We start from the raw sequence: 52,296 nt of genomic DNA on the forward strand, positions 1-52,296 counted from the left end.
CGCGGCCTCGGCCACGACTTCCTGCGGCACGTCGAGCGGTGCGCTGCCATCGTGCACGTCCTGGACTGCGGGACGCTCGAGCCCGACCGCAATCCGATCGACGACCTCGACGTCATCGAGGGCGAGCTCGCGAAGTACGACGTCGACATGAGCTTCGCGGGGCCCACCGGCGAGGTCGTCCCGCTCAACGAGCGGCCGCGGCTGGTGGCCCTCAACAAGGTGGACCTACCCGACGGGAAGGCCATGGCGGAGATCGTTCGGGCTGAGCTCGAGGGACGCGGCTACCGCGTCTTCGAGGTGTCCGCGACGAGCCACGAGGGCCTGCGCGCCCTCGGCTTCGCGATGGCCGAGATCGTCCAGCGGGCTCGCCAAGAGGTTGAGACCGCCCCTCCGAAGGTCACGCCCGCCGTCCTGCGCCCCCGCGCGGTCAACGAGAAGTCGTTCACGATCCGCAAGGAGGAGCGCAACCTCGAGCCGCTGTTCCGGATCCTCGGCGAGAAGCCGGAGCGCTGGGTCAAGCAGACCGACTTCACGAACGACGAGGCCGTCGGCTACCTGAGCGACCGGCTGAATCGGCTCGGTGTCGAGGACGAGCTCTTCAAGGCCGGCGCGCACGCCGGGGACACGGTCGTCGTCGGCGAGGACGATGCTGTGGTCTTCGACTGGGAGCCGACCATGTCGGCCGGCGCGGAGCTCCTTACCGGACCCCGCGGAACCGACCTGCGGCTCAGCGACTGGTCGCGCCCCACGCGCGCCCAGAAGCGCGACGAGTTCGAGGACCGCAAGTCCGCCAAGGCCGCGGCGCGCGAGGAACTCGAGGCCGAACGCCGCGCCGGGATCTGGACCGAGTCGAGCCGCCGTAGGGAGTGGGCGCCCGATCTGAATTCCGAGGAGAGCGATGACGACGGCGAGCTCTGACCTCGGCGTCCGCGGGCGGGAGTGGCTGCCCGAGGCGCGGCGGATCGTCGTCAAGGTCGGTTCGTCGTCGCTCACCACGGTCCGCGGCGGGATCTCCGAGCAGTCGCTCGCGGCGCTCGTCGACACGCTGGCGGAGAGGGCCAACGCCGGGACGGAGATCGTCCTTGTCTCGTCCGGCGCGATCGCGGCGGGCCTCGCACCCCTCGGACTCGGCAAGCGCCCGCGGGACCTGGCGACCCAGCAGGCCGCCGCAAGCGTAGGCCAGGGGCTGCTCATGGCCCGCTACACGCACGCTTTCGGCGCCCACGGCGTGACCGTGAGCCAGGTCCTGCTCACCGCGGACGACCTCGTGCGGCGCACCCAGTACAAGAACGCCCACCGGGCGCTCGAGAAGCTCCTGCACCTCGGCGTCGTGCCCGTCGTCAACGAGAACGACACCGTGGCGACCCACGAGATCCGCTTCGGCGACAACGACCGACTGGCGGCTCTCGTTGCCCACCTCGTCCACGCTGACGCGCTCGTGCTCCTCTCCGACGTCGACTCGGTCTACACGGGGCCCCCCGCCGAAGGCGGCGTGCGGATCCCGCACGTGCGTGGAGCGGAGGACCTCGACGGCGTGCGCATCGGGAGCACTGGCGCCGCGGGCGTCGGTACCGGCGGAATGGCCACGAAGGTCGAGGCCGCGAGCATCGCGGCAAGTTCCGGCATTCCCGCGCTGGTGACATCGACGGCGGCTGCGGCCCGTGCGCTGGCCGGCGAGGATGTCGGGACGTGGTTCAGCGTGAGCGGCCGGCGGAAGCCGGTGCGCCTCCTCTGGCTCGCCCACCTCGCCGCGACGAGGGGAACCCTGACGCTCGACGACGGCGCCGTCCGCGCCGTCGTGCAGCGGCACCGGTCGCTCCTGCCGGCAGGCATCACGGCCGTGGCAGGAGACTTCGAGGCAGGCGACCCGATCGAGATCGCCGACACCGCGGGGAACGTGGTGGCCCGTGGGCTCGTGAACTTCTCGGCCGACGAGCTGCCGGACATGCTCGGGCGCTCGACAAAGGAGCTGGGCCGCGCTCTCGGACCGGAGTACGAGCGCGTCGTCGTCCACACGGATGACCTCGTGATCGTCTAGCTCGTTAGACTTGAAGGCATGACTGACACCGTCGCCCATCACGAGACTGCCCCCGTCGCCGCGCAGGAAGCGGCCGCGCCGGCCGCGGGCCAGCCGGTCGACGTCGAGGCTGCGGTCCTCGCCGTCGGCGACCGGGCCCGCGTAGCGTCGCGCGCCGTCGGCCGTGCCAACCGCGCCCTGAAGGACGGCGCGCTCCACGCCATCGGGAGCGCGCTCAAGGACAATGAGTCGCGCATCCTCGCGGCGAACGAGAAGGACCTCGAGGCCGGCCGCGGGAACGGGACCTCGAAGGCGCTCCTCGACCGTCTCGCGCTCACGCCCGCCCGCATCGATGGGCTCGTCGCTGCGCTCGAGAACCTCGCAGGCCTGCCCGACCCGGTCGGCAACGTCGTCCGCGGTCAGACGCTCCCCAACGGGCTCCGGATGCGCCAGGTCAACGTCCCCATGGGCGTGGTGGCGGCGATCTACGAGGCGCGTCCGAACGTCACGGTGGACATCGCAGGTCTCGCCCTCAAGAGCGGAAACGCCGTCATCCTTCGCGGTGGAAGCGCCGCGGCGCACACCAACCGCGAGCTCGTGGACATCCTCCGGGACACCCTCGTCGAAGTCGGGCTCCCTGCTGACGCTGTCCAGACCGTCGACGAGTACGGCCGCGCCGGCGCGGACGTGCTCATGAGGGCGCGCGGGCGGGTCGACGTGCTCATCCCTCGCGGCGGGCGGGACCTGATCCAGAACGTCGTCCTCAATTCCACGGTCCCCGTGATCGAGACCGGCGAAGGCAATGTGCACATCTTCGTCGACGAGTCCGCCGACGAGGCGATGGCCGTTGATATCCTGCTCAACGCAAAGACCCAGCGCCCGAGCGTGTGCAATACGGTGGAGACGCTCCTCGTGCATTCGAAGAGCACTGTCCTCCCTGCGCTGGCCCGCGCCCTCGCCGAACGAGGGGTGCGCCTGCACGTGGACGGACGGTCGATGGATGCGCTGCCCGCCGGGGTCGAGGCCGTCGCGGCGACCGATGCGGACTGGGCTGCCGAGTACATGGACCTCGATCTCGCCGTCGCTACCGTGGACTCGATCGACGAGGCTCTCGAGCACATCCGCCGTTGGAGCACGGGTCACACCGAGGCGATCATCACGAACGACCTCCGCAACGCGGAGCGCTTCATCGCGGAGATCGACTCGGCCGCCGTCATCGTGAACGCCTCGACGCGCTTCACCGACGGCGGGGAGCTGGGGCTCGGTGCCGAAGTCGGCATCTCGACCCAGAAGCTGCACGCGCGGGGGCCGATGGGCCTCACCGAGCTCACGACCACGAAGTGGATCGTCCAGGGCGAGGGACAGATTCGGGCGTGAGCCGTTCCCGGCAGTCGCCGGGGTAGGATGATCGGAAGACTGATCGCTGTGACCAGGGGACTTCACAGACCACAGGACTTCATGGGATCACAAGGACTTCGCAAGGCTTGGAGGGGTAAAGATGCTGGCAACGCTCATGACCACCGCACTCACCGTGGGTGCAGAGGCCGCGGCGGATGAGAAGGCGCCGACCATCGCGCCGCCGTTCGTCATCGGCGTCACGCTCTTCGCCTTCTTCGTCGTCCTGCTCTTCGTGACCCTTTCGTATACCAACCTGGGCCGTCGGCATGAGCCCGAGGACGAGCACGCCGATCCTCACCGCCAGCACCCGAACAAGCACGACCGCCATCAGGGCGCCGCGAGCCACTGACCCCTTTGACGGAGCCAGCACAGGTGCCGGGAGGGCGGCGCATTCGCCTTGGAGTGATGGGTGGGACCTTCGACCCCATCCACCATGGGCACCTCGTCGCGGCGAGCGAGGTGGCGTCGAAGTTCGGCCTCGATGAGGTCGTCTTCGTGCCGACGGGCGAGCCGTGGCAGAAGTCGAGCCGCAGGGTAAGCCTCGCCGAGCACCGGTACCTCATGACAGTGATCGCCACCGCCTCGAACCCGCAGTTCACTGTGAGCCGCGTCGACATCGAGCGCCCCGGACCGACATACACCATCGACACGTTGCGGGACCTCAGGGCCGAGCGCCCCGAAGCGGACCTCTACTTCATCACGGGTGCGGACGCGATGGCGCAGATCGTGGGCTGGAAGGATGTTGACGAGCTCTGGACCCTCGCCCATTTCGTCGGCGTCACCCGTCCTGGGCACGAGCTTCCGGACCTCGGCCGGGCAGAGGTGAGCCTGCTCGAGGTGCCGGCCATGGCTATCTCCTCGACTGACTGCCGGGCACGGGTCGCGTCCCACGAGCCGGTCTGGTACCTCGTTCCGGACGGCGTCGTCCAGTACATCGCGAAGTACGGCCTCTACGTGGACGACTCGAATGCGAAGGCGACGCGGAATGACGGTGTGATCCACCTTGCTCCCGCCGAGACTCCTCTCCGCCGCGCAGGCGCCCCGGGAAGCGCGTCAGCGGCCTGGTGAATGAATCTATGAACAACGACGAGAAGCCCATCACGAGCCGACGCGAGCGACGGCTGGCCCAGGCGGCGCGAGGTGACCAGCCCCCCGCCCAGCTGACGCCTGCCCAAGCACGCGCCGAGGCCGAGGCGCGCGCGGAGGCCGAGGCCCGCGCAGCTGCGGAAGCCCGGGCCCGCGAGGCCCGCGCTGCTGCTGAAGCCCAGGCCCGCGAGGTTCGGGACCGCGAGGTTCGGGCCCGCGAGGTCCGGGATCGGGGAGCTCGAGGCGGGCAGGATGCCGCGAGCAGCGCTGATGCCGTCCGTTCGCGGCGCGCCCTCGACGCACCGCTCGATGCAGTCCGCAGCGAACGAAGCTCACAGGCCCGAGCACGGGATCGCGAGGCCCACCGGGTCATGCGCGAACTAGCCGAGAAGGAGCAGGCCGCGCGGTTCCCGAGCCGTCGGGAGATTCGGGAGCAGGGCCAGGACACTCCGCCGGTTCCCCGGGAGCGTCCGCAGACTGCCCAAAGGCCTGCGACGCCCCCACGGCCCTCGGCCGCACCACAGACACCTGCGTCCCCGCAGCCCCCGGTTTCTCCTCAGGGTCCGGTTTCTCCTCAGAGTCCGGCGTCGGCGGGGCCGGACTTTCCCGCCGGAAGTCTTCCCGTGGTGCCGCCCCAGGGCGGCGGGCAGCAGCGATCGGGTGGGGCGCCGTCGTCGTCCGTGCCCTTCCGCGAGCCCGCTCCGACCGCGCCGTTCAAGATCCCCCAGAACCCTGCAGGGGAGCCGGTGCTCGGGCCGGAGACCGGATCCTTCCGGCGGCTGAGCCACGAGCAGATCGCGGCGGCCCGCGATCTTCTCCGCGCCCAGGCCAAGACTGAAGCCGACGCGCGGTCCGGTCCTCGGGGGAGTGCCCCCGTGGATCCGGAGACCAGGAAGCAGCAGGTTGCCCAGGCCGAGCGCGAAGCGGTCCTGAGCCGACGCGCGCAAGCGCGGCAGCGCCTCGCGGAGGAGACCCGCCGGGAGACGGAGCCAACCCGCAGGACGGCGCCGACGTCGGCCAACAACCTCGCGATGGTGACGCCGCTCGAGTACGTCAAGGTTCCCGGGGTCCCTCACCCTGTCATGAAGCCGCCGTCGACACATCACGTGCCGGTGGTGACCGATCGGACTCCCCGTCAACGCGGAGCAGCCGGTACAGCTCCCCAGGAGGCGGCGCCGATCGCGGCGCAGTCCGCTCACGGGCTCGATCCCCTCGAGCCTCAGAAATCACGCGTCGATCGGGAGCGCATCCTGCTCCTCGGGATCGGCGCCATTGGCATCGTGGCCCTCATCGCGGCCGTTTTGATTGTGCTGCTCGGCAAGTAGCCGAGGGCATCAGGTACTTCACGACAAGGAGCTTCATTGAGCGCAGCCGAAACGGTTGTCGAGTCCGCAAAGGTGGCAGCGAAGGCCGCCGCGGACAAGCTGGCCGAGAACATCGTAGCCGTGGACGTGAGCGAACGCCTCGCCATCACCGACCTCTTCATCATCGCGTCCGCCTCGACCGAGCGTCAGGTCAATTCGATCGTGGACAACATCGAGGACGAGCTCATCAAGCTTGATCGCCGCCCGGTGCGGCGCGAGGGGCGCACCGAGGGGCGGTGGGTGCTTCTCGACTACGGTGACATGGTCATCCACGTGATGCACGACGAGGATCGTGCATTTTACGCCCTTGAGCGCCTGTGGAAGGACTGCCCGTCCGTGGACCTCGGGCTTCAGGAGCCGGGCGACGCCGCCGCCTCGGCAGCCGGCTGAGCCCGGCTGTGGGGGATCGGCGGCGGATCGTCTTCTGGCGGCACGGGCGCACCGACTGGAATGCGGCGGGACGCTTCCAGGGGCAGACTGACATCCCGCTCAACGACGACGGCGTGCGCCAGGCGACGCACGCCGCCCGGGTGCTTGCGGCCATGGGGCCGAGCGCGATCGTGAGCTCGGACCTCCAGCGGACACGGACGACGGCGGAGGCCCTCGCCATCGAGACGGGCCTGCCCGTCACGGTCGATCCCGGCCTGCGGGAGACGAATGCCGGCCGGTGGCAGGGGAAGACCTTCGCGGAGATCCGGCTTGACGACGCCAAGCAGCTCGAGCGCTGGGAGGACGGGGACGTGACCGTCGCGGCCGGCGGGGCTGAGACACGCCTCGACGTTGCGGCTCGCGCCCGCTCCGCGGTGGAGCGCGCCATCGGCGCCTTGGGGGAGTCCGGCACTCTGGTGGTGGTGAGCCACGGCGGCGCGATCCGCGTGGCACTTGCCGAACTCATGGGCCTTCCGCACGGGCTGTGGGGGGTTCTCTCGGGTCTCTCGAACTGCAATTGGTCGGTGCTTGAGGAGCGTTCGCCGGCGGCCGACGGCTCCCCGCGGTGGCGCCTCGGCGAGCACAATGCAGGCAGTCTCCTGGTGCCGGTCCCCATCGTCGAGGGCTGACGACGGCGGCCCACCGGATTTGTGCGGCGGTGGCCCCACAGCTAAGATGGACGAGTTGCTCCGGACGGGATGAGGGGATTCTTGGGTCCTCCGAAAGGTCCTGTCTGGTGCGAGTTCGGGGCTGTGGCGCAGCTGGTAGCGCACCTGCATGGCATGCAGGGGGTCAGGGGTTCGAATCCCCTCAGCTCCACGGGGGTATGGCGCAGTTGGTAGCGCGTCTGCATGGCATGCAGAAGGTCAGGGGTTCGAATCCCCTTACCTCCACTCTGAGAGGCCCGGAAACAAGCCAAAGTTTCCGGGGATGTTGAAAGGGCCGCGATTCCTGTTGAAAGGATCGCGGCCCTATCCGTTAAACTCGGCGCATGAACGCACGCATCGGGGGCTCTGCGGAAGACCCCAAGAGGTCCAAAGAACACCACTCGCCAGCCGAGACAGTCCAGGCGATCGCCAAAGTTGACCGCGGTGACCTCGTCAGGCACGTAGGCTTCACCGGACGGGCGACCGGAGTGACCGGGACCGTCTCGCGATTCACCGGCTCCGGGGTCTGGGTGACCCTCAAGGATGGTCGGCGCGAGTGCTGGCACCCGACCGACGTCCGCCGAGTGCGGAAGGCGGGGGCGAAATGAGGGGCATCTTGGGTGACATCGTCGACGGCATACGAGCCGTCTTCGAAGACATCATCGACGGAATCGGGATGCTCTAATGGCCGAGATTGAGAATCGGGCGCAGCCAGAGCCGGCCTGCCTCGAGCAGATACGGGAAGCCAACCGCGAGATCCTCCAGATCGGGCAGCGCTTCGATGCGGTCTACGGGCCATGGGTGCGCGAGACTAACGCAGAGCTACAGAACGGCATCCGGAACCTCTCGGCATGGTTGGAAGCAGTGAAGCGTGGCTAGCATCCGCGAGCACACCAAGGCGAACGGCGAGACGTCCTTCTACATCCTGTGGCGCGACTCGGACACTGGCAAGCAGTCGTCCATGAAGCGCTCGGTCAGGTCCGAGGCGGAAGAGCTCGTGCGCGTCATCGAGGCGAACGGGAACAGCCTCAACGCCGTCGAGCGCTTCTATGAGAAGACCATGGCCGATGGGCCCACCGTCGCCGCCCTCATAGACAAGCACATCCGCACCGTGACCGGTGCCGGCCCCTACATGGTGAAGCGCTACGGCGACTACCTGCGGCTGCACATCAAGACGCACGAGCTCGGCGGGTTCAAAGCCAAGGCTGTCACCCGCGATGACATGCGAGCATGGGTGAAGTGGATGGAAGGCCGCGGCAAGGCGCCGAAGACGATCTCGAACGTGTTCGGGCTGATCTCGTCCGCGTTCATCAACGCCGCGCATGACGGCGTCGTGGACCGCAACCCGTGCGCCGGGGTGAAGCTGCCCAAGGTCGTCAAGGGCGGCGCCGAGGACGAGGGTGAGATGACCCGCGAGGACTTCGACGCGATCCGTGCCGAGATCCACACGCACTTCCGGCCATTCCTGGACTTCCTGCTCGGCGCCGGCACGAGGTTCTCCGAGGCCACGGCGCTCACCGCGGCCGACTTCAAGCTCGACGCCACGACGCCCACCGTGCGGATCACCAAGGCTTGGAAGGAGAGCGACGACGGCTCGTGGTACATCGGACCGCCGAAGACCGAGAAGGGCTACCGGACGATCAGCCTAGCCCCGTCCACTGTGGCGTCGATCCGCCCACTGGTCGAAGCCGCGGGCAAGGGGCGTGTATTCCGCATGAAGCGCGGCGGTGTCATGACCCCCCAGGCGTTCTACAACCGGGCATGGTCCCTGCCGCGGAAGGCGGCCGGGCTCGAGAACAAGGTGACCGTCCACTCGATCCGCCACCTACACGCAGCGCTAATGCTCAGCGGCGGCATGGACATGTACGAACTCTCGCGCCGCATGGGCCACGAGGATATTCAGATCACCGTCAACCGTTACAGCCACCTGCTGCCCGACGCACACTTCCGGACAGCGCAGGCCGCGCAGCGGGCGCTCGAAGGCGACCCTCTGGCTGCCGAGGCGCGCACGCTCGAACCGACCGCCATCGAGGAAGCCGAGATCATCGACGACGGAGACGACGGCGAAGCGGCTTAGCGGCCTGTTTTAATCCGGCAACACCACTGCTACGCTGCTCCCCTACCACACATGCCTTGTGAATCTCTGGGGGAACCATGAAAGCTCTATCAATCCTTGCCGCCGCTGCTGTGCTCCTGACTGGCTGCGCAGCCCAGACCGCTGCCCCGGCCAATGACAGCCCAGTCGGCAGCCAGGAACCGACGATCGCCGTAAGCGAACCGTCCGGGCCGGGAACGTACGCGGTCCAGCTTGACGGCGCGGAGGTGTCTCTCGAGATCCCCGCGCAGGCAGATCCCGAGTCGGTTGCCGTGCTCAAGTTGCTGGGGGTGTCGGCTGGTTCGTGGGTGAAGGCGACGGTCGACAACCGCCAGGGGGAGCAGGGCGGCGGCGTCTCGGTGGTCGGCCTGTCCACCGCCGAGGGGAAGCGGGTCGAGTACGTGAGCCCCGACAGCCTCATTGATGGGATGGAAACGTCGAAGCTGTCCACCGAGGACTACAACCGAGTCATTCACTGGCAGAACGCGCAGAACGATGCCGGGTATGTCGAGGCGGGGGAGAAGGCCGTCGTGTACCTCGCGGCTCCTGAGGCTCTGCCCGAGTTCGTCCGCGTCGATGCAGCGAAGGGAACTGGGACGCAGGCTGTGAAGGCCACCAAACAGTAGTGCAGATCTAACTAGGGGGACCAGGCTATGGATTCAATGGATGGCGGGACTTGGCTTGATCGGGTGCGGAACAGGCTCGGGGTGGCTGGCATGACGGCGATCATCCTCGCTCTGGGGATCATCGCTTTCGGATTCATCCTCAGCGGCGGGGGCAAGACCCAGATCGAGCGGGCGGTTGCCGACTGCAACCTCACTACGCGGCAGGCTGGGGCATTGACCACTGGTGACTATGCCATGGTCAAGGACGGCGGCAAGACCCTCATCGTCCGCGTGAAAGACGGCTACGGTGATGTCACCTCGGATGCGATGGCCTGCACGATTAAGCGTCTCGAGATGAAGGCCAGCACGGTACAGCGCATTGGCGATACCCGCGCCATCGACGGTACGCAGAGCGACGAGTGGGGCCACTACAGGGCCATATGGAGCTACCACCCGGTCAATGGGATGACACTCATTGTTGAAGAGAAGGGGTAGGGGCAAAAAAGAGCCGCCCCGGTGGGGGACCGGGGCGGCTAGGGGGATCATTCATTGGGGGACGAATGACGTGTGAAATCGTACCAGACGGAACAGTCTGTCTACTGGTGGTCGGTCCAGTTCGTGAGCCTGTCCCAATCCGAGAGGATCTTGCCGACCGCCTTGGGGTCGTAGATGACGGCATGGATCGGCATAGGATCCGTTTCGTCGATCTTTCGTGATGCGATCTCCTTCGCATCCTCTAGTGTCTCCGCCTCGATTGGCTGGGTGTGTTCTAGCCTGTGCTGTTCGGACTGTGCCCCATTGCGGAAGGTCATTGTCCACGGGAACTTCGACATGAGCAGACTCTAGGATGAGGGCTGGCTAATGGGCTAGACATGGGTGCTGCTCTTCGGCGCCGAGGCGGACGCTGTTTGACGCGAAGACCCTCAGTGGAGCCCGAAGGCTTGGTTCGGGTCGGCGCGCCCCTCGGCGGCCATCCAGAGCTCATCGGCCCGGACGGGGTGCACCCGAACGTCGCGGGCCAGAAAGCGCTCGCTGACGTGACCGACAGGCTCCTGCCGAGCCTGTCCTGAAAAACGAAAAGAGCGCCCCCACCCGGTGAAGGGTGGGGGCACTCAGCTAGGATTCGATTGCGCGCCGAGGGTCTGGCGCCATTGATTAGGGGGGACATAATGCGCCCGAAGCGCATCACTTTGATTTGGCTTGCCGCGCTCGCCGTCGTCACGCTCGCGCTCGTCGCTATGGCGCTCGTCAAGCCTTCGCTTGATGCCGTTGGGGCGAACACAGCCTCAGTGGCGCGGCAGATGCCGACGGCTACTCCGACGCCGAAGCAGCTCAAGGTCGCATTCATCGGCGATTCGTACACGGCCGGGGCGGGTGTGCTGCCCCAGGATGCATGGCCGTCGGTCCTCGCTGGCTCCCGTGGCTGGACGATCGTAAACCTTGCCCGGGGTGGGACAGGCTACGTGGCGGCTTGGGCCTCAGGTGGGCAGAAGGCTTGCGGTCAAGACGTGTGCCCGAACTACGTAGGCATGGTCCCGGCGGCCGTCGCCGCGGCGCCCGACGTCGTCATTGTCGCGGGCGGCCGGAACGACGGACAGAAGATGTCCTCGGAGTTGCAGCAGAACGTCTTGGCGACCTTCTCGGCGCTGCGCAAGGGGCTGCCGAATGCGAAGATCATTGCCCTCTCGCCGATCCTCGCAGCCGACGACAGCGCCTCGAGCTTCCCGGACTTGAAGCCTGTTGTCTCGGCGGCTGTGCAGGCCGTGGGCGGGACATACGTCGATCTCGGGGCTCCGCTCGGCGGACATCCGGAGCTCATCGGCCCTGATGGGGTGCACCCGAACACGGCCGGACAGAAAGCGCTGGCCGACGCCACCGATAAGCTCCTACCCAAACTCCCCTGACACGCGAAAAGGTGCCCCGACCAGGTGAAGGGTGGGGCACCTTTTGCATTCACTGAGACATGAGGTTCAGCAGCCTGCGGGCGATGGCGCGGTGCGCGTCAAGCGTTGGATGTGAGCCGTCGCTCTTGAGGTACAGGTCGCGGTTTCCGTCGCCGGTGGGGGCTGTGATGCGGCCCGATCCGTACAGGAAGTCCTTCATATCGATGAAGGTCCGCCCCTTGGCTAGGGTCCCTGCCTTCACCGCCGCGTTGTTAGCGCTGTAGCCGTTCAGTAGGGGGCCGATGACATACACCTTCGGGATGGAGGCGCACAGGTCGAGGGCGGCCTGCACCTCGGTCTGGACAGTGCCCGCACCGGACCCATCGTTGATCGAGCCGTAGAAGATGATCGCATCGGGATTCATGGCCGTCACCGCGGGGACGCGGTTGGCGAACTTGCCCGCGGTGGTCCAGCCAGTCCCTCCCACCCCGGCGAGGATAATGTCATCGAACCCGAGCGCACGCGCTAGGCGTGGCGCGAACGTCTCGCAGTTGCCCGCGCCCTGGTCGGGGAAGACATTCGAAGCGCCCGCGCCGTTGACATAGGAATCACCGATGATGGCGACCCTTCGCCCGTATCGGGCGGGTTTGCTGATGCTCTCCCCGGCCGGGACTCGGACGGCGTAGAAACCGAGACCGCCGCCTGTCCAGATGCGGATGGTTCGCGCTCTCTTCGTCGGAAACGTCAGCGTGGCCGTTGAGCCCGAACCAGCGAGGGTCGAGGGTGCGACCAGGAATGTGTCATCGACCAGACGGCCGTTCACCTCCACCAGGACTCCGTGGGCGTTGGCCGGTTCGAGCCCGTAGAAGCCGACGTCGACCTTGTCCACGCCGGCCGAGGTGGTGAAAGCGGCGACGACGGGCCAGCGCGCCGCCTGCGCGGCCCCATCTGGCTTGATCGAGCCATTGAGCGCGAGGTCTCCCTTCGCCCCGTTATTTGTCTCGAAGGTGCCCGAGAAGAAACGGAAGTTCGGATCGTTCTGCCCGTCCCATGTGGTGGTCTTGACGCCGGTCCCGCACACGCTCGGCCGGTACGCGACCGGGCTGTTCATGGAAGTCGTGTCATTTCCTGCGGCCCACGTCACCTGTGGCATGTCGTCGGCGCGGGGTTTCCCCGCCGTGTCGAAGGCGCGGGAGGTCTGCCACGAGAGGCGACCGTAGGTTGCTTCGAGGGCGCCCTGCGTCGCCGTGCCGGATCCCCTCACATTCGCGGCCGTATCCGCGTCGAGCGCCGCCTTCGTCTCGAACACACTGTTGAGTGCACCGCGGGTCGAACTGGCAGCATCGGTGACAGCCTGGGCCACGGCTGCATCGGTCGGGAGGACATTCCCGCCATCCTTTCCAGCAGGACCGGCAGGCAGGGTGAAGTTGAGCTTGTTGCCATCCAGTGTCACTACAGCGGAGGAACCGGGCGAACCCGTTGCTGTTGATGCCACACCGATGCCCTGCACGAACTCCTTCGCAGCTTTCGCGTCGTCGGCAAGCCCCTTGTAGGACGACGCGTAGACCGTGAGGCCGCCGCCGACCATCTTCACCTGAGAGGACGTCGTTACGAACGCGGGGACGAACGCCTCAGCGGTCGAGGTGAGCGGGTTCGGCAGCGGTAGCCCGTTGAGATCCTTGAGCGCGAGCGGAGTCACGCCACCCGCGTCTGCTGCGTCGTACACCGTGACCGACGCCTTCGCTGCGCGCTGGAGCGTGATCGGATCGACGACGAGCGCGGTATCAAACTGGTAGTCGGCCACTGGCGGCTGTCCTCCCTGGGGATAGGCGAGGCCCGCGGGTTTCGTGTCCCGCGGGCCTCGGCGGTTCAGTTCTTCGGATCGGTCGGCTGCGGTGCCAGCCACGGCAGGTAACGCTGCGTCCACGCCACCACGGCGGGCGACGCCATCACCCGGGCGATCCCGGCCGCCACACCGCCGACGGCGACGGACGCCGCGGTCAGCCAAGCGACGAACCCACCCGGCAGCGCGTTCCCGGCCACGCCGAGGAACGTTGACACGATCACTGGCACGAGGACGCCGAAGCCGACGGCGGCCGGGAGGATGACCTGCATGAACGTCCGCAGGGCGGCGCGCCCCGGGAACTGCGCCTGCGTCGAAGAGGTCTCCGCGACGTGGTCAGCCATTGGAGTCGGCCTTCGCGATCGTGACCGTGTAGTCGCCGAAGCTGGCCTTTACAGCGTCTTCGACGGTCTGCTTGAGGGTGGCGACGTCGACGTTCGCTCCCTTGGCGACGACGGCCATGAGCGCGTCGAGTTTCGCCCCGATCACAGCCGTGTTGCCCGTGGCACGGGAATCGGCCCACCCCGTGTCCGTGGCGACAGTCGTGGTCTTCCGGCCCGACGCCGGCACCTTGCCATCGAATCCGTACCACGGGAAGTCGCGGGTGAGGATCCGGTCGATGTAGGCGTTCTGTGCGGCTACTTCCACGGCGCTCTTGCCAGTGAAGATGTCTGCCTTGAACTGCGGGGATGCGATGTACGCGAGCTGTGCAGCCTGTTCCGGTGTCAAGTCGTCCTCCTGTTGTATGGGCTTGGTGTTGCTTGATTGCGGGGCCACCGCTGCCTGTGGCTTCGCGCCTCTGGCGATCGCGTCGATGCGGTTGACGTCATACGCCCCGGGGCACGTGGTCTGCGTCCAGTGCTTGTGCGGGTAGAGCGGGACATCGCCGTAGATCCCGCGCAGGTAGGCCACGAGCTCGCCGATCGTCTGGTAATCGGCGTCGGTGGCCCGAGGGTTGCACTCGATGCCGATGTTGGCGACGTTCGCGTTCCAGTCGCCGGCATGCCAAGCAATGTCGTCCGGGCTGACGATGCACGCCACCCGGCCCGCCTCGGCCACGTAGTGCGCCGACGTCGTGACCGACGAGTTCGGGTTGCAGAACCAGTCGATGATTCCCTCGAAGGTCTGCCCGACCGGATCGCCCCACCAATGGATTGTGATGCCGGTGACCTTGCGCGGCCCCGGAGTGAAGTTCTTCGCGTTGTACTGCGTGAGCATCTGGAAGGCCATGCGTGCTCCTAGATCTGCGGGTCGGTGAGGTCGGGGCGTGCTGTCGGGTGCTCGCGGCGCCAGTAGTAGAGCTGCTTGGAGATGATCGTGTAGAGGTTCCAAGCGATCGCCGCGGCGACGAGCGTGAGCACGACGTCCTTCACCCACTCGTCGAGCTCTCCGCCGACGAGCGCCTCGACAAGGAAGAACCCAGCCAGCAGGGCCAGCGAGCAGAACAGGATGAAGTACGCCTTCCCCGCCCGCGTCCGCCACCACGGGGCAACGATCGTGTACCCGCCGAGCACCGCAATGGTCAGTGTGAAGATGGTGAAGATCAGGATGCCCGTCATCATGGCTTGCCCCCTCCGAAGGTCCACTCGAGGCTTGGACCGAAATGGTTCGTCTTGCGGATCTGCCGCAGCTTCCCGGCGACGCTCAGCGCCTCTTCGTGCTGCGTGTGTGCCTGCTCGAGCTGCCGTTCGGCCTGCTCCTTGGCTTTCAGCGCCTCCACCTGAGCGGGAGGCGGCGTCTTGCGCTTCCGTCGCGGCCACATCATGAGTCCACCCCAGCTTTCTGCTGGATCTCGCCCATGACCTTCGCGACCGTAGCGCCCACCTCTTTGGTGAGGACGTTGATCGTGTCGGCCTGCTTCTCGATCGTGGCCTGCTTCGTCTCCGAGGACTCGCGCCAGTAGTCGGCGATCTTCTCCGCAGCCCGGACGCGCCCGATGGGGACGACGCGCTCGAAGAACAGCAGCAGCACCAGCAGGATGTACAGCCCGACCGGCGTGATGGTCTGGACCGACAGGATTGGGATTCCGTCGATCATGCGCACGTCCAATGAGCGGACGCCTGGAGGCGCGTCGGCTTCGCCATGCTCACACTGCCCGACAGTGCCGAGGCATCCACGCCGCCGTCGGACTTGAACCGCAGCAGCAGGGCCCCGAAGCCGTTGAACTCGTAGCTGCCAACGCAGGTGATGCTGTCGTTCGGCCGCCACCCTGCCGGGATGAGACCGGCGAGCAGCGGTGTCCACTTCGGCTGTGCGTCGACGTTGAACCCGCCGCCGCCGATCCTCGCCACGAGGAACCCGCAGGTGACGCTCTTCGTCCCGGCCGCATCCGTGTACCGGGTGAGGGTGACGTTGTACGCCCACGTGCTGTCAACTGTGCTCGCGTTGATGCGCTCGATGAGGCCGAGCTGGAACCACGTCGGAGTGTCGTTGTCGCCGAGTCGGCACACCCACGTGGTGCTTCCGATGTTGATGGTCGTGCCGATGCGGTTCATGAAGGTGCGGACCAGGTCGTCCTTGGCGACGAGGCCGCCGTTTCCGGCCCACACGCGCAGGTCGACGATCGCCGTGGGCGACGTGTAGCCCGCGGTCCACTGCACGAGTGCAAGCGGCTGGTCGTACACGACGCCGGGGAAGGTCTGCCTTCCGCTGCTGCCGGGCGCAGCCGCCGAGGCGGGGAGCTGCTTGTCAGTCGAGCCCTGCACGATCACGAACGTGCACGTGCCGCCGGGCGGCTGCCAGTCGCGGCGCATCGCCACGAGATCCCAGCGAACGGCCCCAGCGCCCGCGGGGAGCGCCGCCTGCGTGACCGACGCGATTGCATCCGAGACAGCGGTGACGCCGAACCCCCAGCCGGTTCCGGCCGCGATGTTCAGCTGGCCCGGGTTCGCGCCGGCGGTGACCTTCCAGTCACCGGCGCCGACCACGCCCATCTGAGTTGCCCAGTCGGAGACGCTGACCCCGAATTGCGGCTCGGTGATCGGGACACCGTCAAAGCCGCCGTAGCTGCTGATTGCCATGGGGTTATCCCTTCATGAGGTTGTTCACTGCGGCGCGGAGGCGTCCGATGTAGCGGGCGAGTGCCTTGTCCGTGCTCTCGTTGATGTCGCCGATGACAGGTGTCTGCGTCGGGCCCTCTGAGACGTTGAACGCGAGCGTGCACTCGCGCAGGACATCGGTGCGTTCCTGCCCGCCGATGTCCACGGTCACGAGGTCGCCGACGCGCACGCCGTATTCGCCGTACTGGAACATGCCGGACTCGGAGAGCTTCACTGAGAACCCGAACTTTGGGCCGTTGTCGGCGACGTCCTGCTGTGCGCGGGAGGTGAGGTCCGCGGTCGTGTCGACGTCGGTGGCGTCCTTGAACCGCTCGACACGCATCCCGTACTCGTCCTCGAGTGCCGTGTCGATGTACTGGGCGAACATGCGCTCCGTTCCCTCGCCTTTGCCGCCGGCGACCTCCCGGGTCGCTGTCGGGATTCCGAAGGTCCATGACGCCTCGGTGATCGTCCCGGCCTTCTCGGAGAGCTTGTGTGGGAAGGTGCGAGGTACGTAGACGTCGAGCACTCGCCCCGCCCCGGACTGGCGGACCGTGACCCCGAGCCCGGCCGCATCGAGCACGGGCAGGAGCTTCTCGGAGAGGCTATGGAACCGGAACGCGACCCCGCCTGGCACGACCGCGCCGCGACCGAGGTCCGGGGCCGCGGTGAGATTGAGGGCCCGTGCGGCGTTGGCGTTGAACACCGCTTTCAGGATCGTCTCGGCGGGGCCCGTGTAGGTCGCATACGCCGCTGCCGACTGGTCACTGATCGGCGACGTCGGAACCGGCCACCCGAAGATGTCGTCGAGCGCCTTGACGTCGTCGGCGATCTGCACAGTCAGCGTCGACGTCTTCGACGTCCCCGCCCAGTTGCCTCCCGTGACCACGCCTGACATGAGGAATTCGAAGCTGGGGTTCGGGCGGTACTTCGTCGGCCACGGCTTGTGGTGGATCACCACCCGTGCGCCCTTGTCCGTGAGCGCTCCGACCATGCGGTGATCCCCAGCGACGGTTATGGCCGCCGTCCCCCGCTGGTTGTGGCGCGGCGTGGCGCTGACCGACTGCGGGTTGCCGATGAAGCCCTTGAACCCGTACGCCTTGTCGTAGACGGCGATCTTGAACGGGTTAGGCATCCTGTCTCCTGCCCCACGCACGGAAGTACTTCGGCGTGTAGGTCGCGGTGATGAACCCCGTTCCGGCGATCGCCAGCGTCAGCGGCACCGCTGCTCCGGGCTGGATGGTCCCGAACTCGGCGCGGGTCAGACGGTCGGTCACGTCGACCCAGTCGAGGAATGCGGCCTGCACCTCCGGGTCGGTGTCGATCACGAGTACTTGCCCTGCGGCAGCTTGGATCGGTGCCACCACGGTCGCGTCCCCAACCCCGACCGTGACCGATGTGAACGGGCCATGCGCCTCCCACACGACGTGGGTTTCCACGTCGCCCGGGTTCGTTGCCTTCGCCGTCGCCAGGGTTGAGCCGGAAGAGACAGAGAACCCCGCCCCCGCGCTCGGAGGCAGGAACGCCCGCATGTCGGCCTGCGCCCACGTGCGGGACACCGGCTCGCCCTCCCAGTAGGGGTGGTCCGCCAGCAGCGTGATACCGTACTTCGCCCAGCCCCGGAACACGGCCTCGGGGTTAGCGTCGTCCACGTCCTTGAGCCTGAGCCCGAGGGAACGCGTCGACCCGTCCGGCGCCTCCACCGTCCACCGGCCCTCGAAGTCCGGGTGCAGGGACGACCAGAACGCGCTATCGCGGTCGATGAACCCCTGCGACCCCTCATCCGAGTACAGGTAGAGCGGCCAGAACGCCTCGCGGTCGTCCACCCGTGTCCCGCGGTGCCGCGATCCCGCCACGCCCGGAGGCGAGCTCGAATACCGCTCGAACTTCGGGAACGCCAGCCCACGCACACCCGGCATCAGGAACAGGCCCGAGCGGGGCGACGTCAGCGCCCACTCGGACCCGTCCCAGCCAGTCCACGACATCCGGAGCCCACGCCAGACCGGTGCCGCCGGCACAGGCGGAATGTACGGTGCCCCGTAGATGATCCCGCCCATTCAGCCACCAGCCCCGATCATGCGTAGATCCCTTCCATCGCGAGCGCGTCGCGCCGCCTGGTCTCCTGCCGGTCGAGCAGCTCGTCCGGGTCGAACCCGAACAGTCCGTTGAAGTTGTTCACGGTCTGCCCGCCGCCGGTCACGGCGCCGTCGAGCGCCGCGAGCTGCTGCCGGTTGAACACCCACTCGGGGGAGCCCGTACGGTTCAGCACCATCGAAAGCCCCTCCGGCAGCGCCCCGCCCTTGTCGCGGAACAGGTGCGGGATGCCCTCAGCTGACCCGGTCGAGTTGTCCGGCTTCTTCCCGCCGAAGATCCCCTCGATGAAGTCCGAGACGCCTTGGACGATGTTCTTCGCCACCCCGCCGATCAGGTCGACGACGAAACCGCCCTGCGGGAACGCCGACTTGAACTGGCCCATGAGCCCGTCGATGATTGCCGCGACCGGGTTGAACCCGCCGCCACTGCCGCCGCCGGCCTCGCCGCCGCCTGTGAGGTACGGGGTCGGGTCGGTGTAGTTCGGCCAGCCCCCGTGCAGCACCATGTAGTGAAGGTGCGGCCCGGTCGCCATGCCGGTCTGCCCGACGTACCCGACGGTCTGCCCCGCCCGGACCATGTCGCCGACGTGGGCCGCGAACCGGGACTGGTGCGCGTACCACGTCTGGAGCCCGTTCGGGTGGTCGATGTGCATCTCGTTTCCGCCCATGTTGTTAGCGCCCCACCCGGCGAACGACACGCGCCCCGGACCCGCCGCGTGGATCGGCGTACCCTCCGGCGCGGCCATGTCGAGGCCGTTGTGCGCGTCGCCCTTGTACCCCTGAGCGAGCGCCCAATGGTCGAGCGGGGACACGAGCCCACCGGCCGCGTACCCGTTGAGCGCCGACGCGAGCGCGTACAGGTTGCTCACGCCCGCCTTGGCGGTCTGAGCCTTCGTGAACACGAACTCGCCAGCATGCACGATGCCCGCCGGCTGGTACTTGTCCCCGTCCCCGGTGTACCCGCCGCCAGCGAATCCGGGAGGCAGGTCGATCAGGCCCAGCTTCTTCGTCCCGAGGAACCCGGCCACGTCATTGAACGCGTGGATCAGGCCGTCATTGAGGACGGTCTGCACGACGAACTTGATCGGCGCCTTGACGAGATCCTGGATTCCCTTCCAGATGTCGCCTATGAGCTTCTTGCCCTGCTCGAACGCGTCCGGGATCCGGTGCTGGACGACGTCGGAGATCGTGTCGAACACGGGTTTGATGACGTTCTTCCAAACCCAGTCGATCGCAGCGCCGATCCCGTCGAACGCTGGCTTGATCGCATTGACGTACAGCCAGTTGAAGACCGCGCCGACGGCGTTGATCGTGTTCTGGACCGCTTGGAATACCGGAAGGATGACGTTCTGCCACACCCAGTTGATCGCGTTCCCGATCGCATCGAAGACGGGCTTCACGACGTTCGCGTAAAGCCAATTGAAGATGCCCGGGAGGATCGTGCCGAACCACATGTTCCACGCCGTCACGACGGGATTGATCACATTGTCCGAGACCCACTTGATCGCGTTCCCGATGGCGTCGAAGACCGGCTTGATGACGTTGGTCTGGAACCACGTGAACATCGCGGGGAGGACGACACCGAACCAGATGTTCCACGCGTCGACGACTGGCTTGATGACGTTGTCCGAGACCCACGAGATCGCCGCACCGACAGCGTCGAACACCGGCTTGACGACCGAATCATGGAACCACGTGAACACCGCCGCGAGCGTGTCCCGGATGAACCCGACCACCGCATTGAAGGTCGGCATCGCAAGGTTGTTCCACCACCACGCAATGGCCGCCCCGATGAGCTGGAACACCGGGTCGAGGATGTCGTTGTACAGCCATGAGAACCAGCCACCGACAGCCTGCACTGCCGCGATGACGGCATTGAGGATCGGCGATGTGATGTTGTTCCACCACCAGTCGAAAACCGCAGCGATGCCGTTGAAGACAGGCTCGATCACGGCCGTCTGCAGCCACGTGAAGAACCCGCCGACCTCGTTGACGCCGGTACCGACACCCTCGAACATCGGCTTGATCACGCTGTTGTAGGCCCAGTCGATGGCCGCGCCGATCGCGTCCCACACGGGCTTGATGACGCTCTCGTAGAGCCACGTGAAGGCGTCGCCGACCCACTTGACCGCCGCCTGGAACGCCGGGACCAGCGTGCCCGTGAACCAGTCGCCCACAGCCCGGATCGAGTCCTGGATGAACTGCCAGACGTTCGCGACGATCTGCTTGCCGAGCTCGGTCTGCGTGAAGAACCACACCAGCCCCGCCACGAGAGCGGAGATGAGCATGATGATCTTCCCGACCGGATTGTTGTTCATCGCCATGTTGAGCGCCCACTGCGCCGCCGCCGCGATGCCCTGCGCCCGGGCGAGGCCGATGAACCACAGCGTGCCCTGCACCAGTGTCGAGAGGAAGCCGCTGCCCGTGAGGAACGACTGCGCCGCGGCCAGCGCCCATGCCTTGGTCGCAGCGACGGCGAGCGCGGCCTGATAGGCGGTGTACGCGCCGACGATGGCCGCGAGCGCTGTCGTGACAGTGTCGGCGCCGCCAGGAATGTTGTTTATCGCGGAGGCGATACCGTCGATGAGGGGCCCGACGATCTTGAGCGTGGTGTCGAGCAGTGTGACGGCCGCCGGGAGAAGCGTCGCCGTCAGATCCGCGAGGACCGGTGCCATCTTGTCGAGGACGTCGGCCACCAGCGGCGCGAGCGCTGCGACCAGATCCGCTGCCACCGGGGCGGCCGTCGTGAGCGCGTCGGCGAGACCCGAGATGAGCTGCACGACAGACGGCAGGACAGCGATCAGGACACCCGACACCGCCGCAACGAGAGAGTTCATCGCAAACGCCACCTCGGGAAGGGACGACGCGAGCGCGCCGGCCACCACGGAGCCGAGGCCAGCCAGGGCACCGACGATCGTCGGCAGGACCGGAGCGAGCGCCTCGAATGCGAGGTGGATCGGAGACAGCGCATCCCACATGGACGCCAGCCCGGGAAGGATCGGCCCGATCGCCTCGCCAATGCCCGAGATCAAGGGGCCGATGCCGTTGAAAGCGTCACGGGCGATCTGCCCCGTGCGCTCGAGGAACGCCACCATGCCCGAGGACTGGATCTGCGCGTCGGCGTTCTGCCAGCCGCCCAGGAATGCGTCGAGCGCGCCCCCGACGTCGCGCCTGAGCCCGGTCACCATCTTGTCGACGAACGGGCCGACCTTCGCCGTCGCGGCGTCGAGCCCGGAAGTGATCTTGTTGAACACTGGCCCGATCAGCGGGAAGACGTCTTTCAGCAGCGCAGCGCCGAAGCGGGACAGTGCCGCGCCCATGTTCTTGAACGCGCCCACGGTCGTGTTGCCCGACGCGAGCGCCGCGCCGCCGAGGTTCTCCTTCATGGCGGCGTTGAAGTTCTCGAAGTCGACCTTGCCCTTCGACACCATGTCGGAGGCAGCCTGGGCCGTGATCCCGTAGTGCTTGGCGAGGAACTGGAGCACCGGCACACCGCGGGCCTGCAACTGCATCAGGTCGTCGCCCTGCAGCTTCCCACGGGCCGCGACCGACCCGAAGATCAGGCCCATGTCGGACATCGACGCCCCGGCGATCGTCGCCGTGTCCGCGACCGTCTTGAGGACGCCCTCGAGCTGCGCCCCCGGCTTGATGCCGGACGCGACGGCCGACGCAGCCACCGTGGCAGCCTCGTCGAGGCCGAACGCCGTCCCCTTCACCGAGGCGAGCGCGTTGTCCATGATCGCCTTCACGTCCCCGGCAGAGTTGCCGAGGCCGATCAGCTTCGCCTGCGCCTGCTCGATCGCAGACATGCGACCGAAGCCCTTCACGATCGCGGTCCCGAGAACCCCGGTGATCGCGGCGCCCGCCGCGACCGCACCAGCCTTGAGCGTCTTCGACAGGGCCGCGCCCATCTTCGAACCAGCAGACTTGCCCGCGCTCTCGCCCGCCGCGTCCGCCGAGCCCGTGAGCTCCTTGGAGATCGCCTTCTGCGCCCCGTCGAAGCTCGGACGGACGAGGATCTCTGCGACGCCGACGACAGGCACGGGGCCTCCTATGTTCAGATGTCTTCCGGGTCGAACCCGAACTGCTGCACGAACCCCTCGGCCCAGTCGCGCTCGGCCGCTTCGATTGCCTTGTCGATTGCCGTGCGCGGCCCCGGGAAGGTTGGGATCTCTGGGGCCTTGTTGCCGGTCTGCACGACGGCCGCCTGGTATATCCCGTCGAGCCGCTGGATGACCTCGCGTAGCAGCACGGCGTGAAGGTCGAATTCAGACACTCTCGGCGCCCACGCGGGCTTCGCCTCGTCGGCCTCCTGCATCCGCAGGGATGCGAGGTGCGCTGCGGTCTCCGGGTCATCCGCTATGGCCTCGTTGAGCCGGCACGCGGCGGGCAGCATGTCGATCAGCTCGAGCAACGCCACCCACCGCCTGCCCGCGTACCATTCCGCGAGATCCACGCCGTACTCCCGGAAAAGGTCGGCGCGGATCTGCGGACGGTATCGGCGGATCAGCTCTCGGAGGCGTTGCCTTCCCCCGGCTTGCCGATCGTCCCCTCGTAGTAGGCCATGACCCGCTGCACGATAGCCATGTGCACGCGCAGCGGGATCTTCGCCGCCTTGTACGCCTCGAAGTCGGCCTCAGAGAGCCACTTCTCGAGGAACCGGAAGTCGCCGCCAGAGCGGATGTCGTCGAGGAATGCGTCGGCCTCGTCTGCGGGCATGTCGAAGATGTCCGGGAAGGTGACGCGCTTGCCGCCCTTGAGCGCGAGGACGAACGGCTCGGGCTTGGATACCTCCGCTTCGAGGGAAGCGAGGGTCAGGTTGATGTTCGGCTTGTCGTTAGCCATGGTGATTCCTCCGGGTGTTGAGGTTGGTTACTTGGTGGTGGGCTTGGCGTTCTCGGCGTCGGCCTCGCGCACCGCAGCCGTCTTGGCGCGGTGCTCGGTGAACCCGTCGCGGCGAAGCTCGGCGGCCTCGCGGGGGACGGACGTCTCGATGGTGAGGCCGTCCTTGTTCGTGAACCTTGGCATTGGCACTCCTTGGGGATTCCGGGTGTGGATGGAATGCAGTGCGCGCCGCCACACCCGGAGGGCGGCGCGCACCGCAGCTTTGAAGGGGTCAGGCCCCGGCTGTGAAGCCGAGCGCCGTCTTGGCGGCAAGAGCGCCAGTGCCGCCGATGTAGTGGCGGACAGGCGTACCGATCTCGTCGTCTGTGAAGACGTCGAACGTGTACGCCTGCTGCACCGGGTCGCCCGTGCCCCACTTCTGGGAATCGGTCGAGGCAAGCTTCGCGACGCCGTAGCCGCGGCCCAGGATCCAGTTGTTCGCCGCCGGGCCGTCAGAGCCGATCACCAGCAGTCGGTACTCCTGCCCGACGGGAAGGTCAGGCTCGTCGAACACGACCTCGCCTGTCGTCGCCGACTGCGTGACGGCCGACAGGTCGGTGCCGTATGTCAGCTCGAGCATGTGCTTACGGCCGGTCTCCAGCGCGGTCATCTTGATCTGCCGCGTGACCTCGGTGATGTCCGAACGGACGGGGGAGGCGTACCCCAGCGCGGAGACATCCTCCTTCTTCACGTCGCGAGAAAATTCGTACCCATCCGGGGTGACGATGCCGACCGGAAGGTAGCCGGCTGCCTTGAGGTCGATGAGCGTCCCACCAGCCTCGAAGAGGGTTGCGGGGAGCTCAACCGACGTCGGAGCGATAAACGCGAGAGCCTTCTGGATCTTGCGGATGAGGTTCCGGTTGTCCGAATCCTGCTGCAGTGTGGCGAAAGTAGGCATGGCAATGAACCCCTTTCAGGGCGGAAGTGGTGGTTTTCTCTCGGACCCCGAGCGGGGCTAAAGGACAGGCCGCGACGTGACGAGGAACGTCGCCACAGCCTTGTTGAGGGTGTCGGACGGGTACGGCACGTCGGCCGGGACTTGGTCCTGCTCGATGCTGTCGAGGAACCCGGACGGGGTTTCGATGTCGTTCCCGATGATCGATGCGCTGATCGATTCGAGCGTGTCGACGGCCTGCTGGCCCGGCGCGTAGAGCTCGACGGTCGCCCGGTCCACCCGGTCGACGAACCCACGGTTCCCGCCGCCTGTGTAGATCAGCGCCACCGGGAACGGGCCTGCGAGCGTCCCGTAGTCGTCGGCCGGCAACTGGTACACCGCCCGGACAGGCTTGCCGAGGTGGTTCGCCCCGTCGATCAGGTCGAACAGGCAGTCGCGGACATCAGGGAAGACGATGGCTTCGATCACTAGCGATGCCTCCGATTCCAGTTGTCCGCCTGCTTCTGCGTCGCCATCCGGGTCGAGCCGTCCCGCCGCGTGTAGACCACGAGGCTGGCCGCCACCGCGCCGCGGGCACTCATACCCGCCAGCACATTCAGCAGCACCGTGTCCCGCACGTCACGCCAGTCGCGGCGCGCCTCCCACACGACAGCACCGTGTCGGCGCTCATTCGCCCACCCGGCCGTGACCGTCTCCGGCGCGAAGCCGTAGTCGCCCTTGCCAGTCCGGTTCGCCTCCGAAGCCATCGCCTGAGCGGCGTCGAGCGTTGCATCACCGATCGCGGAAGAGGTGCCGATCTGACGGAGCCCTGAATCGTCCGCGAGATACACCCGCGACATCCTCCGAAGCCCCATCAAGCACGCTCCAATCCGACTTCCCAGCCGTGCGGCCACTCGCCCGGGCGGCCAGTCACCGACCACGTGCCGGCCATCCGGGCACCCTCGGGCACCTTGATCCGGTCGGACGCCAGGAACACCAGCCCCGGATCCGGATCGTGGTACAGCACCGCCGACGAGTCGAACCCGTTCGTGCGATCCAGCGGCTCGGCCGTGCCACGCGGGGCCAGAAGGCAGTCAGTCACAGGGATCTCCTGGACCGGGAGCGGATTGCCCTTAGCGTCCCGACCGCCTCCGCGCAGCACGACGATGTCGGTGCGCCACGACTTCGGGAACCGTGAGACAGCCATCAGGCGCCCTCGTAGATCGGAGCCCCGGCGATGTCCGCACCGCACGAGCAGTACGTCGCACCGAAGTTGATCGAACACCAAGGAAGGTGCTGCACCGTGTACAGGGAGCCGACCTGAGCACCGAATGCCTTCTGCGTGCCGTCCCCGAGCGCCTTGCGCTCAGCCTTCGTCAGGTAGAAGTCGCCCGAAGGATTGACCGGCGTCATGGTCTGCGAGAACGGGCCGGCCGCCTGCTGGATGCTGGAGTAGCCAGCCTCAGCACCAGGGACCGGCATCGCCCGGCGGACGACGGCGCACACGATCCGCCGCCGCGTCGCCTCAGCAGCCATAGCCGCGTTCGGCACCGTGTCGAGGATGAACTGCGAAGCGTCCTCCAGCAGCACCGTCGCGTGATCGTCGGCCCCGGCCGGGAAGTCGGGCCACCGCTGCTTGAGCTCGTCCAGTGTTGCGAATGGGAACGGCGTCACCTCAGCCATGGCCCGACCTCCTTACTCAGACTTGCTCGACTTGTGCCGCGCCGGCTTCTCAGCCTTGTCTGCGTCTACCCACTCGCCTGCGGCCCCCGAATCAGCCAGAGCCGCAGCCGTGGTGTCGTCGACATTCACGATGACTCCCGTCAGCGTGCTGCGCAGGCGGGGCATCAGGCGACCTTGTCCTCGACGACGGCGAAGCGGTCGGCGAAGACGTACCAGCCGAAGACCACCTCGAGGCGCAGTGCGATTTGGTTCTTGCGCTTGAGGTCGCCCTGGCCGTCCGGGTCACCGAAGCGGATCAGCTCGACGGGGAGCTGACGCTGCACGCCCCAGCGGATGCCGTTCTGGAAGTCGCCCACGATGGCGCGGACCTTCGTGTCGGTGGCCTCGGGGGTGCCGGCGACGGTGTTGCCCTGCGCGGCGTTGATGCCGAGGATCGATGTCACGTCGGTGCCGAACCCGAGGTTCGGGTACCGCTGCACACCCGAGGGGGAGCCGTCGGCGTTCTTCGTCTGGAGGTTCGCGAGCGCCCACGCGAACCGCGGGTCGATCGCTACACCGTTGACGCCCCACGAGGTGTCGGCGTTGAGCAGCAGGCCGACGGCGGTGCGGAGGTCCGCGTCAGCGTCGGCCGTGGCGATCTCGACACGCTTCGTGGTCGAGGTGAGGTAGTTGTCCCACCCCGCGATCGTCGCGCCCGTGAGCGGGTTGATGCGGTGGTAGAGGCCGAGGTCCAGGGCGCGGGAGAGCGCGACCTGCCCGGCGCCGGCGAGCTGGTTGAGGACGTTCAGCTGGTAGTCCTCGTCAGCCCACTGGACTTCCTCGTTGAACCGCATGGTGACCTGGGCCTTGTGCGGCTTGCCCGTGACGGAGTCGAAGCCGCCCGTGGTCGAGCCCTTGTCGGCGCCCTCCCCAACGAACTCCGCCTTCGGGAAGTCGTTGAAGACGATGTAATCGGTCTCGCCGAAGCGCTGCGGCTCGGAGCCCGAGAGCTTGGCGACGGTGGACAGGGTCTGCGTCTTCTGGATCATGCCGTCCGCGATGTTGCGGGGCAGCAGAACCTTGGCATCGGTGGAGCTGAAAACAGCCATGATGGTGCCTTTCGGTTAGTTGCTGTTGCCGAACAGCTTCCGAGCGGCCTCGCGCTCTTCGCTGGCGGTCACGTGGTTTGGGGTCCGTTCCTGATTCGGGATTATCGGCGCGGCTGGCTTGAGCAGCTCGGCGAGCGCATCAGCGTGCGCCTCGAGCTCTTCCTTCGTGGTGCCGCGAAGGGCAGATGCCGGAACGCCCTTCGCCTTCGCCACGTCAGCGACAAGCTTGGCCTGCGCCTTCTCGGCCTCGAAGGTCTGCACCTTCCCGGCCAGAGTTTCGTTCTCAGCCTTGAGAGCGTCGAACTGCTCGGCCTTGGCCTTGAACCCGTCGAACCCCTCAAACTTCTTGCGCTCCCGAGCGACACGCTCCTGAATGATCCGGTCAAACTCTTCCTGCGAGGCAGGCGGCTTGAACTGATCGGACGGCGTCGGGTTCGCTTCTCCCGCTCCTGCGGTGCCTGCGCTTGGATCGGCCTCCATGACGGCATCGCCGAAAGTGAGGCGATGGAAGTCGAGAAGCTTCTGAATGCCACCGGGGGCGGCGATGTCGATTCCATGCAGCAGTTTCTTGGGCATCGTCGATGCACCCTTTCCGTTTGGCCCCGTCGGGCATTGGGTGGACCGCGCTACGGGCGCGTACCGCTTCGCGGGAGAAAGCCGCGGAAGATCAGTGAGAGTGGCCGTCTGTGAGGTGATCCGGGTAGAGCTCGCGCATTTTGGCCGCGATGTCTGTCATGTCTCCGGACTGCGCTGCGCTGCGGGCCGCCTGGTACATCTCGTAGTAGTTATCCGGCAGGTAACCGGGCGGGTAATCGGACGCCTTCGCGATCCTCACCGGCTGGCAGTCACAGTCACCGTGGTAACGGTGGCCGTAGCCGCCCGCTGACGCCTTGGAGTGGTAGACGGCATCGCGGGAGGCCAGAGTGAGGCACCACGCGCACGTTTTGGCGCCGGTGGGCACGCGAGCCCATCGGACGCCCTCACGCTTCGCGTTCGCCGCGATCGTGTCCCGCCCTGGCTGCTTCACGTACTTGTCAGCAGCCACCAGCAGCGAGCCGAGCATCGCGCCGGGCTCGGGCGTCCAGAGCTGCGCAGCGAGGAAGCGCACCTTCGCCTCGACAGCCGCGCCCGGGACCGTCTGGGCCGGAATCGCCGTGAACCTCCCGACGGCACCGGAGCTGGCCCGCATTTCCTCGTACCAGTCGGCCGCCACCGAAGCGGCAACCGACCCGTACTGGTCCGTGAGCGCCGGGAGGAACTGCAGCAGCGCGTCCCGGGCCGCCTCGGGCTTGGTCACGTCCAGCGAGAGGAAGAAATCCTCCAGCACGCCCTTGACGAGCTTCGCGAGCTCGGCGTTGGCCTGCCGGTACGCCTCGAGGTCAGGCGCCGCCATTAGGTGTCACCACCGGAGCCGCCTGCCGGGCCTGCGCCGACGCGACGAGCGCCTGGATCGCGCTCCCTGACTGCGCCCGCTGCTGCTCAGCGGTGATCCGCTCGATCTGATCTTCGTCGAAGACCGTCTCGAGCAGCACCGGCGAGCTCGCCAGATCCGGGTTGGCTTCGCTGAGCTTCACGTACGCGTCAGCGTTCGCCGACGTCGACCGGAACTCAGGGTCGGAGAACACCGCAGACAGGCGCCACGCGTCCGCCGGCGGCTCGGTCAGCCCATCCCGGACCATGACAGCCAACTGGGCGACATTCTTCACCGCAGCGGCGAGCACGTACTTGTTCTGGTACGTCACATCGATCAGCAGGTCATGCTCGGCGGCGCGGATCGCCTCGGCCGACGCCGGCTGGTCGTGGATGATGCCCAGCGAGCTCGGCGGGATACCCGTCTCGCCCGAGAACGCCATCGCAACCGTGCGCAGCATGTCGCTGTGCGGGGTCATCGTCGCCTGCTGGAGCTGCTTGATCGTCGGCGCATTCCCATCCGCATCACGCGTGAGCGCGACGAGCCGGTCCATCGCGAGCTTGAACTTCTTCTGCTCCGTCACGTTCTCGAACGCGTCCGGGTCGATGCCCTCGATCGCGAGCTGCGGAGACGAATAGAACTCCGCGTTGCCTTCCATGCGGACATAGGCCCGGACGGCCATATCCGTCAGGGACATCACCGGATTCGAGATCCGAGACCGGCCGAACGGCTTGTTGAGCTGCGGATCGTACGTGACCGGCACCGCAAGAGTCCGACCGATGCTGTTCGCGATCCGCTCGGCCGTCCACTTCCCGTTGGCCCTCGTGCAGGTGAGCACGACGTCGGGCAGGTAGACGATGAACTCGCTCGGCTTGTCCTCGCGCATCTCCGAGATCGTCAGGGCCGACGAGATCCGCCGCTTCCGCCGATCCCACAGCGCAGCCGATGACTCAGCCGAATGCGGCTGGATCTGCACCGGAGCCTCGCCCTCGGCGCCGGCCGCAACCGTCACCAGAGACAGGCCATGCTTGTACGCCGACACGACGGCCTGCCCGAACTCCAGCCCGAAACTGTTAGCCTCGAGCACCTCGGCTAGTTCGAACGGGTCCGTCGAGCCAGGGAGCCGCAGCCCGTCGAACTGCGAGCGCACCGCGGCCTTACGGACAGCCATCGTCGCCCAGCCGAGGAAGAACCTCGCGTTCCTCAACTGCGGCGGCAGCGTGATCCCGAGATCCTTGAATGCCTGCTCCGAGTCGTAGTACAGCGAGCGCTTGATGTTCTTGTCGGTGCGCGAGCGCCACGTCTCCAGAAGCTGGAGGATCATGCCGAGCTCGGCGTCCGTGACGTTGCCGATGCGCAGCTCGGCGACATCCGAAGCGGTCCACGCGCTCACAGGAACACCGCCTTTCTTCCTGCCCTACGTTTCGTTGTCTTCGCGCCCCAGAAGGCGAGCGTCACCGCGTCCAGCAAAGCCACGCTCCCGCCCTCCGGTGCCGCCCAGCCGAACCCGCCGTTCGTGCCGATCTTCCGCTTCTCAGCGTCCTTGACCTGCTCGTCGAGCTCGGGCTGCCCACGGTGCGTGAGGCCGCCAGTAACGATCGCCGCCTCAACCATGGAAGCGGAGGTAATCACGTGGTCTGTGCCGGCCGTGACGATCGCGGTCTTCGGCACCTTCGCCTCGAGCAGCGCATTCACGAGATACCCGACACCGGATTTGCCATCGATCACGATCTGCGCGGCCCGTTCATGCCGCTCGATCAGCCAGTCAGCGAGCCATTGCGTGCCCTCGCTGGTCGAGGCGAGCTTGATGCCCTCAACGTGTACAGGTGCATCGCCGTCGGGACGTATCGCCGCGGCCAGCGCCACAGCCGAACCGTCGACCGTGAACCGGACGCCGAACACCCGCTGCCCCTCAGTTGGGACGGCCTCGGGACTGATCGCCAGCGCGCTCCATGCCCGGACATTGATCGCCTTCTTCGTCAGCGCCGCTTCATCCCAGATGCCGTACGCCTCGCGCCGGAAGTTGTCATCCGAACCGAGCAGCTTCCGCATCCGCTGGATAGCAGCCTCGCCAGTGCGGTGAGGATAAGACGGGTTCGCCTTCGCCAACTGCTTCCGGTCATCGAGCGACGCGCCCTCGTCCGCCGAGAACTCGATGTACAGAGTGTCGCTGTCGCCGTCGATCGCAGCCCGGCGCACATTCGTGAACACCTCGCCCGGATCCTTCGGCCGCGGCGGCGTGCCCATCAGGAAAACGAGACCGTTAGGTGCCGCGTTCGTCGCCGGAACCATGTCCGACATCGCATCCTCGGTCAGGATCTGAGCCTCGTCGAGGACCAGGATGTCGACCTTGTCGAAGCCACGGCCGAAACCGGACTCGCGGGCTCCGAATAGGATCCGCGACCCGTTCTTGAACGAGATCTCCTGCTCACCGTTCGTAGCCCGGATATTCTCGACGTACGGGGCGATCTTCGGCTTCGCAGCCATGCCCTGCATCTTCTTGAACGTCTCGTTATGCGTCCGCGTCCGATGCGCCGTCCAGATCACAGTCAGATTCGGGAACAGGGTGCACAGCGCGAACACGATCGCCGCGATCAGGTACGTCTTGCCGACCTGCCGGGGAATCGAGAGGACCACACCGCCGACGCTCGCCGCGTAGCTGCCGTCGGCGCGCTTCGCGAGCGCCAGCCGGCCAATGCCCTCCTGCCAGAGGTCCATGGGCATCCCCATCGCCCGCGAACGGTCCCGGACAGCCGGGAAGCCAGTGGCGACGATCCCCTCGGGCCGGCAGATGTGCCGGGCTACCTCAGATAGCTTCTTCTGACCACTCTTCGTCCCCGGAGACTGCACCCTGCTCGGCCTCCTCGGACTTCTGCCGCATCAGCGCGTCGATCTCCTTACTGATCTCGATTTGCCGACGGGACAGCGCGGCCAGATCCCGCGGGGAAGTGTTCTCGTTGTCGATCGCCTTCGCGATCACACGGCGCATCGCCCTAAGCTCGGCTATCCGGTCGCCCGACTCCGACGCCTCGAGGACCGTCCTCGGCTCCTGCGGTGGTGCCTTCTCGTCAGGCCCAACAGCGCGCAGCGGCTGCTTCCGTGCCATGCGCACCTCCTAGGGTGCCCCTGTGGAAAAAACGCGGGGAGAGATCGCTACTGCCCGGGGGGCGATTGCGGGGGTGGGGGGTACCGGGTGCCCCCTGGGGCTACCAGATGTCGGAGGCGGCGAGGGCGACGGTGGCGGTTGGCTTGCGTCGGGATCGGCCTGCAATGGCCCCGAGGCGCTGATTGTCGAGCCTGCATATGACGCGGCAGTTTTCGATCACGTCTTGCCCTCCGAGTGCGTGAGGCACGATGTGGTCAACCTCTGGGCTGTTGGGCTGTAGTGACCGTGTCCAGTCGAGCCCGTTGCCGCATAGTGGGCAGCGTGTCAGGCCAGCGTCTTTGGCTTCGGCCAAGGCTTGGTCGCGTACGCGCTTCCATTGGGCTGTGCCTGTGCGTGAGGTTGCCATCGTTGCTCCAGGAATGCCTTGGGAGGCGAGGTGATGGGCTGCTTGAGCAGTGTGATCCCTACAGCGGCGTAGGCTGCGGCGGCGAGCATGACGCAGGTGTAGCCGTGCCCATCGGCCCAGCGGATCGCTGCTGCTGGGACGGGCAGGCCGAGTGCCTTGGCCGAGGCGAGAGCGAGGGCGCGGTTGTTGTAGGGGCTGTCGGCGAGCTGTGTGGCGTGCCATGCGGCGGCCTGCTGCTCTTGGGGCGCCCCGATTGGGTCCAGCCAGTGGATGTTGGGGTAGTGGCGGCTTGGCATCCGCTTGACGCCCTCGGGCTCGGCCGACATGCACCATTCGGCATCGAGGCCGATAACGACGTGGTGATACGGCGAGTGCGTGAATTCGCGGATTCTCTTTGCCCAGAAGTCGGACCCTCCGCTGACGAGTCCTATCCGGCCGGCGAGCTCGTCCATGTGCTCACCTCCGGGAAGTTGTGGCCAGCTTCGGGGACTCGGCTGGCGCGAGCTCCATGGCGCGGGTTTCGCATCTGGCGATCCGGCGCGACCCCTTTGGCCTCAGGGTTTGGCTAGCAGCGTGAGGCCGAGGCTGCTGTGTTCGCCCCTGCACCCGGATGGTCCGGCCCCGACGAACTTGGGGCGGCTCACCTTCCGGGGTGGCGAGTGGGGGTGGCAGGTTCTGCCCCTGCCGGGCGCGATCGTTGCGCCTCCGACGGCTAGTCACCCCCCGCGGGATGCGAAAGCCCCGAGCCTGATGGGGGGATCAGACTCGGGGCTAGACCCTCGCACCCACGAGAAAGGGATCCGGTCTGAAAGTTCAGACACGAATCCCTAAGCAGGACTAGCTTAACATCGAATTACACCAGTGTGATTCCGCACGTTAGACGGCGTGTTGCGCCATAAATCAGCCTGTCATGCATTGATCCCTTCGGTTTCGGTGTTGAGTGCGCGGCTGAGCCAGCCGAGCTCCCCGCCTGCCCATGCGGCTTCGCAGTGGATGCATTCGGCCGTCCACTGCCCGGGCGGCAGGAGTGCGCCGTCGTCAGCCCAGCAGTGGAGCAGCAGGCCGGGCTTGTGCTCGTCGCCCCCGTAGAGGACGCCGCACGCTGGGCAGGGCCGGTGGAGCTTCCTCGGCGGCTTCGCGGGCTCGGTGATGGCGCGGATCTTGTCGATCCAGTCGAGCGTGATGTGCTCGAGGTACGCCATCCATTCGCCGTTGATCGATTCGACGGCCCAGGACTGGATCACCTGCTTGAGCGTGCCCTTGAAGGATGGGATGAGCTCGCCTTGGTTTGCCCACGCTTCGCGTTCGATGTCCTGCTGGAGGGCGACGACGTCGAGGCTTATGGGGCTGGGTGTGCCGTCGCCGCCGCCGCCGTTGGATCCGGCACGGGTTTCGCCTGCCGCTGCGTCGAGCTGGTCGAGCAGGGCTGGCACGGTCTCGAGCCGGCCAGCGGGTGTGTGGACGAGGTGTTCGCGGGTGAGCTCGTGGACGTTCGTCGTCAGACTCAACTTGCCTCCTTGTTTGCGAGCTCCAGCAGCACGTCGGCGTGACATGAGTGGCCATCGGGGCACCAGCAGGCGAGGTTCTTGCCCCGTAGCGGCTTGATCCATCGAGCGAAGCGCTGAGGTTCGTCGCGCGCGCGGACCTGCATGAGCATGCGGAACTGGTCAACAACCTCAGCTGGGACGACGCCTCGCGATGAGGCGTTCGTCGCGTCGGCCGCAGTCACCCTGCCCCAGTTGTCTTTGGCGTCGAACCAGGGCGGCCCGATGATCGTGTGGCCGTGGTTAACGCTGAACGGGTTCCCCCAGCGGGATCCGCGCCCGACGTAGACGGTGTTCTCGGGCATGCGCCAGCCCTTGGTGCGGCGGCGCTGGATCCGCTGCGGGCTCATTCAGCAAACTCCCATTCGATGTACTCGCCACAGAACGTTCCCTTGATCGATCCGGTGCGGGTTACGCCGTATGGCAGACCCCAATCGTCGCGGTCGTTGAAGTCGGGGCCCGCGTAGCTGTGCGCTTCGTTGTCGAACCAGTCCTGTAGCCAGCAGCGGTGATGGTGCACGCGCTCGTGTCCATGGCCGTGGGATTCGAGGTGGTCGATGTCCCATGTTTCGCAGGTGTCGTCGCACCCGGGATAGAAGTGGCAGCCGCCGTAGAGCCATGGGCAGTGGAACTCGACTGTTGGCGTGATGGGATCGCCGTCACTGCCGTATCTGGCGGTGATCGTGACGTAGTGCGGCAGCTTGTCGATTGCGTAGAGGCTCATGGCAGCTCCTCGATCTCGAAGACGACTCGCGGCTGTCCGATGCCGCCGTGCCGGTGGTCTGGGCCATCGACGTACACGAATGAGTCGTCGGGCAGCAAGCCGGCGTCGACTACGCCATCGAGAATCGCCTTGGTTGTTCCGTTGAGGTTGTTGGGGTCGTAGATCCCTCGCCTGGGCTTGTAGATCTTGGCGAGGACGCGCACGCGGCCGGGGAACGGTTGCGTTCCGGGCGGAACCGCTGCGTGCCCGGCTTCGCGCCATTGGCGGGTGAGGCGGGCCTTGGCGAGCGGGTGCGGCCGGTGGTTCGCGTTGATCCAGTCGCACGGCGCGGGCACGTCGAGGACAAGGATGCGGCGGCTCATGGTTCGCCTCCTGAGACGACTGAAGCCGCCTCGGGGGCGGCTTCGAAGTGTTTTCCTATGTGGGTGTCGGGCCTGAGCCCTTGGAGTATTTCGCGCCAACAGCCGGAGCAGTAGCGGGCGTCGTGCGCTGGGTGGTCCGGGCAGTGCGGGCCCGCTCGAAACGGCGTCATGCCTCTGCCCTCTCTGCCTCGGGGTCGTATTGCTTGCACATGGCCTGCCGTGGTCTTTGGCCCGCGAGAATCTCGGATCGGCATGCTGGGCAGTGGCCGAGGCTTGTGAGCCGCGAGCCGTGCTGTGGGCACCGCTCGATCGTCAGCACGGTCGGGGCGACAGGTGCGGCGCGGTACTTGTCCCACGCGAGCGCCGCCGGTGTCGTTGCTGCCGGATCGGCCGCTGCCCGCAGCGCAGCGGTGAGCGCCTGGGCTATGTCGAGGTCGTACCGGACCTTGGCCAGCGCGGCGACGATCCCGGGCGGATCCCAGCCCGGCCGGTGACGGGCGATGATCTTCGCTGCGTCTATCGCGTCGATTTGCCCGAATTTTTCCTGCATCATCATGGCCCCCTCACGCGTCACCTAAGTGACGAATGATGATGAAGTCTCCCCAAAAGAAAGACATAGGTGAGTTAAGAACTAGTGGATTGGCTTGGCTTGTATTGGCTTGGCTTGGGCAGCGTTCCGAACGCGTTCTGAACGGTTGTGGAACGGCGTTCCGAACGGCGTTCCGAACGGCGTTCGTTCAGCGTTCCTCCTGTTGGCGGGCCTTCCAGTCCTCTTTGCGCTTCCGCGCCTTCGCCCGCTCTTCCTCAACCTGCGCTTTGGTGCGCTGGTATTCGGACCACGAGAGCACCTGATAGCCGCCCGAGGCTTCGGCCCAGAGCTCGGCGTCGATGAGCCTCTGCGCGAGCTCCGGGCCACCCGGCCACGACTGCACGATCCAGTCCGGAACATGCCCGTCGGTGAGGACGTCGGCCGAGTAGGTGCCGCCCATGAGCCACAGCCCCATAGCCTCCAAGCCCGCGGCCCGCATCTTCGGGTGGGCATACATCTTGGAGTCGGCATTGAGCCAGGGCACACTATCCGCCTTTCCTGTCGTATTCGTTGTGCGTGAAGAGGCGAAGGCGTAGCTGCCTTACCGCTTCCGCCGCGAGTTCAGGCGTCTCATGCTCGCCAGCTCGGTACTCGCGGCCGTTGTGCTGGACACGGGTCCTGTATTTGCCAGTTCGCGGGTTGAATCCGACACCACGGAAGCCGTGCCGGTTGTCGGCACGCACGGCCTGGTGCTCGTTGTTCTGTTTGTTTGTAGCGAGCCGTAGGTGCTTCGGGTTCACGCACGCCCGGTTTCGGCAAACGTGATCGATTTGGCTCCCAACCGGGATGGCGCCGACGAACTCGGCGTAGGCGAAGCGATGGACCAGAACGTCGCGGCCGCGAATCGAAATGCGCCCATAGCCGTTGGCGTAGAAAGAGCCCGTCCAAATCCAGCAGGACGGGCCCCTCATGACGTACCGTTCGAACCGCCGCATCGGTGGTCCGTCGACTCTGGGTCTACGTGCGGCGCTTGCCACGCTTCTTCCCCCTCTCGCGGTCGACGTTGCCGGTGGCCCGGTTTCCGGTTGGATCGGCATAGGTGATGGAAGAGGCCCCAGCCTCTTGGGCTAGGGCCTCTCTGTGGTGGTCGCATGTGTGGCCAGTCGCGCACACACCCGATGGTGTTTTGCACAGCCAACAGCACGGATCATTCATGGGAAGGGTTTCCTTTGGGCAAGGTTTTGGTCAATGTCTGCTAAAGGTGCGGATACGGTGTCGGACACTGTCGGTACGGTGGACCTGCACTCAACGGAAAGGAGGTGCGAATCATGGCAAAGCATCTGATCACTCTCGCGAATGACGAGACCAAGACGCTTGAGAACGCCGGGGTTGTCCAGTCTCACGACGGATTCCTCTGGTTCTACGAGCTCGGCGCGGTTGAAGGCCAGCCGCCGCAGTACGTCATCCCAGCCAGCCGCGTAAAGTCCGTCGAGCTCACCGCCGATTAAACGAGAGCCGTCACCCTGTACGTCATTGCGATCAGGGCGACGGCTCTATCCTTTCTGGACCATCCAAGACATCTTCAATACTCGTCTGGCCCGGAAGCTCAGGCGTTGGCGAGTCGCGGCACTCGTCGTGCCAGCCGATGTTCGGCTTTGGCTTGCCGCAGCCAGGGCACTTGTAGCTCGTCGCCGGGATCCAGTCGCGTGTCGCCCTCATGCGAGCGCTCCGAGGTCGAGGACTCCCTGAGACAGGCGGCGGGCCGCCTTCTCGCAGTAGTGTTCCTCCAGCTCGACGCCGATCGCCTTACGCCCGAGAGCCTTCGCTGCGACGAGCGTGCTGCCGGAGCCCGCAGTCGGATCGGCTACCGAGCCGACCGTCTTGGCGAGAAGGGCAGTCATGAGCGGGACTGGCTTCTGGTGCGGGTGAAGCCGACCGTTCTTCGCCGTCGCCTGGATTGGCGCGTAAGTGAGCACGTCAGTCCCGCGCTTGCCCTGCCATGGGCCGCTTCCGAGCACGTAGATCTCTTGGTGGCTCGGCTTCCACGGGATGCTCAGGTCGCCCATGCCGAGAGCGCCCTTGGTGTCCCAGATGAGCAGAGCCTTGGTTTCCGTAGGACGTTCGATCTTCCATGAGCCGAAGATGAGCGCTGACCTGTCACCCCACGCGCCCAGAAGACCGTCGCGGACTGAGGTGTCCTTATCGTTCAGGATCGATGCTGCGAGGGTGGCGCGCTCACGGCCGGATTGGTAGTCGATCCCATGCGGCGGGTCGGCCACCAGCACGTCGGCGTCGAGCCATTCATGGTGCTCCGTGAGGCAGTCGCCGTGGTAGAGCCGGACAAAGTCGTCTTCGTAGTAGAGGCTCATGCCGCGACTCCCAGCGACCCGGCAGCGACGATCGCGAGGTCACGGGCGGCCGGCGGGGTGACAGCGTTCCCTGCCTGCTTGACCTGCTCCCGCTTGGTGCCGGTCATGATGTAGTCCCTCGGGAATGCCATGCCCCAGGTCACCTCGTGCGGCTCGAGCATGCGGAAGGTGCAGTCTTCGACGTTGACGGGCTCGGTACTCATGAGGCCGTGGTGGTTGCCGTTGGCGGCGAAGGTGTCCATCGGTTCGCTGACGTGCTTGGGCGCGTTCTGCCCGCGGAGCGTGATCATCGCGTACCGGTCGACGGTAGTGAGGGTGCCGATCGGGTCGCTGATCGGCTGGGGCTTGCTCGAGCCGTAGTAGGGCATGAGCAGCGACTGGTGGCCGCCCGTCGTGAGCGTACGCATCGGCTCGTAGACCGGCGTCGTCATCTCCGCACCGCCCGTGTTGTTCCGCATCAGCAGGGCACGCGTGTACGCGGTCGTCTGCGTGCGGAACGGCTCGGTGGTGTCGCTGATTATCGGAGCGCCTCGTACGGCGTCGATCACGAGCCCCTTCGACGCTGAGGTGTGCATGGTGCGGAACGGTTCTTCTGTCGGCCAGATCCGGAAGTAGTCGCCGCCGCGAGTTGCTGCGTCGAACGTGTTGCCTGCTGCCTCGAGGTGCATGGGCCGGTTGCCGTAGCGTTCAAGGCCCGCCTTGATCCGCTTCATTGTCTTGTCGGCGAGGAGCTTGGCCCGGTCGCCGATACGCTCGGCCTTGATGGTCCAGTCGATCGCGGACGCTGCCGGGAGCCAGCCGGGCTCGATGATGCGGTTCCGGCAGGACGCCTCGGGGCACCGGTAGTTGTACTGGGCCCGGTAGCGGCCCCAGCGCTCCTGCTTCTTGAAGACCTGGAGCGCTCGCACCATGCCGTGATCCGGGCACCACGCCTGCGGGCGCATCTTGTCGAAGTCCGGCCGGCGATTGCCGCGCTTCCAGAACACGACGTACATCCGGTCGCGGGACTGCGGCGCCGGGAGCCCGCCGAGCTGGGCGTGCATCGAGTTCAGGTAGACGATGTGGTGCTCGTAGTCGAGGGCTCGCATCGCGGACAGCCACGCGTCGAACATGACCCAGCGGGCAGCGTCGACGACGTTCTCGGTCATGATTAGCTTGTAGTCGTGGACCTCGGCGAACCGGGGAACGTCCCACATGGTGGCGCGGGACTTCGTCGCCGCGGCCTCCTCGGCTGAGCCGCCGAAGAGAGGCTTCTGGTTCGTCACCCGGCGGCGGCCCTTCGCCACGCTGTGGTTCGTGCACTCAGGGGAGGCCCAAAGGATGTCCGTGCTCGGGATGTACTCGGGGTCGGTCTGCTGGATGTCGGCGCAGACGTGGTCGACGTCGGGGTGGTTCGCACCGTGGGTTTCAATGGCGCGTTGCCAGTGGTTCATGGCGATCTTCACTTCGATCCCGGGCACGCCGGCCATGCCTGTGCTCGATCCTCCAGCGCCACAAAACAAATCACTAACCGTTAGCACGGTGGGTCTCCTTCTTCTCAGCGCGACGGCGGGCGTGGCGGGCGCGGCAGGACTGCCTATCGCATTCCGCGCAGTAGCGCTTGCCGTTGGGGCGGGTGCGTACGTTGTTGGGGTCGGTCCAGTCGTGGCCTGCGCGGCGGCAGGCGGTCTGGTGCTTGGCGATGCGCCGCTGGTTCTCGGCGTGCGTCACGGCCTCGTGATGGTCCGGATTGACGCAGGCGGGGTTGCGGCAGAGGTGGTCTAGATCGAGTCCGGTGATGTCTTCGCCTCGCGTGAGGATGTAGACCACTCGGTGGGCGGGCTGGTCGCGGCCTTCCCAGTGCACGTATGGGCATCCCGCGCTGTTGTGCCAGGACGCGAAGGTCCAGCACTGACCGGGCACGGGCGTGTGGGGGCTGGCCGGGATACCTCCCTCATGGTTTATGCGCGAGAGGATCCGGTCGCTCAAGGGGTGCTCCTATTCGGTTGTGCCGTGGGTGCGGCGGGTATCAGGTACGGGACGTCGGTGGTAGCTGCTGGGGAGCGCGCCAGTCGACGCCCTGCGTTGGCGGGGGTTACGAGGTGCGGTCGAGCATGAGCCGGCGGCGTGCGGCTGCCTGTCGGGCGGCGCGGCCGTTTAGGTAGCGGAGCAGCCCGGAGACGTTGCTCTCGTGCTGTGCCGGGGTGACGACGCTGCGGGCTTCCTCGCGTTGGGATCGGGTGGCCTTGCGTGCTGTGGCGTAGACGATGCCTGCGCGTTTCGCCTGCCCGCGCTCGCGGTCGCATGCCCGGCAGCGGCGCTTCCCGTCGGGCCGGATGTTGGTGTTCTCGGCGGTGAACTCGTGGCCCCGTACACAGTGCAGCTTGAGGGCACGGGGCTTGTACGCTTCGGCGACGGCTTGGGCGAGCAGCTCGTTGCCGTGGGGTTCGGGGCGGTGGCTCCTGTTCACGCCATTGCCCCCATGCGTGCGTGGGCTGCTTCGGCGCGGGCGGTGGCGATGCTGAGCTGGGCTTTCGACTTCGCTGACCCGGTGCGTGCGTATGCTTCGCCCCAGGCTGCGGCGATGTCGGTCCAGTCGAGGAACTCGGCCTCGGCGATCTGGCGTGTGGTCACAGCTCGCCTCGCTTGGTGATGTGCTGCGCGATGAGGTCAGGGCGGAATCCGTTGAAATGGATCTCGTCGCCATTCGGCACGGCCACGACCACGACGGGGGCGGCGAGGTAGCCGAGGTAGTCCTTGATGTACCAGAGGGCTGTCTCGTCCTCGGTGACGTCCACAGTGGTGTAGTGGATTCCGGCCCGGTCGAGCTGGCGTTTGGTCATGTCGCATTGCGGGCAGGCCGGCTTGGTGTAGAGGACGACGGAGACGCCGTCGCGCTCTTGGATCCGCTGGGTGAGGTCGATTGCTGCGGTTGTCATTCTGCGTCTCCTGCGATTCGTGCGGGCTGGATGAGTGCTTCGAATCTGCCCACGAGGGTGTCTTGTGTGATGTGAACGGGCTGCGCCGGGCTCCTCGGGAAGGTGACCTTCGCAGGGATCGTCTTGAAGTCGGCAGCAGCCAGCGCTGCAGAGATGGTCTCTACGTGCTGGGGCGTGAGGCCCAGGATGCGGTCTTTGTTTGCGGCGACCTTGTCGAACAGGACGCCGAGCTTCGGGTAGTCGCCGCCGATAAGGTCCAGCGTGAGCGCGGCTTCCGGCATCCACGGGTTCCCGGTCTGGCCCGAGACAGTGAGCTTCCCTTCGGTGCTCTCAGCGAGCTCGAGGGTGCACAGGCGATCGAGCGTTGTCTTTCCGCGAGGGAAGGTGCGGAGAACGGCGCGGGCTGCCTCGATGTGAATGAGCGCTTCGAACTCGCCAGCGGTGTCGCAGTCGACGAACGAGCGGCCGAGCACGTAGCGGTTCGTCGCCTCAGCCATGAGCCCTGTTGGTGTGCTGACGATGTGCACCGAGCAGAGGATGGGAAGCGTTTCATCTTTCGATGCGAAGCCGAGCACGGGTGTGATGAGTTCGTGGAGCTTGGCGACCGTGATTGAGGTCTTCATGGGTTATTCCTTCGTGGGTACGAGGAAGGGACGGCCTGCCGCAGCAGACCGCCCCTCGGGTGTGGTGTTACTGGGTGATCTGCGGGAGGTTCTTGCCGGTGTCGAGGGCGCCGAGCTCGCCGTCCTTCCACGCTTCGATGACGCGGTCCTGCCCGCCCTTCTCGTAGCGGACGGTGAACGACTTGGGGCGGCCAGCGGGGACGTATTCGAGGCCGTCGATCGGTTCGCCGTCGTCGGTGATGTAGACGGTCCCGGCGAGCTTGGCTTCCTTGGTGATCGTCACGGCGGCGCCGTCGGCGAGGACCGTTTCGTCCCATGCCTCCTGCGCAGGGTGGTGCACGGTCTTGAGCAGGTCGGGCCGGTTCTCCCGGCACCACTCGAGCAGCGCCGCGGCGTCGACCTTCGTCGTCGGCTTCGGCTCGGCGAGGGTGAGCGTGGCGACCTTCTCCGCTCCGGGGATCTGCACGGTGAACGACTTCGTGCCCGTCTCGTCGTACTGGCCGAGAAGCCGCTCGAGCAGCTCGGCCCGGTCGGTGTCGACCTCGCCTTTGACGATGTCTGCGAGCGTCTTCTTGAGCAGGAAGATGAGGTTGTTTTCCTTGAGGGTGGTCATTCGACGATCTCGCTCTCGTAGGGCTCGGTAGTGGGTTGCTGTTGGGATGGGGCGGCGGCCCGGATCCGGTCGAGGATGTGCTGGGGTGATCCGGTGGCGCTGGCGTCGTCCCACGCTTTACGGAGGGCGACTTCGGGTTGCTGGGTGCGGAGCGCGAACTTGATCGCGGCGTCCGCCTGGGCCTCGTCCCACGGCTTCGCGGGAGGCGCCGGCGGAGCTGGCGGCGCGGCCGCTGGGGCGTCGTCATGCTCGACTTCCTCGGCCTGCTTCTTGGCGAGCGCGGCGTCGGACTTCGACCACAAGTAGGTGCCGACGCCGAACCGCATGGCGGCGTTGCGGAGCGCGTCGCCGATGACTTCCTTCGTGGCGTTCGCCCCGGACTTCGCCCCGGCGTCGCCGAACCCGATCCGGGTGTGCCCGAGGATGGTGAGCTTGATCCAGTACCCGCCGTCGCGGCTGATCGGGATGCCGTGCAGCTTCACGAGCCGCCCGGCCTCGGCGATCGCGTCGGGGGTGCCGTGCTGGTAGAGCGCGCCGACGGCGGCTGATGCCCACGCGGGGAGGTCTACGTGCATGAACTCGTAGTCCCAGAGCGGGTCGACTTCGTTTAGCCGGTCGGTGATGCCCGCGTGGCCGACGTAGTCGAGGTGCAGCGACCTCGCGTGGAAGCCGCCACAGAAGTGCCTGTCGGCGCTGTACTGGCGTCCGCGGGGCGTGTCCTCGCACGGGCCCCGGTTGTCGTCGTTCTTCCTGAGCTGCTTCGGCAGACGCTCGATCTCGTTGGGTGCGAACGGGCGTCGGAGCTGTTCGAACGCGTCCTTCGGCTCAGTCACGGTGCTTCCTCTCGACGCGTTGCCAGACGGCTTGGGTGCCATGTCTGCGAGCGGGGTATGTGGACCGCCGCCAACCGACATGGATGACAAGGCCCGCGGCCTTCGCGGCAGAGAACAGGCCTGCCCAGTCAGTCGACTTTGGCGGTTCGGCGATCAGACCTCTGAGCTTGTCGGCGTGGAACTCCGTGCCGATCGGGTGGTTCTCGATGAACTCGAGTGCTTGCGCCCGCCACTCTTCCGAGGTGACCTCGAGGACGGCGGCCCTAGGCATTGGTGCCTTCCTCGTCCCAGGGCATGCAGATGAGGTCACGGACTAGGGGCAGGGATGGCAGCAACGCGAGCAGACCGGCACCGAGGAACAGTGCGGCGAGCATGGCGAGGATGAGGAACGCTGTCATCGGGGGTCTCCTTTCAGGGTCTGGTACTGGTAGAAGGCGACGCCGGCGGATTCGCCGAGGAAGTAGTGGACTTGCTCGGTAGTCATCCCGGTCGCGTCGAAGTCGACGATCTGGGGGAACTCGGCGGCGAGGATCTCTGCGGCGCGGGTCATGGGGTGACTTCGAGCTCGTCGGCGCCGAACAGCGACGAGTAGCCGTGGTGGTCGAGCTCGACCTCGATGGGGAGGTGCAGGCTGGGGTCGATGCTGACCACGCGGCCGGTGCAGTCGCGGAAGTCCACGCCTCGGTCCCCGTTGAATGCGGTGAAGCGGTTGCTGGTCACCAGGACTCGCGTGTCGACTTCGAAGCCGAGATCCTTGATCGACTCGACGCGCAGCCTTGTGATGGCATCCGGGAAGTTGGCCGCGGACGTTATGTGGGTCGGATTGCCGAAGAGTGGGCTCTTGAATCGTGTGTCGTTGTGGGCTGCGCCGAGCAGCCACACGCCATCACGCTTGAAGATGCGGTTCCGCCAGTACCGTTCTCCGACTGGGAAGTAGTGGACAGGCTCGCTCTCGGCGTCGCTGCCGGTGGGCTCGGCGGGGTCGGTGTAGCCGATCGGGAGGGGCCCGACGGTCTCGGTGGTGTCGATGATGGTCACGTGAGCTCCTGTGGGTACAGAAAAGGCCCGCACGTTGGCGGGCCCGGGGTGTTGGTGTGGGGTGGTGCAGGTGTCCGAGGACGTCACGCTGCCTTGGCGAGCGAGCCGCGTTCGATGAGGTACTGGATGAGGACGTTGTCGGTTGCTTCCTCGCCGGTGGGGTCTTTGACTTCGCGGAAGTAGGCTTCGGCAGCGTTCGCGAACTGCTCGGCGCATTGCGAGAGCATCACGCCCTGTGCGATGCGGTGCGCTTCGCGGGAGCTGATCGGATCGCCGAAGTCGGCGTGCATCTGACGGATGGTGTTCTTGAGCTGGACGAAAGGGATTGAGGGCATGGCGAAGTACCTTTCTCCGGCCCCCGTAACGGGGCCTGCCGCCAAACGACGGTCTTTCGGGTGTGCGAGGGTGGGTGCCCGACTGGGCTAGCTGGCCCGCATGAGGCGGGCGATGCGTTCTTTCTGGTTGCGCGGGTCGCGCTTGGGAGTGGCCGTCTTGTTCCGGGTGAATTCGCTGACGGCGGCCGGGGTAATGCGGAGGTTGCGGCCAACGCGGGTCGCCTGGAGCTTTCCGGCGCGGATCGCGTTGTAGATCGTCTTGTCTGACTTGAACCGGAGAATCTGCCTCACTTCGGAGACGGTGAGATAGGTTTCCTGTTCCATGTCAGGCCGCCAGATCCTTGGGGATGAGCACTTCGGGTGCAATGCCGAGGACTCGGCTGATGCGGAGGAATTCGCGCATGTTGAGTGGCCGGGAGCCTTTGATGCTGCGTTGGAGGTTGGATCGGCTGATGCCTGTTGCTTCGGCGAGTGCGAGGACGCTGATGCTCTTGATGAGCAGGGCTTCCGCGATCCGGTTTCCGACGGCTACGTCGTTCGGGTCCAGTGCGGTATTTGGAGGATTGCTCATATGGGTACTGTACTTGCTCGTTTGGGTAATGACAAGGGTGGGATTCGCGAGTGCAGGAGGGGCTGTACTCAGTTGGGTGCACTGGAAGTACCTATAGGCCCAGACCTGCTTGCTTCGGTAATCTGATTACCGATAGCCATTGCTATTCGTCCAAACGATGGAGTAACTTACCCACATGAGCAACGACGACGCGCTCGAAGCGGCGATCCAGAAGCAGATCCTGGTCGAGCTTCTCGAGCACGACATGACGCAGGAGGATCTTGCGGAGAAGCTGGGGACGACGCCGGCCACCCTGAACCGGTACATCAAGGGTCATCGGTCGATGCCCATGAGCACCTTCTTCAAGGTGGCCGACGCGTTGGGTCTATCGCAGGTCGAGTTGCTTCAGCGAGCCGTCGCACGCCTCGGCAAGTAGCTCGATCGGGTCGCGCCCGTTCCTGCGCGCAACCCTGAGGAAGTCCGCCACAGTGTGGATTCCCTGCTCCGATAGCTTCGTCGCGATGTAGCTCATCTCCCCAACTTTCCCAAATGCGCGGTGCTCTGTGAGCAGGTTCCTGAGAGGAACCTGACAAAGCTGAGTGTTACCTGACAATGATGCGGCTGGGATCCGACATTCCTCGAAACGGGGGAGTGTCGGCCGGGCGAGTCGGGTCTTAGGTCCCGGCCGGGCTGGTCTGTCCGGGGCAGGGGCATGATGGGGCGACGCCACTCGGGGCGCGTTGAAATTTCAACGGGTGGGGTTCCTGACGGGGGTGCAGCACTACCCAAGGTTCCTGTCAAGTCCCCCGGGATTTCAATGGTTTTCGCGTGATTCCGGAGGTGGGGTAGGTGGTTCGAATCCCCTTACCTCCACCGTGAGAGGCCCGGAATTCCGGGCCTCTTTTCTTTGCCCCGGACGTGGGGCCCCGAAAACCGGACGTGGCGAGGCTAGGATCGTCCCCAAACGGCGCAACCGGAGGGGGACGGATGGCATTCATCAGGGCGAGGACATGGAAGAACGGTCGTGTGGTCTACACCGTGCGGTGGAACGATCCCGACTCCCACCTCTCAGAGGATTCCCTGCAGTTCGACACCGAGCCCGAGGCTGAGGCCTTCAAGCGGATCATCGAAGCCAACGGCGGCCGGCTCGCACTCGCCGAGAAGGTCATCGAGCAGGCCACCGTGGACGGCCCGACGCTCGCCGAGGCAGTGCAGACCCACATCGATCACATCACCGGGGCAACGGCATACACAGTGAAGCGCTACCGGGACTACCTACGCCTCCACATCGAGAAGTCGCCGATCGGCGCCAGGAAGATCAAGGGCCTCCGCGGCAACGACCTGCGGGCGTGGATCGTCTGGATGGAGAAGCGAGGCAAGAAGCCCAAGACGGTCTCCAACGTCTTCGGGCTCATCTCATCCACGCTCATCGGTGCGGCTCGCGAGGGCTTCATCCCAGCGAACCCATGCGCCGGTGTGCGCCTTCCCAAACGCGACGTGGCCGGCGACGACGGCGAGATGACCAACGAGGACTTCCATAAGATCCGGGACGCGATCGACCCGCACTTCCAGCCGTTCCTGGACTTCCTGCGCGGCTCCGGCGTGCGCTACTCCGAAGCGACCGCCCTGTTGGCCGACGACTTCAAGCTCGACGTGGCAATCCCGATCGTCCGGATAATTAAGGTATGGAAGCAGAACGACGACGGAACTTGGTACATCGGACCTCCCAAGACCGCCAAGGGCAAGCGGACGATCTCGCTCGCGCCGTCGACCGTCGCCGCCGTCCGCCCACTTGTCGAGACAGCAGGCGCGGGCACGGTCTTCCGCATGAAGCGTGGCGGTGTCATGACGCCGCAGGCGTTCTACAACCGAGCATGGCAAGCCTCGCGCAGGGCCGTCGGGCTCGAGGACAAAGTCACAGTGCACTCGATCCGGCACCTCCACGCCGCCATCATGCTCGGGGCTGGCATGGACATGTACGAGCTCTCGCGCCGTATGGGGCACGAATCCGTGCAGATGACCGTCGAACTCTACTCGCATCTCCTCCCCGACGCGCACTTCCGCGGCGCCGAGGTCGCGCAGAAGGCCCTCGAGCTGTAAGTCACGGCACGAACGGTCGTCCTCCCACGATGGCCGTGGCTGGTCCTTGATCCACCGCTGCATGTCCCGCGCGTTTTGCTGTTCGAGCATGATGCGATCCTTGCTGAGCCGGGTGCAGATCCCGGAGACGCGGCAGTAGCGACGAAGCTCATCCTGGGTCAGCCCCACGACGAGGGCTATCTCTTCCGGCGGTGGGTCGACCGACACGCAGGCCGTCTGTCAACAGGGCGCAGTTAAATTTTGGTGTAATAATATGACAGGTGCGTCCTTGAGAGGGGTTACATGACAACGATCGACCTACCGTTCGCCCGCGATCTGCACGCGCGGCTGCTGCCACTGACGGAGCCACTTCACGAGGCCTTTGCCTTCGCTCACTCCGAAGTAAGGAAGCACCTGCCGACCTATCGGAACGCGGGCCGGCTTGCACATCTGCAATCCGCCCTGATCCGAGCCGCCGTCCGCGAGAGCCTGTCCTTCACCGAGTTGGGTGACTGGAGACTCGAGGGGGACCCCAACCTCATGGGCCAGCTCCGGTTCGACCACGCTGACGGCCAAGTCCGACTGCGAATGCTCAAAGCCACCCGCCCATCCCGAGTCCCCCACGCAGGAAGCAACACAGCGCGGCGCGCGTTTTGGCGCAACCAGCCCATGCTGGACTTCGAGCAGCTCGAGCTCGAAGTGCCCACGTGCCACAACCTCTTGCTCCTGTGGTCGCCGTCGGAAGACGGCGTCTACGACCTCAAGGTCGCGCGCCCCCTCGTCCCCGGAAGGTTTCGGGGCACGGTCAGCACGGACTTCATGATGGACCTCGCCCCGACTAGGACTTTGTTCGAGATGTTGGAGTTCCCGGGCGAGGACTACGAAGACGAAGACCTGTTTGAAACCGAGGTCGAGGAGGAGATCGAGGATGGTTCTGGAGCAGGGTAACCGGCTGCTGACTCTGCGGAACCTGCTCGGACTCAGCCAAGCGCAGCTGTCGCAGGACACCGGAATCAGCCAGGCCCAAATCTCTCTCATGGAGCGTGGCCTTCGGACTCTCACGCCTGACGCCGTCGCCGCGATCTGCCTTGCGACGAAGACTCCCGCTACGTTCTTCGAGCAGGCTTCTCTCGGGCTCCTCGAGCCGCTGTCCTTCAGGAAGATGGCCTCCGCCTCTGGCCTGGCTGCCGTGACGGCTCGCTTTGGTGAAATCGAACGAGTTGCGAACGCCCTCGGGAAGCTCGTCGAGTTCCCGATGCCCCAACTGCCCTATGCCGACACAGACGCTTCGGTGGTCGACATCGAGGAACTCGCCCAGGCAACGCGCAGTGCTATAGGGCTTGATCAAGAGTCACCAATTCTCAACCTGACACGGGCCTTGGAACGCAAGGGGGTCGCAGTTGCTCCACTGGGACATGCGGGTGAAGGCCTGCTCACTAAGCACGATGGGATCTCTCGTCCATCTCCTCATCCGTCCCGGCCCCTCATCACCTACGTCGAGGGACTGTCAGGAGACCGACTGCGCTTCACTAAGGCCCACGAGCTCGGCCACATAGTGCTCCACAGTCGCCGGCTCCAGCTCGACGAGAGAGTCAAGGAGAAGGAGGCCCACCGTTTTGCCAGGGCGCTCCTAATCCCGATTACAGTCCTGAGGGAATGCGTGGATGACTCCTTGAGCCTCAACGGCTTCCTCAAACTCAAGGCTCAATGGGGGCTGTCAGTTCAGGCCATCATTACCCACGCCTACTACGCTGGAAGACTGTCAGAGACACGCCGAAAATCGCTCATGGTGCAACTGTCGTACAAGGGCTGGCGGAAGGAAGAGCCTGTAACCGTCCGCCCCGAGAAACCGATCCTGCTGCGCCAAATGCTGGTGAGGAGCTTCGGCAAAGCCCCGTACATGAAGGCCTCGCATGCGCTCGGAGTCGCGCCAGAGTTCCTGCGCGCATGGGCGCCGGGGGCTCCGGACACGGCCCCGGTTGCCACAACTGAGGCTGCGGTTGGCTCGAACGTCGTCCCGCTCTTTGCGTCGCGAACATGAGCCAAGTCGGTGCGCTCAATGAGCCTTCGTCCTCAAGCTCGTCGAGAAGGTTAAGCCGCTCGTGGAGAACAGTCCGGCATTCCACATTCCACGAGTGGTTCTGGACCAATCCTCGTGACGCCACTCACCATCGACCGGTACTCGCGCCTGATGCCGGACGCTCATTTCCGCGCTGCTGAGATTGGCACAGCGAGCGCTCCGTGTGTCATGGGTGCGAGCTATTCGAATGGATCACCACATCATCGGCTTAGCACCGCCGTGTCATCGCATGTGACTTCCTGTGGCAACCTCCACGTCGGTTCAGCGTCAATGCGCTGGATATGCTTGTCAAATCGGCTTGCTCGGTTTCCGTTCGACTAGGTGTGGAGTGGTTGATGCGGAGGTAGTTTTGGTTTGTCCCGAACAGGGGCCAGAAACGGGGGACAGATGACTTCTTACGGTTACCGCGTTGGTCTCTTCCAGGTCACCGACGTACGAAAGTCGGACCCACATGACATGTCCAAGGACATGGGCAATGGGGTGACGCTGGCAGATCTGATAGTCGCTGAGCTCTCTAAGATGCTGGGAGTCGGGGTTGCTGAGGAGAAGCGCTCGTCGTACTTCTCTCTTGACTTCCTCCACCGCGCCAGCTGGATTGTCAGGATGGCAGGCTCGTCAGGAGTGTTTGGCACGCCTGCGACGGTGGTCGACACGACGACAGGCTCTCCCGTAGCTGCAAAGGCGATTCTTGCCGACGAGGCCGTGATGAGGGACTCGCGGATCCTCGCTGTGCTTCCGCCAAGTGAGAAGGTGTTCGCAGCGGCTTTCGAGGTGCAGGGCAATGGCAGTCTCATGACGCACTTCGCGAGGGCTCTCGACAAGGCGTTACGGACTCATAATCTCAAACTGCAGGGTGAGCATGACGTGGCAGATGGGGTCGGATGGAGGAACTATCTGCAGCGTGATGATGTGGAGATCACAGGCGTAGACCTTGTGCAGCGGGGCGACCACGTGGATGGGGCATTCGTCGAACCGGCTGGGGTGCGGAACGTCCGCCTCTCTCTTGGTATCGACCCAGCAGGACCGAAAGCCCGTGACATCTTCCGCTTGCTCAGAGGGTATGGGGCGGGCGCGCACATCAACGTCGCAGCCATGGTCGGAGTGGATGGTCGAGATTTCGACGAACAGACGATCAAAACGGTGCAGGATGGCAGGAACCGGACGATCAACGTCAGTTCAGGGTGGCCGCGGTTCGTCTACTCGATCCATGATCATCTGCGACCGAGCGGGGCCGACTTCGAAGCCGCCTCTCGCGATGTGCTCGAGGAGATCCTCGCGGTGAACGGCGTTACCCGTACTCCAGGATGGTGGGCTGTCGGACGCTGGTCATAGACTCATTGCATCGGCGAAGGGAAGGCGCATGATGTGGCAGCGTGACCTCGAGCGGTTCAGCCTGAAAGTCCTGTTCCAACAAGTTCTGAGCGGACTTCGAACGACGGAGGCCAAGAAAATTGCCTGGCCGACGCGGATCGTGTTGTTCGTTCTCCCCCTCAGCGCAGGCGCCGTTGTCAGTGTCATCGGGGCCACGTTGTCCGCGCCGGGCTTCTCCGCCGTTCTCAGCGGTAGCGGCCTACTCGTTGGGTCGATGCTCACGGCTTTCGTGTTCTTGGCGAATCTCCGAATCAAGATGTCGGAGACGCCGGATCTCAAGCGCAACGGGCGCCTCGCAAGAATGGTCAGCCAGACCGCGGCTGCCTGCCTCTACATCTCTTTTTTCGCCCTCTGCATCGTCGGAATCGTGGTCACTGGCCTCATAGTGGGAGGCACGCTGCATACGGGTTGGCTTGGTCGTTTCGGAAGCGGCCTGATCGTCGCTCTGGGTTTGCACCTCGCCTTGATCTTCACCACGGTCCTGCGCCGCCTGTTCGGTGCCTACTTCGACGTCTTCAGGGCGGACTACACGCAGGCATCCCTTACCGCACTGCGTGAGGGCGACAAGGCCGCATCATAGGTCGAGTTCTATCTCAGCCCGAAGGCCTGGTTCGGGTCAGCCCGGACGGGTCTGAGCTGGTGCGCAGGCACCCAGCGCTGCACGACGACGGGGTCGGGGCTTCCTTGGACGTCGACGCAGTAGATGATCAGTGCAGACCATTGGTAGCTGTGCCTGCGCCAGGCTACGACGAGCACTTGGCGTGGTGGTTCGCCCGGCTCGGGGCTGTCCTTGAACCATGCGTGCCGTGTCGTCCGCGGCCGTGGCCACACCCGATCGCGCCGCGCCCTGCTCACGACTTAAAGATAGAACACGTGTTCGAACCCTGAGGCGCAAACAGAGCCGCCCCGCGTACCCATGCCGGAGGTCATGTCGTCTATCTTGTGGCGGCTACGCCTTCGTTGGGTGACATGCACGGCCAAGTAATAGCTTGGGCAAGCTAGTCGTCTGAACGCATGCGGAGCTTGTTTAGCCCCAAGTTCTTCTGGATCGCTTCGCTCAAATCCCCCAGTCGTGCGACCGCGGTAATCGTTGCTGACATACAGTCCGTTCTGGCCTTGTCGTGGTCGAACTCCTTCGTGGGCGACTCTCTGTGAGCGTAGCTGGTGTGAAGTCGTGTGCTCGCGATCCACAGCGCACGGTGCCACGCCCGATACGCGGCTTCGACCTTTTTGTCCATAAGGATCAACTGGTGGGCTGGCGGTTCTGCCTCGTCGAACTGCGGAGGGGCTTGCTCGAGATAGTGGTCGGAGGCGTAGTCCACTTCGTTTGTGGCCTCCTCAGCCTTGGTCAGCAGTTCCACGTAGAAGGTATAGCGCTTCTCTCGCCACCAATTCTTCCGCTCGCGATGGCCGTTTCCGAAAAATATGATCAATGCCGATGTCGCGCTGCCGCCGAAGATGCTCCCTAAGAAGGAGGCGGTCGCCGCCCAGACTGAGTTGTCCACCTAGGCCGACTTGACTTGCTGGGGCTGCCATTCGTCCCCTACCTGCTCGTGAGGGAGATCGAAGGCATCGTTATAGGAGATCGCTTGGATGTCGATGTCCTTGGTATGGGTGGGGCTGGCGGCGCCTACTGCTTTCACAGTCCAAACCATAATCGCCGGCGGTGCCCGAACGTGACTTCGCCACTGCGACCACGGACCGCGACCACAGCAGCCAAGGCGATGAGGCGACACGGAGGATGACGAGCTCGAACGGGACGCGTGATTTGTCGGACCAAGGCTCTAGGGTCAGCGGTGTGACTCACGACTCTTCACCCCGGCTCTCGGTCGAAATGATTCCGGCGACCGTGTTCGGCGAGAACTTACGTAACCGTCTCACTGCAGGGGAGTGGAACAAATGCAAGAAGTACGCCAAAGAACAATCCGGAGGCGTTTGCGCTGTCTGCGGCGGTACCGGGGCGCGAGGTATCGTCCACTGCCACGAGAATTGGGAGTGGATAGCGATAGGCAAGTCGCGCATCCAAAGGCTGACCGGCCTTGTCGCCCTCTGCCCTCGATGCCACGGCGCAAAGCACTACGGCAGGGCGCAGATCGTGGGTTACGCCGACGATGCCGAAGAGCAGCTCATGGCTGTGAACGGTTGGTCCAGGCGCGAGCTGAACGCCCATCTGCAGAAGGCAAGGGCGCAGTGGATCGAGCGCAGCAAGCATCACTGGGAGTTCGACCTGAGCTGGCTCGCCGATCAGCTGGGCATCGTCCTCAGGTCGCCAGTGGAATCCGCTTACTCCAAACAGGAGAGTAAGGAGCGGGGCGAGCCGTCGCGTCCGGAATGGATGAGCAGATGGACTCGCAGTGAACTTGAGTTCGCAGGCGAAG

General features: G+C 65.7%; 76 protein-coding genes and 2 tRNA genes (2 of these 78 only partly in view). 25 read left to right on the forward strand and 53 right to left on the reverse strand.

The features are described 5' to 3' along the window. The 15 genes from obgE to E6A21_RS07445 all read left to right on the forward strand — a co-directional run. A protein-coding gene (obgE, locus tag E6A21_RS07375) for a GTPase ObgE (protein ID WP_138443494.1) crosses the window boundary here: on the forward strand, positions 1–918 show its 3' portion. It extends 669 nt beyond the left edge of the window; the window shows 918 of its 1,587 coding nt (coding positions 670–1,587); the start codon falls outside the window, past its left edge; its stop codon occupies positions 916–918. Continuing rightward, entirely contained in the window at positions 899–2,038 is a 1,140-nt protein-coding gene (proB, locus tag E6A21_RS07380; protein ID WP_138443495.1) for a glutamate 5-kinase, read from the forward strand. Before obgE ends, proB begins: the two co-directional genes overlap by 20 nt. A gap of 18 nt (positions 2,039–2,056) precedes the next feature. Then, positions 2,057–3,394 carry a glutamate-5-semialdehyde dehydrogenase gene (locus tag E6A21_RS07385; RefSeq protein ID WP_138443496.1) on the forward strand — a complete coding sequence of 446 codons (1,338 nt, stop codon included), beginning with the start codon at positions 2,057–2,059 and terminating at the stop codon, positions 3,392–3,394. Between the two features lie 121 nt (positions 3,395–3,515). Next, on the forward strand, positions 3,516–3,764 hold the full coding sequence (locus tag E6A21_RS07390; protein ID WP_171041308.1) for a hypothetical protein: 249 nt from the start codon (positions 3,516–3,518) through the stop codon (positions 3,762–3,764). Positions 3,765–3,820: 56 nt separating this feature from the next. Then, complete coding sequence (gene nadD / locus E6A21_RS07395; RefSeq protein ID WP_246036252.1) at positions 3,821–4,483, forward strand: nicotinate-nucleotide adenylyltransferase; 663 nt, start codon at positions 3,821–3,823, stop codon at positions 4,481–4,483. An 8-nt stretch (positions 4,484–4,491) separates the two neighbouring features. Further along, the gene (locus E6A21_RS07400; RefSeq protein WP_138443498.1) at positions 4,492–5,826 is read left to right on the forward strand and encodes a hypothetical protein; all 1,335 of its coding nucleotides are present in this window, start codon (positions 4,492–4,494) and stop codon (positions 5,824–5,826) included. Positions 5,827–5,862: 36 nt separating this feature from the next. Beyond that, entirely contained in the window at positions 5,863–6,255 is a 393-nt protein-coding gene (rsfS, locus tag E6A21_RS07405) for a ribosome silencing factor (RefSeq protein WP_138443499.1), read from the forward strand. Between the two features lie 8 nt (positions 6,256–6,263). Continuing rightward, positions 6,264–6,923, forward strand: a complete 660-nt coding sequence (locus E6A21_RS07410; RefSeq protein ID WP_138443500.1) for a histidine phosphatase family protein — start codon at positions 6,264–6,266, stop codon at positions 6,921–6,923. A 117-nt stretch (positions 6,924–7,040) separates the two neighbouring features. Further along, a tRNA-Ala gene (locus E6A21_RS07415) sits at positions 7,041–7,113 on the forward strand. 1 nt (position 7,114) lies between these two features. After that, positions 7,115–7,187, forward strand: a tRNA-Ala gene (locus E6A21_RS07420). A gap of 98 nt (positions 7,188–7,285) precedes the next feature. After that, complete coding sequence (locus E6A21_RS07425) at positions 7,286–7,549, forward strand: hypothetical protein (RefSeq protein ID WP_138443501.1); 264 nt, start codon at positions 7,286–7,288, stop codon at positions 7,547–7,549. 76 nt (positions 7,550–7,625) lie between these two features. Continuing rightward, the gene (locus tag E6A21_RS07430; protein ID WP_138443502.1) at positions 7,626–7,820 is read left to right on the forward strand and encodes a hypothetical protein; all 195 of its coding nucleotides are present in this window, start codon (positions 7,626–7,628) and stop codon (positions 7,818–7,820) included. Then, positions 7,813–9,018 (forward strand): tyrosine-type recombinase/integrase, encoded by a 1,206-nt coding sequence (locus E6A21_RS07435; RefSeq protein ID WP_138443503.1) that lies wholly within the window; start codon positions 7,813–7,815, stop codon positions 9,016–9,018. Before E6A21_RS07430 ends, E6A21_RS07435 begins: the two co-directional genes overlap by 8 nt. 77 nt (positions 9,019–9,095) lie before the next feature. Next, a complete protein-coding gene (locus E6A21_RS07440; RefSeq protein WP_138443504.1) occupies positions 9,096–9,662 on the forward strand; it encodes a putative periplasmic lipoprotein in 567 nt (188 codons plus the stop codon). A gap of 90 nt (positions 9,663–9,752) precedes the next feature. Next, positions 9,753–10,136 (forward strand): hypothetical protein, encoded by a 384-nt coding sequence (locus tag E6A21_RS07445; RefSeq protein WP_138443505.1) that lies wholly within the window; start codon positions 9,753–9,755, stop codon positions 10,134–10,136. A 101-nt stretch (positions 10,137–10,237) separates the two neighbouring features. On the opposite strand, the gene E6A21_RS07450 is transcribed toward E6A21_RS07445, so the two are convergent. Continuing rightward, the gene (locus E6A21_RS07450; RefSeq protein ID WP_138443506.1) at positions 10,238–10,474 is read right to left on the reverse strand and encodes a hypothetical protein; all 237 of its coding nucleotides are present in this window, start codon (positions 10,472–10,474) and stop codon (positions 10,238–10,240) included. 93 nt (positions 10,475–10,567) lie between these two features. On the opposite strand from E6A21_RS07450, the gene E6A21_RS17795 reads away from it, so the two are divergent. Then, the gene (locus E6A21_RS17795; protein WP_171041309.1) at positions 10,568–10,711 is read left to right on the forward strand and encodes a hypothetical protein; all 144 of its coding nucleotides are present in this window, start codon (positions 10,568–10,570) and stop codon (positions 10,709–10,711) included. 57 nt (positions 10,712–10,768) lie between these two features. Next, positions 10,769–11,545: an SGNH/GDSL hydrolase family protein gene (locus E6A21_RS07455; protein ID WP_138443507.1), complete on the forward strand. Its 777-nt coding sequence runs from the start codon at positions 10,769–10,771 to the stop codon at positions 11,543–11,545. A 49-nt stretch (positions 11,546–11,594) separates the two neighbouring features. Here E6A21_RS07455 and E6A21_RS07460 read toward each other — a convergent pair whose 3' ends face one another. From E6A21_RS07460 to E6A21_RS18410, 34 genes are all read right to left on the reverse strand, one after another. Then, complete coding sequence (locus E6A21_RS07460; RefSeq protein WP_138443508.1) at positions 11,595–13,328, reverse strand: GDSL-type esterase/lipase family protein; 1,734 nt, start codon at positions 13,326–13,328, stop codon at positions 11,595–11,597. A 65-nt stretch (positions 13,329–13,393) separates the two neighbouring features. Further along, positions 13,394–13,711, reverse strand: a complete 318-nt coding sequence (locus E6A21_RS07465) for a hypothetical protein (RefSeq protein ID WP_138443509.1) — start codon at positions 13,709–13,711, stop codon at positions 13,394–13,396. Then, a complete protein-coding gene (locus E6A21_RS07470) occupies positions 13,704–14,597 on the reverse strand; it encodes a peptidoglycan recognition protein family protein (protein WP_138443510.1) in 894 nt (297 codons plus the stop codon). Before E6A21_RS07470 ends, E6A21_RS07465 begins: the two co-directional genes overlap by 8 nt. 8 nt (positions 14,598–14,605) lie before the next feature. Further along, complete coding sequence (locus tag E6A21_RS07475) at positions 14,606–14,929, reverse strand: putative phage holin (protein ID WP_138443511.1); 324 nt, start codon at positions 14,927–14,929, stop codon at positions 14,606–14,608. After that, positions 14,926–15,132, reverse strand: coding sequence for a DUF7620 family protein (locus E6A21_RS07480; protein WP_138443512.1), 207 nt, complete (start codon positions 15,130–15,132; stop codon positions 14,926–14,928). The genes E6A21_RS07475 and E6A21_RS07480 overlap by 4 nt, the downstream gene beginning before the upstream one ends. Next, the gene (locus E6A21_RS07485) at positions 15,129–15,404 is read right to left on the reverse strand and encodes a hypothetical protein (protein WP_138443513.1); all 276 of its coding nucleotides are present in this window, start codon (positions 15,402–15,404) and stop codon (positions 15,129–15,131) included. Before E6A21_RS07485 ends, E6A21_RS07480 begins: the two co-directional genes overlap by 4 nt. Further along, on the reverse strand, positions 15,401–16,387 hold the full coding sequence (locus E6A21_RS07490; RefSeq protein WP_138443514.1) for a hypothetical protein: 987 nt from the start codon (positions 16,385–16,387) through the stop codon (positions 15,401–15,403). The genes E6A21_RS07485 and E6A21_RS07490 overlap by 4 nt, the downstream gene beginning before the upstream one ends. Before the next feature lie 4 nt (positions 16,388–16,391). After that, entirely contained in the window at positions 16,392–17,540 is a 1,149-nt protein-coding gene (locus tag E6A21_RS07495) for a Gp37-like protein (RefSeq protein ID WP_138443515.1), read from the reverse strand. Beyond that, positions 17,533–18,462: a hypothetical protein gene (locus tag E6A21_RS07500; RefSeq protein ID WP_212745886.1), complete on the reverse strand. Its 930-nt coding sequence runs from the start codon at positions 18,460–18,462 to the stop codon at positions 17,533–17,535. The genes E6A21_RS07495 and E6A21_RS07500 overlap by 8 nt, the downstream gene beginning before the upstream one ends. A 17-nt stretch (positions 18,463–18,479) precedes the next feature. Beyond that, positions 18,480–22,541 (reverse strand): peptidoglycan DD-metalloendopeptidase family protein, encoded by a 4,062-nt coding sequence (locus tag E6A21_RS07505; protein ID WP_138443517.1) that lies wholly within the window; start codon positions 22,539–22,541, stop codon positions 18,480–18,482. 14 nt (positions 22,542–22,555) lie between these two features. Further along, on the reverse strand, positions 22,556–22,954 hold the full coding sequence (locus E6A21_RS07510) for a hypothetical protein (protein ID WP_138443518.1): 399 nt from the start codon (positions 22,952–22,954) through the stop codon (positions 22,556–22,558). 50 nt (positions 22,955–23,004) lie between these two features. After that, positions 23,005–23,343, reverse strand: a complete 339-nt coding sequence (locus E6A21_RS07515) for a hypothetical protein (RefSeq protein WP_138443519.1) — start codon at positions 23,341–23,343, stop codon at positions 23,005–23,007. A 27-nt stretch (positions 23,344–23,370) separates the two neighbouring features. Next, entirely contained in the window at positions 23,371–23,526 is a 156-nt protein-coding gene (locus E6A21_RS17800) for a hypothetical protein (protein WP_171041310.1), read from the reverse strand. Between the two features lie 88 nt (positions 23,527–23,614). After that, a complete protein-coding gene (locus E6A21_RS07520; RefSeq protein WP_138443520.1) occupies positions 23,615–24,280 on the reverse strand; it encodes a hypothetical protein in 666 nt (221 codons plus the stop codon). Between the two features lie 57 nt (positions 24,281–24,337). Beyond that, positions 24,338–24,745: a hypothetical protein gene (locus E6A21_RS07525; RefSeq protein ID WP_138443521.1), complete on the reverse strand. Its 408-nt coding sequence runs from the start codon at positions 24,743–24,745 to the stop codon at positions 24,338–24,340. After that, positions 24,745–25,107, reverse strand: a complete 363-nt coding sequence (locus E6A21_RS07530) for a hypothetical protein (protein WP_138443522.1) — start codon at positions 25,105–25,107, stop codon at positions 24,745–24,747. Before E6A21_RS07530 ends, E6A21_RS07525 begins: the two co-directional genes overlap by 1 nt. A 23-nt stretch (positions 25,108–25,130) precedes the next feature. Then, positions 25,131–25,463 carry a hypothetical protein gene (locus tag E6A21_RS07535; RefSeq protein WP_138443523.1) on the reverse strand — a complete coding sequence of 111 codons (333 nt, stop codon included), beginning with the start codon at positions 25,461–25,463 and terminating at the stop codon, positions 25,131–25,133. Beyond that, positions 25,463–25,939 carry a hypothetical protein gene (locus tag E6A21_RS07540; protein ID WP_138443524.1) on the reverse strand — a complete coding sequence of 159 codons (477 nt, stop codon included), beginning with the start codon at positions 25,937–25,939 and terminating at the stop codon, positions 25,463–25,465. Before E6A21_RS07540 ends, E6A21_RS07535 begins: the two co-directional genes overlap by 1 nt. 12 nt (positions 25,940–25,951) lie before the next feature. Continuing rightward, positions 25,952–26,104 (reverse strand): DUF7302 family protein, encoded by a 153-nt coding sequence (locus tag E6A21_RS17805; RefSeq protein ID WP_171041311.1) that lies wholly within the window; start codon positions 26,102–26,104, stop codon positions 25,952–25,954. After that, positions 26,104–27,027, reverse strand: a complete 924-nt coding sequence (locus tag E6A21_RS07545) for a phage major capsid protein (protein ID WP_138443525.1) — start codon at positions 27,025–27,027, stop codon at positions 26,104–26,106. The genes E6A21_RS17805 and E6A21_RS07545 overlap by 1 nt, the downstream gene beginning before the upstream one ends. A 15-nt stretch (positions 27,028–27,042) precedes the next feature. Continuing rightward, positions 27,043–27,603, reverse strand: coding sequence for a hypothetical protein (locus E6A21_RS07550; protein ID WP_138443526.1), 561 nt, complete (start codon positions 27,601–27,603; stop codon positions 27,043–27,045). Between the two features lie 91 nt (positions 27,604–27,694). Then, complete coding sequence (locus E6A21_RS07555; protein ID WP_138443527.1) at positions 27,695–28,420, reverse strand: VG15 protein; 726 nt, start codon at positions 28,418–28,420, stop codon at positions 27,695–27,697. Continuing rightward, positions 28,407–29,831 (reverse strand): phage portal protein, encoded by a 1,425-nt coding sequence (locus E6A21_RS07560; RefSeq protein ID WP_138443528.1) that lies wholly within the window; start codon positions 29,829–29,831, stop codon positions 28,407–28,409. The genes E6A21_RS07555 and E6A21_RS07560 overlap by 14 nt, the downstream gene beginning before the upstream one ends. After that, positions 29,828–31,156: a terminase large subunit domain-containing protein gene (locus E6A21_RS07565; protein ID WP_212745887.1), complete on the reverse strand. Its 1,329-nt coding sequence runs from the start codon at positions 31,154–31,156 to the stop codon at positions 29,828–29,830. Before E6A21_RS07565 ends, E6A21_RS07560 begins: the two co-directional genes overlap by 4 nt. 88 nt (positions 31,157–31,244) lie before the next feature. Then, positions 31,245–31,544 (reverse strand): hypothetical protein, encoded by a 300-nt coding sequence (locus E6A21_RS07570; RefSeq protein ID WP_138443530.1) that lies wholly within the window; start codon positions 31,542–31,544, stop codon positions 31,245–31,247. Positions 31,545–31,644: 100 nt separating this feature from the next. Further along, entirely contained in the window at positions 31,645–31,950 is a 306-nt protein-coding gene (locus E6A21_RS18405) for an HNH endonuclease (protein ID WP_425471531.1), read from the reverse strand. Then, entirely contained in the window at positions 31,869–32,402 is a 534-nt protein-coding gene (locus E6A21_RS17815) for a hypothetical protein (protein ID WP_171041313.1), read from the reverse strand. Before E6A21_RS17815 ends, E6A21_RS18405 begins: the two co-directional genes overlap by 82 nt. 456 nt (positions 32,403–32,858) lie before the next feature. After that, entirely contained in the window at positions 32,859–33,458 is a 600-nt protein-coding gene (locus tag E6A21_RS07580) for a DUF7341 domain-containing protein (protein ID WP_138443532.1), read from the reverse strand. Beyond that, positions 33,455–33,844 carry a DUF4326 domain-containing protein gene (locus tag E6A21_RS07585; protein ID WP_138443533.1) on the reverse strand — a complete coding sequence of 130 codons (390 nt, stop codon included), beginning with the start codon at positions 33,842–33,844 and terminating at the stop codon, positions 33,455–33,457. The genes E6A21_RS07580 and E6A21_RS07585 overlap by 4 nt, the downstream gene beginning before the upstream one ends. Beyond that, a complete protein-coding gene (locus E6A21_RS07590; RefSeq protein WP_138443534.1) occupies positions 33,841–34,218 on the reverse strand; it encodes a hypothetical protein in 378 nt (125 codons plus the stop codon). Before E6A21_RS07590 ends, E6A21_RS07585 begins: the two co-directional genes overlap by 4 nt. Further along, entirely contained in the window at positions 34,215–34,580 is a 366-nt protein-coding gene (locus E6A21_RS07595) for a RusA family crossover junction endodeoxyribonuclease (protein ID WP_138443535.1), read from the reverse strand. Before E6A21_RS07595 ends, E6A21_RS07590 begins: the two co-directional genes overlap by 4 nt. A 166-nt stretch (positions 34,581–34,746) precedes the next feature. Further along, positions 34,747–35,136, reverse strand: a complete 390-nt coding sequence (locus tag E6A21_RS07600) for a hypothetical protein (protein ID WP_138443536.1) — start codon at positions 35,134–35,136, stop codon at positions 34,747–34,749. Between the two features lie 181 nt (positions 35,137–35,317). Continuing rightward, positions 35,318–35,653, reverse strand: a complete 336-nt coding sequence (locus tag E6A21_RS07605; RefSeq protein ID WP_138443537.1) for a hypothetical protein — start codon at positions 35,651–35,653, stop codon at positions 35,318–35,320. Between the two features lies 1 nt (position 35,654). After that, a complete protein-coding gene (locus E6A21_RS18410) occupies positions 35,655–36,206 on the reverse strand; it encodes an HNH endonuclease signature motif containing protein (protein ID WP_138443538.1) in 552 nt (183 codons plus the stop codon). A 231-nt stretch (positions 36,207–36,437) separates the two neighbouring features. Between E6A21_RS18410 and E6A21_RS07615 the strand changes: the two genes are divergently transcribed. Continuing rightward, positions 36,438–36,617, forward strand: coding sequence for a hypothetical protein (locus E6A21_RS07615; protein WP_138443539.1), 180 nt, complete (start codon positions 36,438–36,440; stop codon positions 36,615–36,617). Positions 36,618–36,824: 207 nt separating this feature from the next. On the opposite strand, the gene E6A21_RS18355 is transcribed toward E6A21_RS07615, so the two are convergent. The 16 genes from E6A21_RS18355 to E6A21_RS07680 all read right to left on the reverse strand — a co-directional run bounded on the left by E6A21_RS18355 (position 36,825) and on the right by E6A21_RS07680 (position 44,409). Then, on the reverse strand, positions 36,825–37,478 hold the full coding sequence (locus tag E6A21_RS18355) for a DNA methyltransferase (protein ID WP_138443540.1): 654 nt from the start codon (positions 37,476–37,478) through the stop codon (positions 36,825–36,827). After that, entirely contained in the window at positions 37,475–38,947 is a 1,473-nt protein-coding gene (locus tag E6A21_RS07625) for a DNA cytosine methyltransferase (protein WP_212745888.1), read from the reverse strand. Before E6A21_RS07625 ends, E6A21_RS18355 begins: the two co-directional genes overlap by 4 nt. A gap of 37 nt (positions 38,948–38,984) precedes the next feature. Then, entirely contained in the window at positions 38,985–39,446 is a 462-nt protein-coding gene (locus tag E6A21_RS07630) for an HNH endonuclease (RefSeq protein WP_138443542.1), read from the reverse strand. Between the two features lie 106 nt (positions 39,447–39,552). Then, a complete protein-coding gene (locus tag E6A21_RS07635) occupies positions 39,553–39,927 on the reverse strand; it encodes a hypothetical protein (protein WP_138443543.1) in 375 nt (124 codons plus the stop codon). Then, the gene (locus E6A21_RS17820; RefSeq protein WP_171041315.1) at positions 39,924–40,091 is read right to left on the reverse strand and encodes a hypothetical protein; all 168 of its coding nucleotides are present in this window, start codon (positions 40,089–40,091) and stop codon (positions 39,924–39,926) included. The genes E6A21_RS07635 and E6A21_RS17820 overlap by 4 nt, the downstream gene beginning before the upstream one ends. Then, the gene (locus tag E6A21_RS07640; protein ID WP_138443544.1) at positions 40,088–40,396 is read right to left on the reverse strand and encodes a glutaredoxin family protein; all 309 of its coding nucleotides are present in this window, start codon (positions 40,394–40,396) and stop codon (positions 40,088–40,090) included. The genes E6A21_RS17820 and E6A21_RS07640 overlap by 4 nt, the downstream gene beginning before the upstream one ends. Beyond that, on the reverse strand, positions 40,393–41,019 hold the full coding sequence (locus E6A21_RS07645) for a hypothetical protein (protein ID WP_138443545.1): 627 nt from the start codon (positions 41,017–41,019) through the stop codon (positions 40,393–40,395). The genes E6A21_RS07640 and E6A21_RS07645 overlap by 4 nt, the downstream gene beginning before the upstream one ends. A 67-nt stretch (positions 41,020–41,086) precedes the next feature. Further along, a complete protein-coding gene (locus tag E6A21_RS07650) occupies positions 41,087–41,632 on the reverse strand; it encodes a hypothetical protein (RefSeq protein WP_138443546.1) in 546 nt (181 codons plus the stop codon). Continuing rightward, positions 41,629–42,465 (reverse strand): hypothetical protein, encoded by an 837-nt coding sequence (locus E6A21_RS07655; protein WP_138443547.1) that lies wholly within the window; start codon positions 42,463–42,465, stop codon positions 41,629–41,631. The genes E6A21_RS07650 and E6A21_RS07655 overlap by 4 nt, the downstream gene beginning before the upstream one ends. Then, on the reverse strand, positions 42,458–42,736 hold the full coding sequence (locus tag E6A21_RS07660) for a hypothetical protein (RefSeq protein WP_138443548.1): 279 nt from the start codon (positions 42,734–42,736) through the stop codon (positions 42,458–42,460). The genes E6A21_RS07655 and E6A21_RS07660 overlap by 8 nt, the downstream gene beginning before the upstream one ends. Next, positions 42,729–42,863, reverse strand: coding sequence for a hypothetical protein (locus E6A21_RS18275; protein ID WP_281281563.1), 135 nt, complete (start codon positions 42,861–42,863; stop codon positions 42,729–42,731). Before E6A21_RS18275 ends, E6A21_RS07660 begins: the two co-directional genes overlap by 8 nt. Beyond that, on the reverse strand, positions 42,860–43,015 hold the full coding sequence (locus E6A21_RS17825; RefSeq protein WP_171041316.1) for a hypothetical protein: 156 nt from the start codon (positions 43,013–43,015) through the stop codon (positions 42,860–42,862). Before E6A21_RS17825 ends, E6A21_RS18275 begins: the two co-directional genes overlap by 4 nt. Continuing rightward, complete coding sequence (locus tag E6A21_RS07665; protein ID WP_138443549.1) at positions 43,012–43,503, reverse strand: hypothetical protein; 492 nt, start codon at positions 43,501–43,503, stop codon at positions 43,012–43,014. The genes E6A21_RS17825 and E6A21_RS07665 overlap by 4 nt, the downstream gene beginning before the upstream one ends. Before the next feature lie 83 nt (positions 43,504–43,586). Further along, positions 43,587–43,838: a hypothetical protein gene (locus E6A21_RS07670; protein ID WP_138443550.1), complete on the reverse strand. Its 252-nt coding sequence runs from the start codon at positions 43,836–43,838 to the stop codon at positions 43,587–43,589. A gap of 87 nt (positions 43,839–43,925) precedes the next feature. Further along, positions 43,926–44,162 carry a helix-turn-helix domain-containing protein gene (locus E6A21_RS07675; RefSeq protein ID WP_138443551.1) on the reverse strand — a complete coding sequence of 79 codons (237 nt, stop codon included), beginning with the start codon at positions 44,160–44,162 and terminating at the stop codon, positions 43,926–43,928. A gap of 1 nt (position 44,163) precedes the next feature. Then, positions 44,164–44,409: a helix-turn-helix domain-containing protein gene (locus E6A21_RS07680; RefSeq protein WP_138443552.1), complete on the reverse strand. Its 246-nt coding sequence runs from the start codon at positions 44,407–44,409 to the stop codon at positions 44,164–44,166. A gap of 175 nt (positions 44,410–44,584) precedes the next feature. Between E6A21_RS07680 and E6A21_RS07685 the strand changes: the two genes are divergently transcribed. From E6A21_RS07685 to E6A21_RS07710, 6 genes are all read left to right on the forward strand, one after another. After that, complete coding sequence (locus E6A21_RS07685) at positions 44,585–44,824, forward strand: helix-turn-helix domain-containing protein (protein WP_138443553.1); 240 nt, start codon at positions 44,585–44,587, stop codon at positions 44,822–44,824. Positions 44,825–45,375: 551 nt separating this feature from the next. Next, on the forward strand, positions 45,376–46,488 hold the full coding sequence (locus E6A21_RS07690; protein ID WP_138443554.1) for a tyrosine-type recombinase/integrase: 1,113 nt from the start codon (positions 45,376–45,378) through the stop codon (positions 46,486–46,488). A 282-nt stretch (positions 46,489–46,770) separates the two neighbouring features. Next, positions 46,771–47,415 (forward strand): hypothetical protein, encoded by a 645-nt coding sequence (locus E6A21_RS07695; protein ID WP_138443555.1) that lies wholly within the window; start codon positions 46,771–46,773, stop codon positions 47,413–47,415. Beyond that, positions 47,396–48,508, forward strand: coding sequence for a helix-turn-helix domain-containing protein (locus E6A21_RS07700; RefSeq protein ID WP_138443556.1), 1,113 nt, complete (start codon positions 47,396–47,398; stop codon positions 48,506–48,508). Before E6A21_RS07695 ends, E6A21_RS07700 begins: the two co-directional genes overlap by 20 nt. 495 nt (positions 48,509–49,003) lie before the next feature. Next, the gene (locus E6A21_RS07705) at positions 49,004–49,879 is read left to right on the forward strand and encodes a hypothetical protein (RefSeq protein WP_138443557.1); all 876 of its coding nucleotides are present in this window, start codon (positions 49,004–49,006) and stop codon (positions 49,877–49,879) included. Between the two features lie 28 nt (positions 49,880–49,907). Continuing rightward, a complete protein-coding gene (locus tag E6A21_RS07710) occupies positions 49,908–50,498 on the forward strand; it encodes a hypothetical protein (protein ID WP_138443558.1) in 591 nt (196 codons plus the stop codon). 8 nt (positions 50,499–50,506) lie between these two features. On the opposite strand, the gene E6A21_RS07715 is transcribed toward E6A21_RS07710, so the two are convergent. Continuing rightward, positions 50,507–50,773, reverse strand: a complete 267-nt coding sequence (locus E6A21_RS07715; protein WP_138443559.1) for a hypothetical protein — start codon at positions 50,771–50,773, stop codon at positions 50,507–50,509. Between the two features lie 143 nt (positions 50,774–50,916). Further along, entirely contained in the window at positions 50,917–51,423 is a 507-nt protein-coding gene (locus E6A21_RS07720; protein WP_138443560.1) for a hypothetical protein, read from the reverse strand. 293 nt (positions 51,424–51,716) lie between these two features. Between E6A21_RS07720 and E6A21_RS07725 the strand changes: the two genes are divergently transcribed. Then, positions 51,717–52,296 carry the 5' portion of a hypothetical protein gene (locus E6A21_RS07725; protein ID WP_138443561.1) on the forward strand. It continues 269 nt past the right edge of the window, so the window shows 580 of its 849 coding nt (coding positions 1–580); it begins with the start codon at positions 51,717–51,719; its stop codon lies off the right edge, out of view.

The sequence above is a fragment of the Sinomonas susongensis genome (assembly GCF_005877005.1).
GTDB classification, from domain to species: domain Bacteria; phylum Actinomycetota; class Actinomycetes; order Actinomycetales; family Micrococcaceae; genus Sinomonas; species Sinomonas susongensis.

Bases quoted from the DNA above. Each gene is read 5' to 3' on its own strand.
- proB (WP_138443495.1), top strand. From the start codon at position 899: ATGACGACGGCGAGCTCTGACCTCGGCGTCCGCGGGCGGGAGTGGCTG.
- E6A21_RS07385 (WP_138443496.1), top strand. From the start codon at position 2,057: ATGACTGACACCGTCGCCCATCACGAGACTGCCCCCGTCGCCGCGCAG.
- E6A21_RS07390 (WP_171041308.1), top strand. From the start codon at position 3,516: ATGCTGGCAACGCTCATGACCACCGCACTCACCGTGGGTGCAGAGGCC.
- nadD (WP_246036252.1), top strand. From the start codon at position 3,821: ATGGGTGGGACCTTCGACCCCATCCACCATGGGCACCTCGTCGCGGCG.
- E6A21_RS07400 (WP_138443498.1), top strand. From the start codon at position 4,492: ATGAACAACGACGAGAAGCCCATCACGAGCCGACGCGAGCGACGGCTG.
- E6A21_RS07425 (WP_138443501.1), top strand. From the start codon at position 7,286: ATGAACGCACGCATCGGGGGCTCTGCGGAAGACCCCAAGAGGTCCAAA.
- E6A21_RS07430 (WP_138443502.1), top strand. From the start codon at position 7,626: ATGGCCGAGATTGAGAATCGGGCGCAGCCAGAGCCGGCCTGCCTCGAG.
- E6A21_RS07440 (WP_138443504.1), top strand. From the start codon at position 9,096: ATGAAAGCTCTATCAATCCTTGCCGCCGCTGCTGTGCTCCTGACTGGC.
- E6A21_RS07445 (WP_138443505.1), top strand. From the start codon at position 9,753: ATGACGGCGATCATCCTCGCTCTGGGGATCATCGCTTTCGGATTCATC.
- E6A21_RS07450 (WP_138443506.1), bottom strand. From the start codon at position 10,474: ATGTCGAAGTTCCCGTGGACAATGACCTTCCGCAATGGGGCACAGTCC.
- E6A21_RS07465 (WP_138443509.1), bottom strand. From the start codon at position 13,711: ATGGCTGACCACGTCGCGGAGACCTCTTCGACGCAGGCGCAGTTCCCG.
- E6A21_RS07470 (WP_138443510.1), bottom strand. From the start codon at position 14,597: ATGGCCTTCCAGATGCTCACGCAGTACAACGCGAAGAACTTCACTCCG.
- E6A21_RS07475 (WP_138443511.1), bottom strand. From the start codon at position 14,929: ATGATGACGGGCATCCTGATCTTCACCATCTTCACACTGACCATTGCG.
- E6A21_RS07480 (WP_138443512.1), bottom strand. From the start codon at position 15,132: ATGATGTGGCCGCGACGGAAGCGCAAGACGCCGCCTCCCGCTCAGGTG.
- E6A21_RS07485 (WP_138443513.1), bottom strand. From the start codon at position 15,404: ATGATCGACGGAATCCCAATCCTGTCGGTCCAGACCATCACGCCGGTC.
- E6A21_RS07490 (WP_138443514.1), bottom strand. From the start codon at position 16,387: ATGGCAATCAGCAGCTACGGCGGCTTTGACGGTGTCCCGATCACCGAG.
- E6A21_RS07495 (WP_138443515.1), bottom strand. From the start codon at position 17,540: ATGCCTAACCCGTTCAAGATCGCCGTCTACGACAAGGCGTACGGGTTC.
- E6A21_RS07500 (WP_212745886.1), bottom strand. From the start codon at position 18,462: ATGGGCGGGATCATCTACGGGGCACCGTACATTCCGCCTGTGCCGGCG.
- E6A21_RS07515 (WP_138443519.1), bottom strand. From the start codon at position 23,343: ATGGCTAACGACAAGCCGAACATCAACCTGACCCTCGCTTCCCTCGAA.
- E6A21_RS17800 (WP_171041310.1), bottom strand. From the start codon at position 23,526: ATGCCAAGGTTCACGAACAAGGACGGCCTCACCATCGAGACGTCCGTC.
- E6A21_RS07520 (WP_138443520.1), bottom strand. From the start codon at position 24,280: ATGCCTACTTTCGCCACACTGCAGCAGGATTCGGACAACCGGAACCTC.
- E6A21_RS07535 (WP_138443523.1), bottom strand. From the start codon at position 25,463: ATGGCTGTCTCACGGTTCCCGAAGTCGTGGCGCACCGACATCGTCGTG.
- E6A21_RS07540 (WP_138443524.1), bottom strand. From the start codon at position 25,939: ATGGCTGAGGTGACGCCGTTCCCATTCGCAACACTGGACGAGCTCAAG.
- E6A21_RS17805 (WP_171041311.1), bottom strand. From the start codon at position 26,104: ATGCCCCGCCTGCGCAGCACGCTGACGGGAGTCATCGTGAATGTCGAC.
- E6A21_RS07545 (WP_138443525.1), bottom strand. From the start codon at position 27,027: ATGGCTGTTTTCAGCTCCACCGATGCCAAGGTTCTGCTGCCCCGCAAC.
- E6A21_RS07550 (WP_138443526.1), bottom strand. From the start codon at position 27,603: ATGCCCAAGAAACTGCTGCATGGAATCGACATCGCCGCCCCCGGTGGC.
- E6A21_RS07555 (WP_138443527.1), bottom strand. From the start codon at position 28,420: ATGGCGGCGCCTGACCTCGAGGCGTACCGGCAGGCCAACGCCGAGCTC.
- E6A21_RS07565 (WP_212745887.1), bottom strand. From the start codon at position 31,156: ATGGACCTCTGGCAGGAGGGCATTGGCCGGCTGGCGCTCGCGAAGCGC.
- E6A21_RS07570 (WP_138443530.1), bottom strand. From the start codon at position 31,544: ATGGCACGGAAGCAGCCGCTGCGCGCTGTTGGGCCTGACGAGAAGGCA.
- E6A21_RS18405 (WP_425471531.1), bottom strand. From the start codon at position 31,950: ATGGCAACCTCACGCACAGGCACAGCCCAATGGAAGCGCGTACGCGAC.
- E6A21_RS17815 (WP_171041313.1), bottom strand. From the start codon at position 32,402: ATGGACGAGCTCGCCGGCCGGATAGGACTCGTCAGCGGAGGGTCCGAC.
- E6A21_RS07585 (WP_138443533.1), bottom strand. From the start codon at position 33,844: ATGAGCCCGCAGCGGATCCAGCGCCGCCGCACCAAGGGCTGGCGCATG.
- E6A21_RS07590 (WP_138443534.1), bottom strand. From the start codon at position 34,218: ATGAGCCTCTACGCAATCGACAAGCTGCCGCACTACGTCACGATCACC.
- E6A21_RS07595 (WP_138443535.1), bottom strand. From the start codon at position 34,580: ATGAGCCGCCGCATCCTTGTCCTCGACGTGCCCGCGCCGTGCGACTGG.
- E6A21_RS07600 (WP_138443536.1), bottom strand. From the start codon at position 35,136: ATGATGATGCAGGAAAAATTCGGGCAAATCGACGCGATAGACGCAGCG.
- E6A21_RS18410 (WP_138443538.1), bottom strand. From the start codon at position 36,206: ATGCCGATCCAACCGGAAACCGGGCCACCGGCAACGTCGACCGCGAGA.
- E6A21_RS07615 (WP_138443539.1), top strand. From the start codon at position 36,438: ATGGCAAAGCATCTGATCACTCTCGCGAATGACGAGACCAAGACGCTT.
- E6A21_RS18355 (WP_138443540.1), bottom strand. From the start codon at position 37,478: ATGAGCCTCTACTACGAAGACGACTTTGTCCGGCTCTACCACGGCGAC.
- E6A21_RS07625 (WP_212745888.1), bottom strand. From the start codon at position 38,947: ATGGCCGGCGTGCCCGGGATCGAAGTGAAGATCGCCATGAACCACTGG.
- E6A21_RS07640 (WP_138443544.1), bottom strand. From the start codon at position 40,396: ATGACAACCGCAGCAATCGACCTCACCCAGCGGATCCAAGAGCGCGAC.
- E6A21_RS07645 (WP_138443545.1), bottom strand. From the start codon at position 41,019: ATGAAGACCTCAATCACGGTCGCCAAGCTCCACGAACTCATCACACCC.
- E6A21_RS07650 (WP_138443546.1), bottom strand. From the start codon at position 41,632: ATGACCACCCTCAAGGAAAACAACCTCATCTTCCTGCTCAAGAAGACG.
- E6A21_RS07660 (WP_138443548.1), bottom strand. From the start codon at position 42,736: ATGCCTAGGGCCGCCGTCCTCGAGGTCACCTCGGAAGAGTGGCGGGCG.
- E6A21_RS18275 (WP_281281563.1), bottom strand. From the start codon at position 42,863: ATGACAGCGTTCCTCATCCTCGCCATGCTCGCCGCACTGTTCCTCGGT.
- E6A21_RS17825 (WP_171041316.1), bottom strand. From the start codon at position 43,015: ATGACCCGCGCCGCAGAGATCCTCGCCGCCGAGTTCCCCCAGATCGTC.
- E6A21_RS07670 (WP_138443550.1), bottom strand. From the start codon at position 43,838: ATGCCCTCAATCCCTTTCGTCCAGCTCAAGAACACCATCCGTCAGATG.
- E6A21_RS07675 (WP_138443551.1), bottom strand. From the start codon at position 44,162: ATGGAACAGGAAACCTATCTCACCGTCTCCGAAGTGAGGCAGATTCTC.
- E6A21_RS07680 (WP_138443552.1), bottom strand. From the start codon at position 44,409: ATGAGCAATCCTCCAAATACCGCACTGGACCCGAACGACGTAGCCGTC.
- E6A21_RS07685 (WP_138443553.1), top strand. From the start codon at position 44,585: ATGAGCAACGACGACGCGCTCGAAGCGGCGATCCAGAAGCAGATCCTG.
- E6A21_RS07690 (WP_138443554.1), top strand. From the start codon at position 45,376: ATGGCATTCATCAGGGCGAGGACATGGAAGAACGGTCGTGTGGTCTAC.
- E6A21_RS07695 (WP_138443555.1), top strand. From the start codon at position 46,771: ATGACAACGATCGACCTACCGTTCGCCCGCGATCTGCACGCGCGGCTG.
- E6A21_RS07700 (WP_138443556.1), top strand. From the start codon at position 47,396: ATGGTTCTGGAGCAGGGTAACCGGCTGCTGACTCTGCGGAACCTGCTC.
- E6A21_RS07705 (WP_138443557.1), top strand. From the start codon at position 49,004: ATGTCCAAGGACATGGGCAATGGGGTGACGCTGGCAGATCTGATAGTC.
- E6A21_RS07710 (WP_138443558.1), top strand. From the start codon at position 49,908: ATGATGTGGCAGCGTGACCTCGAGCGGTTCAGCCTGAAAGTCCTGTTC.